The sequence below is a fragment of the Phaeobacter sp. HF9A genome, from assembly GCF_011806385.1.
Lineage (GTDB): Bacteria > Pseudomonadota > Alphaproteobacteria > Rhodobacterales > Rhodobacteraceae > Epibacterium.
The window spans coordinates 1-54,451 of the sequence record NZ_JAATOX010000004.1 but is presented as its reverse complement, the minus strand read 5'-3'; the positions used below and the strand labels follow the sequence as shown (position 1 = coordinate 54,451).

The 54,451-nt window shown below is 62.2% G+C and carries 63 protein-coding genes (1 of these 63 cut by a window edge); 43 read left to right on the top strand and 20 right to left on the bottom strand.

What is annotated here, in order from left to right:
• The 5 genes in view from HCZ87_RS01250 to HCZ87_RS01230 are tightly spaced (at most 39 nt apart) and all read left to right on the top strand, a layout consistent with a single transcriptional unit that may run on beyond the window.
• On the top strand, positions 1-201 hold the 3' end of the coding sequence (locus tag HCZ87_RS01250; RefSeq protein WP_167641950.1) for a hypothetical protein. Its footprint begins 654 nt before the window's first position; the window shows 201 of its 855 coding nt (coding positions 655-855); the start codon falls outside the window, past its left edge; its stop codon occupies positions 199-201.
• A gap of 1 nt (position 202) precedes the next feature.
• A complete protein-coding gene (locus HCZ87_RS01245; RefSeq protein ID WP_167641949.1) occupies positions 203-736 on the top strand; it encodes a hypothetical protein in 534 nt (177 codons plus the stop codon).
• Between the two features lie 39 nt (positions 737-775).
• Positions 776-1,219 (top strand): hypothetical protein, encoded by a 444-nt coding sequence (locus HCZ87_RS01240; protein ID WP_167641948.1) that lies wholly within the window; start codon positions 776-778, stop codon positions 1,217-1,219.
• Positions 1,212-1,772, top strand: coding sequence for a hypothetical protein (locus tag HCZ87_RS01235; RefSeq protein ID WP_167641947.1), 561 nt, complete (start codon positions 1,212-1,214; stop codon positions 1,770-1,772). The genes HCZ87_RS01240 and HCZ87_RS01235 overlap by 8 nt, the downstream gene beginning before the upstream one ends.
• Positions 1,769-2,398, top strand: coding sequence for a hypothetical protein (locus HCZ87_RS01230; RefSeq protein WP_167641946.1), 630 nt, complete (start codon positions 1,769-1,771; stop codon positions 2,396-2,398). The genes HCZ87_RS01235 and HCZ87_RS01230 overlap by 4 nt, the downstream gene beginning before the upstream one ends.
• Here HCZ87_RS01230 and HCZ87_RS01225 read toward each other — a convergent pair.
• The 4 genes from HCZ87_RS01225 to sctV are packed head-to-tail and all read right to left on the bottom strand — an operon-like array spanning position 2,395 to position 6,295.
• Entirely contained in the window at positions 2,395-2,991 is a 597-nt protein-coding gene (locus tag HCZ87_RS01225) for a hypothetical protein (protein WP_167641945.1), read from the bottom strand. The genes HCZ87_RS01230 and HCZ87_RS01225 overlap by 4 nt on opposite strands.
• A 35-nt stretch (positions 2,992-3,026) precedes the next feature.
• Positions 3,027-3,398, bottom strand: coding sequence for a hypothetical protein (locus tag HCZ87_RS01220; RefSeq protein ID WP_167641944.1), 372 nt, complete (start codon positions 3,396-3,398; stop codon positions 3,027-3,029).
• 4 nt (positions 3,399-3,402) lie between these two features.
• A complete protein-coding gene (locus tag HCZ87_RS01215) occupies positions 3,403-4,185 on the bottom strand; it encodes a MotA/TolQ/ExbB proton channel family protein (RefSeq protein WP_167641943.1) in 783 nt (260 codons plus the stop codon).
• A 1-nt stretch (position 4,186) separates the two neighbouring features.
• Positions 4,187-6,295, bottom strand: coding sequence for a type III secretion system export apparatus subunit SctV (sctV, locus tag HCZ87_RS01210; protein ID WP_368484065.1), 2,109 nt, complete (start codon positions 6,293-6,295; stop codon positions 4,187-4,189).
• Positions 6,296-6,463: 168 nt separating this feature from the next.
• Here sctV and HCZ87_RS01205 point away from each other — a divergent pair, with 168 nt between their 5' ends.
• The 11 genes from HCZ87_RS01205 to sctS are packed head-to-tail and all read left to right on the top strand — an operon-like array spanning position 6,464 to position 13,893.
• Positions 6,464-6,853 carry a hypothetical protein gene (locus HCZ87_RS01205; protein ID WP_167641942.1) on the top strand — a complete coding sequence of 130 codons (390 nt, stop codon included), beginning with the start codon at positions 6,464-6,466 and terminating at the stop codon, positions 6,851-6,853.
• Positions 6,850-7,440 (top strand): EscI/YscI/HrpB family type III secretion system inner rod protein, encoded by a 591-nt coding sequence (locus HCZ87_RS01200; RefSeq protein WP_167641941.1) that lies wholly within the window; start codon positions 6,850-6,852, stop codon positions 7,438-7,440. The genes HCZ87_RS01205 and HCZ87_RS01200 overlap by 4 nt, the downstream gene beginning before the upstream one ends.
• 8 nt (positions 7,441-7,448) lie before the next feature.
• Positions 7,449-8,231 (top strand): type III secretion system inner membrane ring lipoprotein SctJ, encoded by a 783-nt coding sequence (sctJ, locus tag HCZ87_RS01195; RefSeq protein ID WP_167641940.1) that lies wholly within the window; start codon positions 7,449-7,451, stop codon positions 8,229-8,231.
• Positions 8,231-8,887, top strand: coding sequence for a hypothetical protein (locus HCZ87_RS01190; protein ID WP_167641939.1), 657 nt, complete (start codon positions 8,231-8,233; stop codon positions 8,885-8,887). The genes sctJ and HCZ87_RS01190 overlap by 1 nt, the downstream gene beginning before the upstream one ends.
• A complete protein-coding gene (gene sctL / locus HCZ87_RS01185) occupies positions 8,884-9,498 on the top strand; it encodes a type III secretion system stator protein SctL (protein WP_167641938.1) in 615 nt (204 codons plus the stop codon). The genes HCZ87_RS01190 and sctL overlap by 4 nt, the downstream gene beginning before the upstream one ends.
• Positions 9,499-9,506: 8 nt before the next feature.
• The gene (gene sctN / locus HCZ87_RS01180) at positions 9,507-10,883 is read left to right on the top strand and encodes a type III secretion system ATPase SctN (RefSeq protein WP_254868478.1); all 1,377 of its coding nucleotides are present in this window, start codon (positions 9,507-9,509) and stop codon (positions 10,881-10,883) included.
• Positions 10,880-11,365 carry a YscO family type III secretion system apparatus protein gene (locus HCZ87_RS01175; RefSeq protein ID WP_167641937.1) on the top strand — a complete coding sequence of 162 codons (486 nt, stop codon included), beginning with the start codon at positions 10,880-10,882 and terminating at the stop codon, positions 11,363-11,365. Before sctN ends, HCZ87_RS01175 begins: the two co-directional genes overlap by 4 nt.
• Complete coding sequence (locus tag HCZ87_RS01170; RefSeq protein ID WP_167641936.1) at positions 11,365-11,991, top strand: hypothetical protein; 627 nt, start codon at positions 11,365-11,367, stop codon at positions 11,989-11,991. The genes HCZ87_RS01175 and HCZ87_RS01170 overlap by 1 nt, the downstream gene beginning before the upstream one ends.
• Positions 11,988-12,974: a FliM/FliN family flagellar motor switch protein gene (locus HCZ87_RS01165; RefSeq protein ID WP_167641935.1), complete on the top strand. Its 987-nt coding sequence runs from the start codon at positions 11,988-11,990 to the stop codon at positions 12,972-12,974. The genes HCZ87_RS01170 and HCZ87_RS01165 overlap by 4 nt, the downstream gene beginning before the upstream one ends.
• On the top strand, positions 12,967-13,611 hold the full coding sequence (gene sctR, locus HCZ87_RS01160; RefSeq protein WP_167641934.1) for a type III secretion system export apparatus subunit SctR: 645 nt from the start codon (positions 12,967-12,969) through the stop codon (positions 13,609-13,611). The genes HCZ87_RS01165 and sctR overlap by 8 nt, the downstream gene beginning before the upstream one ends.
• Before the next feature lie 12 nt (positions 13,612-13,623).
• Entirely contained in the window at positions 13,624-13,893 is a 270-nt protein-coding gene (gene sctS, locus HCZ87_RS01155) for a type III secretion system export apparatus subunit SctS (protein ID WP_167641933.1), read from the top strand.
• An 11-nt stretch (positions 13,894-13,904) separates the two neighbouring features.
• Here sctS and HCZ87_RS01150 read toward each other — a convergent pair whose 3' ends face one another.
• The 4 genes from HCZ87_RS01150 to HCZ87_RS01135 all read right to left on the bottom strand — a co-directional run bounded on the left by HCZ87_RS01150 (position 13,905) and on the right by HCZ87_RS01135 (position 15,733).
• On the bottom strand, positions 13,905-14,300 hold the full coding sequence (locus HCZ87_RS01150) for a hypothetical protein (RefSeq protein WP_167641932.1): 396 nt from the start codon (positions 14,298-14,300) through the stop codon (positions 13,905-13,907).
• 97 nt (positions 14,301-14,397) lie between these two features.
• The gene (locus HCZ87_RS01145; protein ID WP_167641931.1) at positions 14,398-14,715 is read right to left on the bottom strand and encodes an EscF/YscF/HrpA family type III secretion system needle major subunit; all 318 of its coding nucleotides are present in this window, start codon (positions 14,713-14,715) and stop codon (positions 14,398-14,400) included.
• Entirely contained in the window at positions 14,712-14,903 is a 192-nt protein-coding gene (locus HCZ87_RS01140) for a hypothetical protein (RefSeq protein WP_167641930.1), read from the bottom strand. Before HCZ87_RS01140 ends, HCZ87_RS01145 begins: the two co-directional genes overlap by 4 nt.
• 131 nt (positions 14,904-15,034) lie before the next feature.
• Complete coding sequence (locus HCZ87_RS01135; RefSeq protein WP_167641929.1) at positions 15,035-15,733, bottom strand: Crp/Fnr family transcriptional regulator; 699 nt, start codon at positions 15,731-15,733, stop codon at positions 15,035-15,037.
• 678 nt (positions 15,734-16,411) lie between these two features.
• Here HCZ87_RS01135 and HCZ87_RS01130 point away from each other — a divergent pair.
• The 9 genes from HCZ87_RS01130 to sctU all read left to right on the top strand — a co-directional run bounded on the left by HCZ87_RS01130 (position 16,412) and on the right by sctU (position 25,319).
• Positions 16,412-17,350: a helix-turn-helix transcriptional regulator gene (locus HCZ87_RS01130; RefSeq protein WP_167641928.1), complete on the top strand. Its 939-nt coding sequence runs from the start codon at positions 16,412-16,414 to the stop codon at positions 17,348-17,350.
• Between the two features lie 99 nt (positions 17,351-17,449).
• Positions 17,450-18,196: a hypothetical protein gene (locus tag HCZ87_RS01125; RefSeq protein ID WP_167641927.1), complete on the top strand. Its 747-nt coding sequence runs from the start codon at positions 17,450-17,452 to the stop codon at positions 18,194-18,196.
• Entirely contained in the window at positions 18,186-18,596 is a 411-nt protein-coding gene (locus HCZ87_RS01120) for a hypothetical protein (protein ID WP_167641926.1), read from the top strand. The genes HCZ87_RS01125 and HCZ87_RS01120 overlap by 11 nt, the downstream gene beginning before the upstream one ends.
• A 27-nt stretch (positions 18,597-18,623) precedes the next feature.
• The gene (locus HCZ87_RS01115; protein ID WP_167641925.1) at positions 18,624-20,489 is read left to right on the top strand and encodes a hypothetical protein; all 1,866 of its coding nucleotides are present in this window, start codon (positions 18,624-18,626) and stop codon (positions 20,487-20,489) included.
• A 2-nt stretch (positions 20,490-20,491) separates the two neighbouring features.
• The gene (locus tag HCZ87_RS01110; RefSeq protein ID WP_167641924.1) at positions 20,492-22,024 is read left to right on the top strand and encodes a hypothetical protein; all 1,533 of its coding nucleotides are present in this window, start codon (positions 20,492-20,494) and stop codon (positions 22,022-22,024) included.
• Between the two features lie 10 nt (positions 22,025-22,034).
• A complete protein-coding gene (locus HCZ87_RS01105) occupies positions 22,035-22,499 on the top strand; it encodes a type III secretion system chaperone (protein ID WP_167641923.1) in 465 nt (154 codons plus the stop codon).
• 92 nt (positions 22,500-22,591) lie between these two features.
• Positions 22,592-23,692 (top strand): hypothetical protein, encoded by a 1,101-nt coding sequence (locus HCZ87_RS01100; RefSeq protein ID WP_167641922.1) that lies wholly within the window; start codon positions 22,592-22,594, stop codon positions 23,690-23,692.
• 44 nt (positions 23,693-23,736) lie between these two features.
• Entirely contained in the window at positions 23,737-24,177 is a 441-nt protein-coding gene (locus HCZ87_RS01095) for a type III secretion system chaperone (RefSeq protein ID WP_167641921.1), read from the top strand.
• 29 nt (positions 24,178-24,206) lie between these two features.
• Entirely contained in the window at positions 24,207-25,319 is a 1,113-nt protein-coding gene (gene sctU, locus HCZ87_RS01090) for a type III secretion system export apparatus subunit SctU (RefSeq protein WP_167641920.1), read from the top strand.
• A gap of 148 nt (positions 25,320-25,467) precedes the next feature.
• On the opposite strand, the gene HCZ87_RS01085 is transcribed toward sctU, so the two are convergent.
• Both HCZ87_RS01085 and HCZ87_RS01080 read right to left on the bottom strand, forming a co-directional pair.
• Complete coding sequence (locus tag HCZ87_RS01085) at positions 25,468-27,390, bottom strand: serine/threonine-protein kinase (protein ID WP_167641919.1); 1,923 nt, start codon at positions 27,388-27,390, stop codon at positions 25,468-25,470.
• A gap of 12 nt (positions 27,391-27,402) precedes the next feature.
• A complete protein-coding gene (locus HCZ87_RS01080; RefSeq protein WP_167641918.1) occupies positions 27,403-27,864 on the bottom strand; it encodes a type III secretion system chaperone in 462 nt (153 codons plus the stop codon).
• 412 nt (positions 27,865-28,276) lie between these two features.
• Here HCZ87_RS01080 and HCZ87_RS01075 point away from each other — a divergent pair, with 412 nt between their 5' ends.
• The 14 genes from HCZ87_RS01075 (at position 28,277) to HCZ87_RS01010 (ending at position 41,963) form a co-directional block, all read left to right on the top strand.
• Positions 28,277-28,654 (top strand): hypothetical protein, encoded by a 378-nt coding sequence (locus HCZ87_RS01075; protein ID WP_167641917.1) that lies wholly within the window; start codon positions 28,277-28,279, stop codon positions 28,652-28,654.
• 209 nt (positions 28,655-28,863) lie between these two features.
• Positions 28,864-29,610 carry an acetoacetate decarboxylase gene (locus HCZ87_RS01070; RefSeq protein WP_167641916.1) on the top strand — a complete coding sequence of 249 codons (747 nt, stop codon included), beginning with the start codon at positions 28,864-28,866 and terminating at the stop codon, positions 29,608-29,610.
• 6 nt (positions 29,611-29,616) lie between these two features.
• On the top strand, positions 29,617-30,246 hold the full coding sequence (locus HCZ87_RS01065) for a cytochrome b/b6 domain-containing protein (RefSeq protein WP_167641915.1): 630 nt from the start codon (positions 29,617-29,619) through the stop codon (positions 30,244-30,246).
• Positions 30,243-31,025, top strand: coding sequence for a 3-hydroxybutyrate dehydrogenase (locus HCZ87_RS01060; protein WP_167641914.1), 783 nt, complete (start codon positions 30,243-30,245; stop codon positions 31,023-31,025). Before HCZ87_RS01065 ends, HCZ87_RS01060 begins: the two co-directional genes overlap by 4 nt.
• Positions 31,026-31,164: 139 nt before the next feature.
• Positions 31,165-31,689 (top strand): DUF1269 domain-containing protein, encoded by a 525-nt coding sequence (locus HCZ87_RS01055; RefSeq protein ID WP_167641913.1) that lies wholly within the window; start codon positions 31,165-31,167, stop codon positions 31,687-31,689.
• Positions 31,690-32,243: 554 nt separating this feature from the next.
• On the top strand, positions 32,244-33,035 hold the full coding sequence (locus tag HCZ87_RS01050; RefSeq protein WP_167641912.1) for a cyclase family protein: 792 nt from the start codon (positions 32,244-32,246) through the stop codon (positions 33,033-33,035).
• Positions 33,036-33,039: 4 nt separating this feature from the next.
• Complete coding sequence (locus HCZ87_RS01045; RefSeq protein ID WP_167641911.1) at positions 33,040-34,599, top strand: NAD(P)/FAD-dependent oxidoreductase; 1,560 nt, start codon at positions 33,040-33,042, stop codon at positions 34,597-34,599.
• A 118-nt stretch (positions 34,600-34,717) separates the two neighbouring features.
• Complete coding sequence (locus HCZ87_RS01040) at positions 34,718-36,250, top strand: NAD(P)/FAD-dependent oxidoreductase (RefSeq protein WP_167641910.1); 1,533 nt, start codon at positions 34,718-34,720, stop codon at positions 36,248-36,250.
• A gap of 80 nt (positions 36,251-36,330) precedes the next feature.
• The gene (locus tag HCZ87_RS01035) at positions 36,331-37,863 is read left to right on the top strand and encodes an ABC transporter substrate-binding protein (protein WP_167641909.1); all 1,533 of its coding nucleotides are present in this window, start codon (positions 36,331-36,333) and stop codon (positions 37,861-37,863) included.
• 49 nt (positions 37,864-37,912) lie between these two features.
• Entirely contained in the window at positions 37,913-38,920 is a 1,008-nt protein-coding gene (locus tag HCZ87_RS01030; RefSeq protein WP_167641908.1) for an ABC transporter permease, read from the top strand.
• Entirely contained in the window at positions 38,913-39,770 is an 858-nt protein-coding gene (locus HCZ87_RS01025) for an ABC transporter permease (RefSeq protein ID WP_167641907.1), read from the top strand. Before HCZ87_RS01030 ends, HCZ87_RS01025 begins: the two co-directional genes overlap by 8 nt.
• Complete coding sequence (locus tag HCZ87_RS01020) at positions 39,767-40,621, top strand: ABC transporter ATP-binding protein (protein ID WP_167641906.1); 855 nt, start codon at positions 39,767-39,769, stop codon at positions 40,619-40,621. Before HCZ87_RS01025 ends, HCZ87_RS01020 begins: the two co-directional genes overlap by 4 nt.
• The gene (locus HCZ87_RS01015; RefSeq protein ID WP_167641905.1) at positions 40,618-41,433 is read left to right on the top strand and encodes an ABC transporter ATP-binding protein; all 816 of its coding nucleotides are present in this window, start codon (positions 40,618-40,620) and stop codon (positions 41,431-41,433) included. Before HCZ87_RS01020 ends, HCZ87_RS01015 begins: the two co-directional genes overlap by 4 nt.
• Before the next feature lie 59 nt (positions 41,434-41,492).
• Positions 41,493-41,963: a MarR family winged helix-turn-helix transcriptional regulator gene (locus HCZ87_RS01010; protein ID WP_368484064.1), complete on the top strand. Its 471-nt coding sequence runs from the start codon at positions 41,493-41,495 to the stop codon at positions 41,961-41,963.
• A 51-nt stretch (positions 41,964-42,014) separates the two neighbouring features.
• On the opposite strand, the gene HCZ87_RS01005 is transcribed toward HCZ87_RS01010, so the two are convergent.
• A complete protein-coding gene (locus HCZ87_RS01005; RefSeq protein WP_167641903.1) occupies positions 42,015-43,043 on the bottom strand; it encodes an AraC family transcriptional regulator in 1,029 nt (342 codons plus the stop codon).
• A gap of 139 nt (positions 43,044-43,182) precedes the next feature.
• On the opposite strand from HCZ87_RS01005, the gene HCZ87_RS01000 reads away from it, so the two are divergent.
• Genes HCZ87_RS01000 through HCZ87_RS00990 form a run of 3 tightly spaced genes read left to right on the top strand, consistent with a single transcriptional unit; the run spans position 43,183 to position 45,737 of the window.
• The gene (locus tag HCZ87_RS01000) at positions 43,183-43,959 is read left to right on the top strand and encodes an SDR family oxidoreductase (protein ID WP_167641902.1); all 777 of its coding nucleotides are present in this window, start codon (positions 43,183-43,185) and stop codon (positions 43,957-43,959) included.
• A gap of 54 nt (positions 43,960-44,013) precedes the next feature.
• Positions 44,014-45,246: a styrene monooxygenase/indole monooxygenase family protein gene (locus HCZ87_RS00995; RefSeq protein ID WP_167641901.1), complete on the top strand. Its 1,233-nt coding sequence runs from the start codon at positions 44,014-44,016 to the stop codon at positions 45,244-45,246.
• Positions 45,246-45,737: a flavin reductase family protein gene (locus tag HCZ87_RS00990; RefSeq protein ID WP_167641900.1), complete on the top strand. Its 492-nt coding sequence runs from the start codon at positions 45,246-45,248 to the stop codon at positions 45,735-45,737. Before HCZ87_RS00995 ends, HCZ87_RS00990 begins: the two co-directional genes overlap by 1 nt.
• A gap of 271 nt (positions 45,738-46,008) precedes the next feature.
• On the opposite strand, the gene HCZ87_RS00985 is transcribed toward HCZ87_RS00990, so the two are convergent.
• The 6 genes from HCZ87_RS00985 to HCZ87_RS00960 form a co-directional block, all read right to left on the bottom strand.
• Positions 46,009-47,298 (bottom strand): TRAP transporter large permease, encoded by a 1,290-nt coding sequence (locus tag HCZ87_RS00985; protein WP_167641899.1) that lies wholly within the window; start codon positions 47,296-47,298, stop codon positions 46,009-46,011.
• A complete protein-coding gene (locus HCZ87_RS00980) occupies positions 47,295-47,798 on the bottom strand; it encodes a TRAP transporter small permease (RefSeq protein ID WP_167641898.1) in 504 nt (167 codons plus the stop codon). The genes HCZ87_RS00985 and HCZ87_RS00980 overlap by 4 nt, the downstream gene beginning before the upstream one ends.
• A 2-nt stretch (positions 47,799-47,800) precedes the next feature.
• Entirely contained in the window at positions 47,801-48,808 is a 1,008-nt protein-coding gene (locus HCZ87_RS00975) for a TRAP transporter substrate-binding protein (RefSeq protein ID WP_167641897.1), read from the bottom strand.
• 58 nt (positions 48,809-48,866) lie between these two features.
• Positions 48,867-49,451 carry a cysteine hydrolase family protein gene (locus HCZ87_RS00970; RefSeq protein WP_167641896.1) on the bottom strand — a complete coding sequence of 195 codons (585 nt, stop codon included), beginning with the start codon at positions 49,449-49,451 and terminating at the stop codon, positions 48,867-48,869.
• 213 nt (positions 49,452-49,664) lie between these two features.
• A complete protein-coding gene (locus tag HCZ87_RS00965) occupies positions 49,665-50,354 on the bottom strand; it encodes a substrate-binding domain-containing protein (protein ID WP_167641895.1) in 690 nt (229 codons plus the stop codon).
• Positions 50,351-51,076, bottom strand: coding sequence for an alpha/beta fold hydrolase (locus HCZ87_RS00960; RefSeq protein WP_167641894.1), 726 nt, complete (start codon positions 51,074-51,076; stop codon positions 50,351-50,353). The genes HCZ87_RS00965 and HCZ87_RS00960 overlap by 4 nt, the downstream gene beginning before the upstream one ends.
• Positions 51,077-51,358: 282 nt before the next feature.
• Here HCZ87_RS00960 and HCZ87_RS00955 point away from each other — a divergent pair, with 282 nt between their 5' ends.
• Entirely contained in the window at positions 51,359-52,339 is a 981-nt protein-coding gene (locus HCZ87_RS00955; RefSeq protein WP_167641893.1) for a tripartite tricarboxylate transporter substrate binding protein, read from the top strand.
• Positions 52,340-52,437: 98 nt separating this feature from the next.
• Here the strand turns inward: HCZ87_RS00955 and HCZ87_RS00950 are convergent, their stop codons facing one another.
• The 3 genes from HCZ87_RS00950 to HCZ87_RS00940 form a co-directional block, all read right to left on the bottom strand.
• The gene (locus HCZ87_RS00950; protein ID WP_167641892.1) at positions 52,438-53,238 is read right to left on the bottom strand and encodes an SDR family NAD(P)-dependent oxidoreductase; all 801 of its coding nucleotides are present in this window, start codon (positions 53,236-53,238) and stop codon (positions 52,438-52,440) included.
• Between the two features lies 1 nt (position 53,239).
• Positions 53,240-54,115, bottom strand: coding sequence for an amidohydrolase (locus HCZ87_RS00945; RefSeq protein WP_167641891.1), 876 nt, complete (start codon positions 54,113-54,115; stop codon positions 53,240-53,242).
• On the bottom strand, positions 54,108-54,451 hold a 344-nt coding region (locus HCZ87_RS00940), incomplete at its 5' end, for a carboxymuconolactone decarboxylase family protein (protein WP_368484063.1). The genes HCZ87_RS00940 and HCZ87_RS00945, both read right to left, overlap by 8 nt.

Below are 54,451 nucleotides of genomic sequence, written 5' to 3'. Positions count from 1 at the left end.
GCCACCGGCGGCATGATCACAAAGAACGTCGAAGCGGACGGGCAGGAACTGGCCGCAAAATCCCAGACCGAGCAATCCAATGCCGATCTTGCAAAGACCGTGATGGACGATTTCAAGGAACTCGTGCGCTCGATCATCCAGTTCCTCAAGGACATGCAGCAATCCGAAGTCGACCGGATGGCCATGACCACGCGGGTCTGAGATGCAGGATCGTTCCAGCCTCTCCGCCGGCCCCCAGGTTTCGGACGCGGTGGCGCGCATCTGGCGGGTGCTTGGCTTGCCGGCGCCGCTTGAGGTGATCGGGGATCTCTACACGTTCGAGCTTGAGGACACGCCTGTCGAAATCGAACGCACACCGGACGGAATGGGGCTGCGGCTGCGGGCGGTGATTGGCCAGCTCGGCGAGGATCCGCATCTGTGCGAACAGCAATTGTCACGCCTGCTGGAGCTGTCGCTCGGGCTGGCCGCCTTCAATCGCGCCGTGCTCGTCTTTCCGGCGGGCCGGGATGGCGCGCGGCTTCAGGCGCTGTCGCGGCCAGATCATGCGCCCGAACCGGTCTCGGCGGAGATCGCAATCCGCGATGCGGGCGAGGCCGTCGATGCGCTGCGTGATCTCATGCAATGGCGCAGCTATGCCGGTGACGTCATCACATCATCCGGCGCCAGGGTCGAACCGGCTTTGGCGCCGCAAAGCGACGCGTCCGACCCTGGCGAGATGGTCATCTTCCAGCCCTGATTGATCTGCGCCGAACTCACTTGCTACGGAATACCCGATATGTCGAACGAAACTGCTGCCACCGGGCTTGCCGCCCGTTTTGGCCTGTCCAGCACCGATCTTTTGCCCATTGCCCGCAAGGCGGCGCAGAAACTGGGATCGGGGCAGGCGGAAGAGGCGATGCGGCTTTTTGCGCAGCTTGTTCTGGCCTGCCCAGACAACCGCGATTTCCAGATCGGCCTGGCCGAAGCGGCGCTGCTGGCCGATCAACCTGCCCTGGCGCTTCAGGCCGCGAGTGCCGCCATCGCGTTTGATGCCAAAGGTGCCGATGGCTATCTGCTATCCGGTCGCGCCTGTCTGGCCCTGGAGGACAGGGCCGCCGCAAGAGAGGATTTTGCCGAGGCGCTGAGCTGTGCGCGGGCGCTGCCCGACGACAAGGCGCAGGCCCGTATCGCGACCCTGGCGGAGGGCTGTCTTGCGGCCTTGGCGGAGGATCATGACTGATCTCGACCTGACAAGGGGGCTGAACCCGGCGGAGAAGGACGCGATGCGTCAGGCGCTGGCCGAGCTGGCCGGGCAGACCGGTTTTGCCTTTGACCAGGTGTTTGATGCCCTGGCCGAGGGGCAGAGCCTGCTTGAGGCGCTGCATCTGCCGAAAGAGGTCACCGACCTGCTCTATGCGATGGCCTTTGCGCGTTTTAACGCCGGCGATGTCGGCACCGCGCAGAGCCTGTTTCTGGCCCTGACCTTGATTGCGCCTGAGATACGCGATCATTGGCTGGGGTTGGGGATTTGTTTGCGCCGCCTTCAGGAGTATGAGACCGCGCAATCCGCCTTTCTCAAGGCCGAGGCGATCGCCCCGGACGATCCTGCCGTGTTGTTTCACCTGACAGAGCTGACCTGTCAGCTGCGGAACTGGTCGGTGGCGCAGGGCTATCTGAACCGCTTTGTCGCGCTGCCGGAAACCGCCGCGCGGCTCCGGCTGATCCCGGAGATGCGAAAACTCGCGCTTGCGATAGAGGCCCAACAGCAAAGCCAGGCCAAAGGTCGCAGATGAGCGCGGCGGGCGGCATCTCTGATCTGTTGCAGGCGGTCCTACAGATCGAGATCGACCGTCTGGACGCCGAGGCGGACATCGAGGCAGACGAGATCGCCGACGGGCTGTCCGATCTGGTTGCGCAGCGACTGGAGGCCATGGAGCCCGCGCCGCCCGACCCGGCCCTGAGCCTCGCCGAGCTTGTCCCGCCGGTGGACTGGTCGAGCCTTGGCGTGTCGAGCGCGACCGATTTCATCGAAACCCTCGTGGTGCTGAATGCGGCCATGATCCCCGGCTGGCCCTTTGCCGACAGTATGGTGCGCGGCGGCGAGGTGGCTTTGCCTGTGAAGCCTGTGCAGGCGGAGGCAAGCGAAGAAGAGCGAGCGCAATATGTGGCCAGCCTGATGGCCCCCTATCGGCAGGCCCTGACGCGGCTTCGCAAACTGTTGCGGGACCTTGAGCAGCTTGATCCGGCGGAGGCCGAGGATGTGTTCCGCGCCTTGATGCAGGCGCTTGGCACGGTGGCGCAGGCGGTCAGGGAGGCGCTGGATCTGACCGAAGCGGGGCGGCGGGTCGCCGAGGAGCTCGCCTTGGCGACGCCATCGCCAAAGGGGCCCGGCTCGCGGCGGCGGCGCTATCGGCTTTAGCCTGCGCTGCGCCGTTTCAGTCTGCGATGCAGGACCATCAGGGCGCCAAGACCGATCAGGAACCCGACCCCGTTGCCAAGCCGCGCCAAAAGGATCTGCACCCGCGGCAACAGGCGCTGATCTGTTGATGCCGGTGGCAGTCGCAGCGCCTGGGCGGTGGTCGGTCCCGCGCCCTGTTGCAGCAAATCCGCAAGACGGAGCGTGAAATCCGCCCGTGAAACGGCGCCCGTTCCCAGTGCGAGAAACCCTGCCCGCCATCCCTTTTGGGTGCCCAGCCCCTCTGGAACGGTGATTTCGATCCAGGTGGCGCCGGTCTGGCGCAGGCGCGCGGGCACTTGATCATAGTGGCGCTGCGACAAGACGAACAGGAGCGCAGCTTGCCGTGCGTCCGTCGCAGAGGACACAAGGTGCAGCCCGCTGTCATCCAGATCATAGATCGCGGCCGTGCCCGGATGGAGCCGCAGCCAAAGCGCATCGACCAAGGCGTCGGGGCCTTGTGGCGGCTGGCTGTGACCGGTGCTTTGTTGGGGGCGGGGCAGGACGGCGACTAGGGTCAGCGCCACGATGGCCACAACCAGAACATTGGCAGCCATGTCCGGCAACCAGCGCCAGGGTGGCCTGGGCGAGGTCAGGGCGCGCATGACAGGCGCTGATCGGCCAGGGTGATCGGCTGACAGGCCCGGCTGCGCCGGATCAGGGTGATCTCCTGCGCGCCAAGCTGTGCCAGGCGGGACTCGGTCAAAAAGGCGGCGTCGAGGCCATCGGGTGTGACGATGAGGGTGACCGGCATTGAGGCGGGCAGCGGCAATGTGGCGGTGGTCAGGGTTTCAAGCGGCAGATGGCTGTGCGGCGATAGCCACAGCCCGTCCCGCATGGCGATCCACTGGGCGGCGGGATCGCGCTCTGATCTGGTGGTTTCGGTCTGCATGAGGGACATCACCACCAGCAGTATCGCCGCCATGGCAAGCATGACATCCGCCCCGACAAGGCCGGTGATCAATGTGTCACTCCTGCGGGGCATCGGGCAGCAAACTTGCGGTTAGGGTCAACACCATGGCGCCGCCAAGCCCGATCAATGTGGTCTCAAAGGCGTTGCCCAGACCGCGCAGCATCGGTGCAAGGGCCGCGTCCTGCGGCCCGCCCTGGGCAAAGATTTCGGGCAGGGCCTCCAGCGCGCCCATGAGGCCGAAAATCGTCCCGAAGAACCCAAGGAGCGGCAACAGCCCGGCCAGACCAGCGGCAAAGCGGGCAGTAGATGGGGGCAGTGGGCCGGTGGCGGCCGCGAGGGTCAGCGCCAGCGAGGACAGAAACGCCAGCCAAAGGCAGAGATGCACCGGGGTCTGCAACAGATAGGGCAGCAGGGCCGCCGCACTCAGGCTGAGCGCGGTTGCAAGCATCAGAACAAGCGCGCCCCCAAGCACAAGCCCATCGACCGGGCGCGGTGCCTGCGCCGTCATGCGCGGCAACCAGACGGCCAGACAGAGCAGCACCAGCGGCCAGGCTTGCAGCCGGTCCAGCCCCGCGCCATCGCTGCCGATCTGCCCCAGGAGCCCGCCCAATGTGGCCACGAAGGCCAGGGCCGGGACCAGATGAGCCGTCAGCCAGTGCAGGCCGGGCTGCCAGAAAAGCCGGGCCAGTTCCGCGATCAACGCCAGACCTGCCAGCAGGTCGCAGGCGGTGCGCAGCGGGGCTGGCACCATCCCGCGCCCCAGCCCGTAAAACAACAGCGCCAGCGCGGAAAACCCAAAGCTCAGATATATGTCGGCGCGGGCGGGGTGATCTGTCATCTCAGGACATCTCTATCCGTTCCAAAGGCTGGATATTGACCTGCGGGCTGAGCTCCTGAAAGGACAGCACGGCGAGATCGGGAAACTCCCGTTCGACGATCTTGCGCATGAAGCGCCGGATATCCATCGGCGTCAGCACCACCGGCTTCAGCGTATGGCGATTGAGATCGCCGACGGTCTTGCGCAGCGCGGCCACCAGTTTCTTGTGGGTGTCCGGCGAAAGGGTCAGATAGGAGGCGCCCGAGGTCTGGCGCACGGCGCCGCGGACCTCATCCTCGATTTTCTTGGACAACAGATAGGCCGAGATCACGCTCTGCCCGCCGGCAAATTTATGGGTGATGTAGCGGCTCAGGGCGGAGCGCACATGTTCGGTCAACAGGATCGGGTCTTTTTCGCGCTGACCCCATTCGACCAGGGCCTCCAGGATGGTGCGCATGTCCCGGATCGAGATCTCTTCCATCACCAGGCGCTGCAACACATCGGCGATGGTGATCACCGGTAATGTCCGATTGGCCTCGCGGACCAGCTCGGCAAAGTTCTTCTCCATCTCGCTCATCAGATACATGGTTTCCTGCACCCCGATGAATTCGCCGGCGTGGGATTTCAGCACATGCGCCAGGTGATAGGTCAGGATCGCCGGCAGGGTCAGGGTCTGGATGTCAGCCTTGCGCAGCAGCGGTTCGTGTTTGGCCGCCACCCAGAGGCTCGGCATATTCGGCAGGAAATCGTCGCCCTTCTCGAAGGGGATGTTGAACATTTCAAGGTTCGCGGGCGTTTCCCGCACGATCATGAAACCGGGGCGCGACCGTCCGACGGCAACCGGGATTTCATTGACCAGAATCCGGTATTCGTCCTCGTCCAGCGTGTCGTTCAAACGCAGATTGACCCCCGGGAAGGGCACGCCGAGGTCGAAGTAGAGCGCCCGCCGCACCTTTGCGACCTCGGTGTCCAGGCGACGCGGTTCAATGTAGTTGCGCACCGAGGAGGAGATATCGACGATCAGCGGCACGGTGAGCGCAAAGGTTACCGGCTCGACCTTCTCAAAGGGTTCGGCCCGCGTCTCCTTTGGCAGGGTTGGCAATTTGTCGGGCTGATTGGCCGGCGCCAATGCGGGCATGAATTGGCTGGTCTCCATATCGGCCAGCTTTTTGCGGCCCTTGGTGATCAGCACGCTGCCAAAACCGGTTATCGCGGCGAGACACAGAAACACCACCGTCGGAAAGCCGGGAATGGCGGCAAAACCGAGCAGGATGCCGGACGCGATCATAAGCGCCTTGGGCTCGTTCATCAGCTGGCGGCCGATGTCGGTGCCGAGGTTTTCATTGTCATCGGAGGCAACGCGGGTAACGATGAAGCCAGCGGTGATCGAGATGAACAAGGCCGGGATCTGACTGACCAGACCATCGCCGATGGTCAGGATCGCATAGACCCCGACCGCCTCGCTTGCGCTCATGCCGTGCTGGGTCGTGCCAACGGCCACCCCGCCGATGATATTGACGAAAATGATGATCAGACCGGCGATGGCGTCGCCCTTGACGAATTTCATCGCCCCGTCCATCGCGCCGTAAAGCTGGCTCTCCTTCTCCAGCTTGTTGCGCCGGGCCTTGGCGTCCTGCATGTCGATCATGCCGGCCCGCATGTCGCTGTCGATCGACATCTGCTTGCCCGGCATGGCATCAAGCGAGAAGCGCGCCGAAACCTCTGCCACGCGCTCGGAGCCTTTGGTGATGACCAGAAAGTTCACGATGGTCAGGATCAAGAAGATCACCGCGCCGACGACCAGGTTGCCCGACACCACGAAATTCCCGAAGGTTTCCACGATCTTGCCTGCGTCCGCCTGCAACAGGATGAGCCGCGTGGTGGTGATCGACAGCGCCAGGCGGAACAATGTCGTCAGCAACAGGATCGAGGGGAAGGCGGAAAAGGCGACCACCTCGGACAGGTAGATCGCGACCATCAGCAGGATCGCCGAGATGCTCAGGTTGATGCCGATCAGCACATCCACCAGTTGTGTCGGCAGCGGCAGGATCATCATGAACACGATGCAGATCAGCAGGAACGCAAGGATCACGTCGTTGCGTTGCGAGATTTTGGTCAGCAGTTTCTGCACCGGGTCTGTCCTTGAAGCACAACAAATGGGGGCATGAAAACGGCCCCTCTGGCCGGGTGTATCCGGCTCCGGGATCGACCAAGTGTGTCAAACTTCATTCCCGATTTTCGGCGGCTGTGTCAGGTCGTGTAAAGAAATCCTTAATCAGCGGGGCGAGCGAGCTTGGGCATGAACCTTGAAACCGACGTGGTGCGGCTGTTCGCGGAGATCGGATTCCTCGGCATCAGCCGCGGCGAGCTTGCGGCCGCCGCCGATATTTTCGAGACTCTGGCCATTTTGCGTCCCACCGAGGAGGTCGGCGCTGTCGGCTTGGCGCTGGCGGCGCTTGGCATGGGGCGGATCGTGCAGGCGCAGCAGATTCTGGCCAAGGCGCCGCAGACCGAGACCGTGGTTGCGTTTTCCGTCATGGCGCATGGCATGGCTGGCGACAGGCGTCAGGCCGAAGCCTTGCTGGACGATCTGACCGCGATGCGCGCCGCGCCGGAGCTCATCGCCATGGCCAGCGCCGCGCTGGATGACGCCCACGGACAACAACCAATAAAAGGACAGGTCGGATGACAGCGGCGAGCGAATTGGGGCGGACGCTCCTGACGGGGTTACAGCCTGGGTCAAACACAGCCGAGGCCGTTGGCAATGCGGCCAAGGGCGACAGCATGGGGCGGTTTGAAACGGCGATGCGCGATGCGCTCACCGGGCGCGACACCGCGGCGCTTTCGGGGGCTGAGCCGGTGCGGCTGGCGCAGGTTGGCCCGCTGACGGAATTGCCAGCTTCGACCGGGCAAATCCGTCCCGTCGGGGCGCAGGAGTTCAATCCGCTGTCCGCCGCGCAGGCACCGCAGCAGGTGTCGCAAGGGCGCGCTGCCGATGATCGCGCCGCAAGCGGGCTTGGTTTGGCCGGACCAGAGGTCGGCAGCGTGGAGGCAACGCCGGGCCAGACGATCCTTTCCGGTCTGGAACGCATGCGCAGTGTCTTTGATGACAAGATCGGCGGCATCGGCAACAGGATGGAGCACACCGAGATGAGCGTTCAGGCCATGGTCAGCCTACAGGCGGAAGTGGTCGAGTATTCGGTTCTCGTGGATGTCTCGTCAAAACTCGCCGGGAAATCCACGCAGGCGATGGACAGCCTGATGAAAGGCCAATGACGTCAGCCATGAAACGGTTTTTCCTGCGCCACGTGGCGATGGCTCTGACGGCGCTGTGTCTGCTGGCGGCCTGCCAGACCGAGATCTATTCCAACGTCTCCGAACGGGAGGCGAACGAAATGCTTGCGGCGCTTCTGGCGCAGAATATTTCTGCCTCCAAGACGGCGATCGGCGATGGTGTTTTCTCCATCTCGGTTGAAGAAAGCGATTTGCAGCGAGCGCTCACGGTACTGGACAACAAGGGCCTGCCGCGCAACACCCGCGAGACCATCGGCCAGGTGTTTTCCGGTGGCGGCATCGTGTCCTCGCCCTTTGAGGAGCGGGTGCGCTATATCTACGCGCTTGGCGAGGACGTGGCCAGGACATTGCAGGAAATCGACGGGGTGCTTGTGGCCCGCGTGCATGTGGTCATGCCCGAGGAAGCGGCGCTGGGTCAGCAGGCGAAACCGGCCTCCGCGGCGGTGTTCATCAAGCAGCAGGCGGGGTACGACCTTGATTTCCTGGTGCCGCAGATCCGCCGGCTTGTTGCCAATTCGATCGAGGGCGTGGACTACGAGGCGATCACCGTGGTGCTGGTGGAAGCCGCGTCCGAAACTGTTCCCAATGCGCCAGAGGCGATGCCGACCGTGCGCAGCATGGGGCTCGATGTGGCGCGCAGTTCCGAAGCGGCGCTGCGCACCGGGGTGATCCTGGGCGCGCTGGCGCTTCTCGCGGCCTTGGCCGGCATTGTGGTCCTTGCGGTGATGAACCATCGCTTGCGCGAGGCGGCAGCGCCCGCAGAGGAGGCGTGATGGCGCTCGCGCTGGACAGCGAGGCGGGACAAGCGACCCTGCGGGTGGCGCGTCTGCTGGCGGATCCGCTGTCGGTCCTGCCCGCGGGCGCGGCGACGCTTCCGGCGCTGTTTCATGCGCCGGAGTTTCGCGCCCTCGCGCCCAAGGCCCTTGCCGCGACCCCCGCCGGGGCGGTTCTGAGCGAGATTGCGCGGGCGACCCGGGCGCTGCCTGAACGTCTCACGCCGGAGATGAGCACCGCGCTGAAGCTGGCCCTGGCGCCCGAGGCGCAGCTGTCCAAGGCGCAACGGTTTCTTGCCGCCGCGATCCATGCCCCGCGCCTGCGCGCCGCACTGCTGAAAGCGGAGCGGGAGGCCATGGCGGCCCTGTTCGGCGCCGATGCCTTTGAATTCGCGCTGCGCGAAGGGGCCGCTTTTTGCCATCTCCTGGCACAATTCGACGAGGGCGCGACCTTGAGCGGCGCGGATTTCGCCAGCCATCCGGCAGCAAAGACCGCGCATCGGCTCATGGCGGCCTGCCTGATGGCGAGCCAGCCAGCCGCCGGTCACGTCTATGCGCTGCGCAGCACCGGCGCCCTGCCGCAGGACGCGCCGGAACCAGACGCGCAGACGGTGAAACAGGCCCTGCGCGCCATGGCGCGGGGGGGCACCGCATGAGCGAGGTCTACCGGCTGAATACCCTTGGGGTGTCGCTGTCCGCACCGGATGGCGTGCTGCGCGCCGAAACGCTGACCGCCATTGCAGGCGCTGACGCCCTGCTGAAGGCCGCCGAAGCGGAGGCCGAGGCGATCCGCCACGCCGCGCAAGAGGTTTATGACGCCGAGAAGGCGCGCGGGTTTGCCGAGGGCACCGCCGAAGCGGAGCGTCAAGCCGCCGGTCGCATGCTGGCAGAGCAGCACCGGATCGACCAGCAGCTGGCCGCGATGGAGCGTGATCTGGGGCGGCTGGTGCATGATTGTGTCACCCGGATCATCGAGCGCTATTCCGACGAGCAGCTGACACGTGAGCTGGCCCGCTCCGCCCTTGCGACCATGCGCAGTCAACGACGCGGGCAATTGTTCGTCGCGCCCGACATGCAGGAGGAGCTGCGCGCGACCCTGTCCGGGTTGCTGACGGAATTTCCCGAAATCGAGCTGGTCGATGTGATTGCCGACGCCACGCTTTCAGCGCCGAACCTGCGACTGGAAACCGACCTCGGCGTGGTGAGTTTCGTGTTGCAGGACACGCTGGAGCAGCTGCGCAGCCTTCTTGAACTGCAAGAGGGGTAGGGGCAGCGATGATGGCATCTGAGGACAACAGGACAGACAGCCTCCCTCTCCCCCGGGCGGATCTTGCGCGGCTTGCCGCCGCGCCGGACCGCCTGCGCGCGCGGGCGCTGCGCTGCCAGCCGTTTCGGCTGACGGGGCGGGTGAAAAAGGTGGTCGGCACGATCATTCACGCAGTCGCGCCCGATGTTCAGGTCGGCGAGCTGGTCAACCTCTATACCCGCGAAAGCGACCACCATCTGGCGGCTGAGGTGGTCGGCTTTGCCGGGCCCGAGGCGCTGTTGTCCCCGATCGGCGATATCCAGGGCGTGTCGCCTGCGACCGAGGTCTATCCGACCGGGCAGGTGCAATCCGTGGCCGTGGGCGACGGCCTTGTCGGCCGGGTTCTTGATGGCTTTGGCGATTTTATTGATGGGCTTGATCTGCCGTTCGAAGCCGAGGCCCATGTGCCCGTCTATCGCGCGCCGCCCGATCCCATGAAGCGCCGTATCATCGACACCCCCCTGTCGCTGGGGGTGCGCGCCCTTGATGGGCTGCTCACCTGTGGCGAGGGCCAGCGCATGGGGATCTTTGCGGCGGCGGGGGGCGGTAAATCCACGCTGCTGTCGATGCTGGTCAAAGGTGCGGATGTCGATGTCACGGTTCTGGCCCTGATCGGGGAACGCGGCAGAGAGGTTCGCGAATTCATCGAACATGACCTGGGGCCGGAGGGGCTGAAGCGCGCGGTGATCGTGGTGGCGACCTCTGACAAATCCTCGATGGAGCGCGCCAAGGCCGCCTCTGTCGCGACCGCGATCGCCGAGTTTTTCCGCGACCAGGGCAAGCGGGTGCTTTTCCTGATGGACAGCGTCACGCGGTTTGCCCGGGCGCAGCGCGAGATCGGCCTGGCCGCGGGGGAGCCCCCGACCCGGCGTGGCTTTCCGCCGTCCGTTTTTGCCATGTTGCCCCGCCTGTTGGAGCGGGCCGGAATGAGTGATCGCGGCTCTATCACGGCGCTTTATACGGTGCTGGTGGAAGGTGACGACATGAATGAGCCGATCGCGGACGAGACCCGATCCATTCTGGATGGGCACATCATCCTGTCGCGCAAGCTTGGTGCTCAGAACCACTATCCCGCGATTGACGTCCTGGCCTCGAAAAGCCGGGTGATGACCAAAGTTGTCGCGCCCGATCACCGTGACATGGCCGGAACCGTCAACGAGTGGCTGGCGCTTTATCAGGATGTCGAGCTGCTGGTGAAAATCGGTGAATACCAGAAGGGGAGCGATCCGCGCACCGACAAGGCGATCGAGAAACACGATGCCATCCGCGATTTCCTGCGCCAGCGGACGGATGACCTCATGCCCTATGAAGAGACGCTCGCGCGTCTGCGGGAGCTGACCCGATGATTGCCCAGTTCCGCGTTCTGAAAGAGGTGAAGGAACTGCGCCAGAACAAGGCGCTTCGTGCCCTGGAAGCGGCGCGCAGCACCCTGCGTGACGCCGAAGAGCGGGCCGAGGCGCTGTCGCGCGAGGTGGAGGAAAGCGCCGCGACGCTGCCGGCGCGCGAACGGGCGCTGTTCGAGCCGATCCTGGGGCAGGAAATCGGCACGGCGGAGGTCGATGAGGTCAAGGAACGGGTCCATGCGCTGATTGAAGCGCATCAATGGCTGTCGGACCGGCGTGACCGGGCGCGCGACCATGTGCGGCGCTGTCAGGAGCAGCTGAAACAGGCGCGTCAGGAGCTGCGCAAATGCGAGGCGGAGCACGAGAAGATCGACACTCTTCTGAGCGACATGCGCCAGATTGCCGAGGGCGCGGCCATGGCGCGCGAAGAGACGGAAATCGAGGATTTGTTCAGCCGCCCCCGCCTTATCGGAGGATTACACTGATGGATATCAACGGATCGGGCCAGCAGGATCAGCACGCGCGCACGCTGGATCAGGCACCGCAGCATGGAAAACAGGGCAACACCCCCTGGCGTCAGCAGCAGGAGCAACAGGCGGCCCTGGCCGAAGCCCTGGGACGGCAGGTGCAGGCCGCGCGCGCTCAGGCCGCGAAAGGGACGGAGGCCGACAGCGAGGTCGAGGATCTTGTGGTTTTGGCGCCGATGACCGGCTCGCCCTTGTTGACCCCGCCCGCTGCGGCGGCTCAGAACACATCCGCTGCCAGCGCTCCGGCGCAGGCGGTCGAGGTGGCGATGCACCAGCTTGAGGCAAAGCAGACCGGTCCGGCCCTGGCGGTTCAAGCCCTGCGTTTTGACATCCCGCTCGACATCGCCGGTGTCCGAGAGGCCACGCTTTCGATGACCGCCACCGCGATCACGGTGACGCTGCACTGCCCGGCAGAGGCAGACCGTGCGGCGATCATGGCGATCGCGCGGGACATGGCGGCGCAGATCCAGATGCGCCACCCCGGCAAGGCTGTTCGCGTGCTGTCAGAACAGGAGGAGGCCGAGGCGAAACCGGAGTTTGATCCGCTGCGCGGTCCGGTCCATGGGGCCAAGCCGATCAGATGAAAGATGGTCGCCTTGATATTCTGAGTCTGACCGATCAGGTGACGCTCTGGAACGCGGCCTGCCGGTTCCTGAACACACCGCTGCCGCTTGCCGGTGGTGCGACGGCCCGCTTGACGCTGGTCGATCCGCGCCCCGACACCGCCTTTTGGTCCGAAGACATCGGCAGCGGAATTCGCGCCCGGCTTGAGGCGTTTGATTTTGCCGGTCTGACCGGCGAAGCCTTTGACATGGACGCCCTCGCGGTGCTGGACAGCGCGCTCGCCGAGGAGATCGCCCGCGCTGCCCTGCGCATGTTGGTGCCCTTGTGGGGGGCATGCAGCATGCAGCCCTGTTCTGCTCCCCAGTCGGCCGAGATCTGGCTGCGCGCGGATATCACCCACCCATCGGGCGGAACCAGCGCGGTGCTGCTGGCCGGATCACAAGCGGGATTCGTGCGTGCGCTGATCGCCCGGGAGCTGACGGATTTCCAGTTGCCGATCCAAAGCGAGCACCTTGCCGCCGTGATCCCGGTTCGGATCAGCCTGGAAAGTGGCGGTCTCACGATGGCCTGTTCTGTCCTGCAAAGCCTGCGCCCCGGCGATTGCCTGATGGCGGGGCCGGATCCCGATCAATGCCGTTTGCGCGCGGGCAAGCTCCGTGTCGAAGCCCAGAAGATAAACGAAGAGTGGAAGGTGTCCACCATGAGCGATGATCCCGAGATGACCGCGACCGATGCAGCCGACGAGACGCTCCCCGCGACCGAGATCGGCGATATTCCGGTGGCCTTGGCCTTTACGATTGCGAAGGGCGAATTGCCGCTGGCCGAGATCGCCGCGCTTGCGCCCGGCGGGGTCTTTCCGCTGAGCCTTCCCGAGATTGGGCCCGGGCTGGAGGTGGAGCTGACCGTCAACGGCAAGCAAATCGGCGATGGGCACCTCATCACCATCGACGGCCAGCCCGCCGTGCGGATCGCCAGCCTGTTCGGAGCGCGCGGGAATGATTGATCCGCTCAATCTTATCCTGGCGCTTGGCGTTGCGGGTCTGGTGCCGTTTCTGGCCGTTGTCGCCTCGTCATTCATCAAGATTTCGGTTGTGCTCATGCTTGTGCGCAACGCGCTCGGGGTGCAGCAAATCCCGCCGAACATGGCGCTGAATGCCCTGGCGATCATCATATCCGGCTACATTATGGCCCCCGTTTTTGTGGAAACTTTCGACATTCTGGCCAGCGGCGACTACCGGTTCGACAGCGTCGCCGAGGTGCAGCGCACGTTTTCTGCGGCCAAAGATCCGCTGTTGAACTGGATCAACCTGCATTCCGACGAACGCGAGCGGACCTTTTTCGTGCTTGCGGCCAAGGAAATCTGGCCCGAGAGCCTTCAAGACAGCGCCACGGCCGAAAACCTTGCGGTGGTGCTGCCCGCCTTTGTGGTGAGCCAGCTACGCGAAGCCTTTGAAATTGGCTTCTTGCTCTATCTGCCGTTCATCGCGATCGACCTGATCGTGTCCAACATCCTGTTGGCGATGGGGATGATGATGGTGTCACCTTTGACCATCTCCTTGCCGTTCAAGCTATTTCTCTTTGTGATGGTGGACGGTTGGTCGCGGTTGATCCTCGGTCTCATTCAGACCTATGCCATATAGAGGGGCCGCATCATGACGCCTGCCGAGGCTACCAACCAGATCACCGAAGCGATGATGCTTGTCATGATATTGTCGATGCCACCGATCGTGGTGGCGTCGCTGGTTGGCATCGTGGTCAGCCTTCTTCAGGCGCTGACGCAGATCCAGGAGCAGACCCTGTCTTTTGCGATCAAACTGATCGCCGTGGCGATAACCATCGCCGCCATGGCCGGGATTCTGGGCTCTGAGATGGTGACCTTTACCCAGGGGTTGTTCGATAATTTCCCCAAGATGGTGCGCTAGGTCATCCGTACCTAGGCCGGCCCGCTTTGCCGCATGTAGAAATCAAGCGCCGCGCGGCCGTCTTCGCCCAGCTCCCCATGCAGCGCATAGAGGCTGCGGGCCTTGATGTAAGATCGCATCCGAAGCCGGCGGCGCGTCTTGGCGCCAAGGTTGACCTTGGCCGGCTCGACCTCCTCGCAGAGGGCCACCGCCTCCAGCGCAGCGGTATGGTTGCCAAGGGTGTTTTCCACGACGGCAGAGGCAAAGGCGATCTCGGGGCTGCGCAGCCCGGCCGCGAGCGCGCCGTCGATCAGCACCTTGGCTTCCTCCGGGCGCTGATGCTGCAATCGCACGAAAATCGCGATCAGCAGGAAATCGGCCTCTTGTGCTCCGAGGTCTGACGCCGCCGGCAGGAGCGCATCACGCATGGTATGGTCTCGCAAGTGGTCCCCGGAAACAAAAGGAACGGCCCCGCAGGCCGTTCCAATACGGGATGTCGCTGTGACACGACATCACCAAATCGCATCACGCGACGTTGCGAACAATCGTCTTGAGCGTATCGGCGATGGTCTTGAGCATGTTCGTGCGCAGGTTGGTCACGGCGGACCAGGTGTTCATTGCCATCTGCATCGCGTACATCTTTTCGGTGTCGGAAAGGTTCGCGTTCTGCTCGATCTCGGCGATATCGCTCTCGATTGCCTGGGTCTGGGCTTGCAGATACTCTTGGCGCCAGATCAGATCAAACCCGTCGCGCTCAACGTAGTTATAGCCGGTGGAGGATGACCCCGTGCCCCAGTTCGCTGAATCGATTCCCCAAGAATCTGTGGTTGTCCCGACGGTCATTTCTGTGTCTCCTTGAAACCTTGCGAGGCAAGAATGTGTTTGCAGGCCCCAATGGCCGTGAGAATGCGTTGCGCCGTTTCGTGGTCTTGCGGTGCAAGACCGGCATCGCTGGCTTTTGCGGTTTGCGCTTTCAGCGTTTCAAGGCGGGACAGGCAGTCGCGCATCACGTCGGATGCGGTCTCTGACATCAGCCTTTCTTCCAATTGCGAAAACCCGAACACCAGCGGACCTCTTCTTTCTGGGGCAACATGAATTCCGTTTCTACCTTGCCCGCTCAGCGCCCGGGTGGCTGTGTCAAATGACACCGGACTGGGCGCGCTTAGTCGGCGTTTGCGGCGATATTCTCAAGCCGCGTCTTGTCGCAGAGCAGGATGTGACGATCCTCAAGCGCGATGATGCCCTGTTTCTCCCAGCTTCGCAGCGTCTTGTTCACGTTCTCCCGGGTGCCGCGCGCCATCGAGCCAAGATCCTGCTGGGTGATGATCGGCCCAAGACATTCAAGCATTTCGCCCTTGTAGCGAATGCGGTTGCCGAGGGTGGCGGCCAGTTGCAACAGCACATGTGCCAGGCGCAGGGACAGGTTGGGCAGATAGAGCGCACGTGTCAGATGCACGTGATCGCGGTATCGTTTGGCGATGACAGTGGCGATGGCGGAGTGCACGCCATGGGACAGCTCGCCCAGATGCTTGAGCCCGTTGAGATCCAAGTGCAGCACCTCGGCCGGCCCGATCGTAAAGGAGGTATCGCAGTTCGGGCTGCCGTCAAAGGCCCCCGCCTCGCCAAAGCTCTGCCCGGCGGGAACAACAGAGAGAAGCGTCACCATGCCGTTTTCGTTGATGTAGGTCAGCCGCACATAGCCCGATATCAGAATGTGAAAATGCGTGGTGGGATCTTCCTGAAAGTAGATCACCGAACCTGCCGGATACTGAACCAACTCGCAGAAACGCTCAAGTTGCGCAGCCGCCGCCGGGCCTACGTTCAAGGCCTGGTCGAGCGCTGTCTGTATGCCGGGTTTCATGCAGTCGACTCTCTGAAAATGCATTTCGGGGGCATGATAAGATGTCCGCGCACTGGAGGTGCTGCGGAGGTCTTCAGTGCACTATGGATTTCCTAGGTTATTCATGCGTTTGAGGAACTTTCCATCGCAAAGGTTTATCATTTTGAAGAAGAAGTTATCATCTTAAGGATCGTGCATCATCGCCGCGGCCATGTCGGGAATATGCGCTGCCGCGTCGCTGTTGTGTCAGCCTGCCTGGTCCGGGGAATTCAGACCCGCCAGCGCTCACCCAGCTGGCAAAAACGGCAGACTCTGTGCAGAGCGATCAGCGGGGCTCCGTTCTATCACAATCAATTGTAACGTTGCGCTCTGGTTGCATTTTGCAATGGTTTTCCCGACCGGGCGGCGTTAAGTTACCGCAAGTTTCGAGCTACCGATGGTCCATGACTGTCTGACAAAGCCTGGAAACGGCGGTTCTTCGCAAGGCTGGGTGGGTCAGCGGGGGCTGGGTATTCCCGGCGCGCGCCTGGCCCGATGATTTCAAGTTATTGTTCTGAAATCAAATACGAATATAATCCAGAAGCCGAAGGTCCAAGTCGTTCAGCGTGTCAGGTGTTACACTGGGGTCGTTCAGTCTGTGACAGAACGGAACCGGATCGTCTCGCCAGAAATCATGAGACACAATCGCGGAGTGTATTGATGCATGAATTATGCTGGGAAACGGGAAGTCCGGGTGAACTGCGCCTGCCCGACCAATCGGGTCAGATGAAGTTCTATTACCGCGAGGGTGGCATGTCTTTTGTCACGTCTTCGATCAAGACGGACCGCGATACCCAGATCAATTTCAGCAGTGATACAAATGTCTGCCAGCTGTCGGCGCAGTATTTTATCGCGGGGGATGCGCAGATCTGCCTGGGGACCGGCGCCACCTACAATTGGCGCGCCGGTACGGCGATGCTGATCCGTGCGGATTCGCCGGGGTTCCACCTGAAAATCGGCGCCGGGCAGGTGCTGCGCCATGTCTGCATCTCGATGCATTGCGATTACTTCAGGGAGCGCGTCAAAACCGATCTGTCTGCCGGGATCGGCGAGCTGTTCCAACGGGAGAAACCCGTCGATGTGGGCATTCCGCTGCGCACCACAGAGCCGCTCAAAGTCGTCGCCAACGAACTCTACAACTGCCAGATGGAAGGTGAGCTGGAGGCGCTGCGGTCCGATCTTATCGCCAAGCGGTTTCTGGTCGAGGCGCTTGCGATCTATGGCAAGGACAGCGCCGAAGCCGAAACGGACATCTCCCCGGTGACAGATCGCCACAGGGACATCCTTGCAAAGATCAAAAGACGCATCGAGGCGGTGCCGACACTTGGTCTCGGCGAGCTGCTGTCGCAGTATGCCGCAGCGGGCACGCCCTCTTTTCTGCGCCATCTTTTTCAGGTGGAATACGGGATTTCCATGTCGGCCTTTCAGCGCAATCTTCGCCTGAGCGAGGCGCGGCGCATGCTTGAAACCCAGGATGTGCACGTCAAACAGGTTGCCTTTGCCAGCGGGTATTCGCAGATCGGCAACTTTACCCGCGCCTATCGCAATCAATTCGGCGAGGCCCCAAGCAGCACCCGCAAGCGGGTTCAGGGCTACTAGGCGCAGCGATCCCCTCCCGACGGCTCTGGCCGTGTTGTTTGTTACACGGCCCGCCCGCGTTCTTCCCTACACTTGGCGCAGATCAATGAGGGGAAGGCGATGACCACGTCACTCACATCCATTGCGGCGGCGGCCACGTCGGCGTCGCCGCTGTCCACGTCGGCCACCGATGCCGCGGCGCCGTCCAGCGCGGCGCAGCAGGTTCCGGCCTTTGATTTCGGCGTCAATGTCTCCGGCACTGCGGCCGCGCTTGGCCTGTCGCAGCCGCGAAACGTGCAGGACCTGGAGCTGATCTTTGCTCAGGTCGCCGGCGAGCTGGACGCCACCCGCAGCCAGACCGGCGATCTGAGCGCAGCGGCGGATCTGTCGAAAAAAGCCAGCGATATCGGACTGATGGGGCAGGGGGCGGCAGATTTGAACGCAATGTCCCCCTCCATCGAAGAAGACGACCTGCTTGCCAAGCTGGTCAGCTTTGTCGTGTATCTGGTCAATGCGGTCTTTGGCATGATCTCTGACACCGCGCAGAATTCCGGTGCGGTCACCTCCACCAACAGCAAGACAGAGCAGGGGATCGAGAATGCCATCGGGCAATCCGTAAAGACCGAGCAGAATTTCTTTGACCGGCAGATGAGCCGGGACATTGTCAGTCCTGACCAGATCGCGGCCGGCATGCCGGAAAACGAGGGCGATCCGGTCGAGGTCGCGCAGCGCAGCTCGGCTTTTGCTCTGGCGCTCGGGGTCGTGGCCTCCAGCCTGGAGCAGGTGCTTGCAACCGCCGTGCCGCAGAATGCCGGCGCGATGGGGCCATCGTCACAAGAAGACGGGCGGGTGCGCCTTGCCGTCTGATCGCCGCAATTCCTATCGCCAACAAGACTGGGCCACGCTGCTGCGCCAGATTGGCGCCCAGCTCGATCTCCTGGCCAGTGCGCCCTTTGTGAAGGGCGACGCCGAGGCGGAAGCCAGGCTTCGCATGATATTGCAGGCCCAGGACATGGAGGCGCTGGATAAGGCGACGGATCAGCTTGCCGATTACCTGACCCGAAAGCGCGATTTCGAGGCCGCGCTTGATGCTCACCGAAAGGGGCTGCCGCCCCCGCCCCCCTCGCGGCCGATCGCTCAGGGGCGCTCTGGCGGTGGCGAGGCGCGGCGTGCTGCCGCCTCCGGCCCGTCCGGCGATGATTTCGAACTGGGTACCCGCTCCGCCAGCGCGGAAAGTTTCATCCCCCCGGGGCGACTTCGACTTTGAGGCGGGCAAGACAAGAGAAGGCAGATCATGGTTGATGTGACTGAACTGGGCTACAGCAGTTTTTGGGAGTCTCTCGAATTCGGCGAGGGGACGTCCGGGGCGAGCACGGGCAGCGGGGGGCGTCCCTATACCATGCCGGGCGGCTCTGCCGGGGCGGTGCCGCAGCAGTATTCAGACGGGGCCAAGGCGGTCTACCCCCGGTATGATGGCATAACCAGCACGCTGCCGGTCGAGATGCGGCCCGCAAGCTGGCAGTCCGACACATCGGCAGACGGGTATGCCCCCGACGATTTTGGATCATGGCATTCGGCCTATCAGGCGGAATACATCGCCACCCAATCGACCAATAGCGTCACCATCGCCCTGGGCGGGGAAACGGTCGCCTATTACGTGCTGACCGATGACAACAGACCCATCAACCTGATGAGCATGGCCCTGGCGGAATTCAGCGCCTTGTCCGCCTATGACCAGAGCAGATTTGCAAGCGACCTTGCTGCTCTGGGGCGGTTGGCGGAGCTCGGGCTGACGTCGGATCTGACAGCGGTCCAGGCGCGCATCAACGAGGTGATCGACACTATTTCCAGCAGCTCCGTCAGCATGCCCACCGAGGACAAAGACGTCTTTCTGGGACAGATCAGACTGATCGTGGAGGCGATGGGCGGCACCTACAACGGCAGCGGCGACGTCACGCTTGGCACCGGTGTCATCGCCGAGGATACGGTGCTCAGTGCCCTTTCCAGTATCGCGGACCGCTTCGTGCGCGCCAATACCTTCTTTGAGACCGAAGACCCGACCCGCACACTTATGTATATGCGCGTCATAGCCAACGTTGACGGCTTCGGCGACAGCTTTTCCTCCGAGGGCTCCTCGGATCTGGTCATCAATTCAAGCAGTTCCGATTTCGGCGCCACCATTCTGCGCGGCTATGAGGAGTATATGCGCGCCGAACGTGCGATCCTGACGTCGGAAACGCGCCGCAACGCGATCTCCAATTCGGGCTTCGTGGATACGACCGTCGATGTCCCCAGCCTGATTATGCGGTTCCAGCTGCTCTATGAGGTTGGCTCCGAGGCAATCGCCGACGCCAGCACCGAGGAAATCCGTCAGCTGCACAAGCTGTTGCAGGACTATGCGGTTATGCAGCAGCTGGTGAATACGCAACTCAGCCTCTATGATCCGGGCAAGGTCGATGAACGGCGACGGTTCATGGATGTGGGCAGCTACACCAAGACCGATGGTACCACCCACATTGATACGCGCCAAGTCATTGACGACATCGACCTGCACGCCGGGGTTGGTCACGGCTCCACGTTCCAGCTCTATGAGGCAGCAGATGACGGCAGTTTTGGCGAATACGTCGTCCTCTATGGCGAAGACCCTGGCGGCTACAGCGGGACGGACAAAACGCGGATTGCAGCAGAGACGAATGTGCCGAAATACAGCATCGCGCTGCTTTTTGATGGGACGAGCCCCATCAAGACCTATGTTGACGGGCTGCCCAAGGACAATGCGGCCTACACCCCCAAATGGGACGGCGTGGAATTTGACCAGGAGCAAATGTCGGTGCTGTCGATGTTCATCGAACCGGGCATGCTGTCGAGTGCGGACAATTCGCATCCGCTTGAAAAGCTCTATGGTGTTGATCGGCCTGCCATCGACATTCTGGACTGGACGAAAAACACGGGTGACGGGTCCCTGGCCCTGATGACCAAGAGCGAGTGGGAGAGTTTCTCCACCTCGCTGTCCGAGGCCGTGACGATCCTCAACCAGAACAGCCAGATCAAGCAGAACGATATCGACACCTCGACGAAACAGAAGAACCGGCATTTCGAGCTGGGCAACAACGCGCTTGAGAAGATGAATGATATTCTCATGTCCATCGGGCAGATTTAACAATGGCGATCGATACATTCTGGACCACACAGAACAGCGGCGCCTATGACCCTGTTCTTGACGAAACCCTGGGCGATACATTCGATGCGCCGCACAGCTATCTTGCGGATGCGCTCAGCAATGGCACGCTGGCCGCGCAACTCGCGTCCGATGCGGCGCAGCTCTACCCGGTCTTTGACGGCGAGACCAACGTGCTTGCCGGTCAGCCCGATGATTTCGCGTCCCCCACGGCCGAGAGTTTTCTAAATTGGCACACCGGCCATCAACTCGCCTGGTTGAAGCAATACGGTACGGAACGCACGGTGGACGGGTTGACCGTGGTGTCCGGCAGCTTTGCCGGTGGCAGCCCGGCGGCGCAGGCTCTCACGGTGGTGTTGTCACAGGATGGCGCGTCGGTGATCACGCTCAATACGCTGACACCAGAGCGGATCGCGACGCTGTCGTTGGACGACCAAAAGGCATTGGCGGGAATGGCCGAGTTTCGCGCGATCGTCGCGGATACGTTCAACCTTGCCCCCGCCACGGCAGACGGGACATCGGATCAGCTGCGCACGGAGATCAAGACCGTCATCCAGTCGGCGGCGTCGCAGATCGCGGCAACCAGCACCTACACCCCCGGTGCGCGTGCCACGTTTCTGGCCGATCCGTCCAGCCGTGGCGATCTGTATCACTATCTGTTCACCGAACAGCTCGAACTGCTTTCTGACCGCCTGGATGGCATGGCGATTTTCGACATCGACAAGATCAACCTGGCCGTCGCCGACATCCTGGAGCGGTTCACCCGGCTTGAACGCTACAAGACCATGACGCCCGAGGTGGCTGGCACGGTCAATTCCTTTGCCAATTCCACCGATGGCGGTGCCGCAGTCGCGGCGGCGGCGGAGCTGTTCCTCACCATCGAGACGCGGATCTATGACACGCAGGTTCAGTCCCGAGACCTGTCGTCGTCGGGGGAGTATAACGGCCGAGACGTGGATGCGCCCGGGCTGATTTTTCTGTTCCAGACCTTCGCGACCTATGCGAGCGAGGCAAAAGCCGACGCCAAGACGGAAGAGCTGAACCAGAACAACAAGCTGCTGGAAGACTACGCGCGGCTGCAAGAGTTGCTCAATGACACGCTCAACGCCTTTTCGGAGGCTGGCGCTGCGGCAGAGGTCGGGCTGGGTGGTGTCTCGACCCTGGCCGAGCTCGAAGATCTGGCCGCCGGCAATGCGCTGATCCTCGCGATGTTCGACACCGGCGCCGTCAACGCGGACACGAATACGATGCATCCCTCCGAGGCGGAACAGGGGCTGAACCGCCCGACGCTGCCGCTGATTTCCTCTGATGGCAGCACGCTTGTCCCCCACAGTAAAGAGGACTGGAATGCCTTTGCCACCAATATCGGCGAAATGACCACTCTCATCGGACAGGATAGCGAAGTGCGGATGGCCGAAGTGACCGAGCTGGGCGAGACAAAAAACCGTCAATACCAACTGGGCAGCAATGTTCTCAACAAGATGACCAATATAATCAGGTCAATCATCCATAGCTGAAGGAGCTGACATGACTCTGCGCAACATGCATGATGTCGTATCCACAATCGCCGAGGCGGCCGGTCTTGGCGATCTCGCTCCGAATGCCGAGGGCGTATTCGAGCTGATCGTCGCCGACAGCCTGTCGGTCTATTTTCGCTTTGATGGCGAAGACGTGCTGGAACTCGCGGTCGAGGTGCCCGCGCTGGCCAAGGCCAAGGACCCCGCGGTGCTGAGCGAAATGCTGGCGGTGAATACCAGCTCGCCGGATGGGCGTCTCGGGATGGAGCCGGGCACCGGGCGGGTGTTTTTTGGCCAGCGCCTTTTGATCCCCGAAGTGACCCGAAGCCAGCTGTTGCGCCGGATCGACGCCTTTATCCGCGCCGCAGCCCCATGGCAGAGCACCAGCGCACAGGCGCTTCTGGAGCGTGCACGCGCCGCATCGGCAGAGGGTGAAATCGGCGCTGTGATGCCTGATACGGTCCTGCGCGCCTAGGGCCGTGTCAGCATGTCGAACGACACCGCGCCGCAGTTTTGCCAGGTGTATTCCGGTAGAGAGAAGCATCAGTTTAGGAAAAGGATCGGAGAATGACGGTCAATAGGATTGGCGGTGCAACACCTCAGCCGGGGCTTGGTCTTCCCACAGGGGCACAGGCCGAGACGGCCTCCAACACGGTCGACTTTTCGTCGATGAATGACATTCTGGCCTTCACCGGCATCGGCGGGAAACAGGCAGACCGCCCGAAAATCGCCAAGGGGACCGGGGAAGGGGCGCCGCGTCTTGATGGCAAGGCGAAGGAGCGCAAGCAGACGGTCGGTGATTTTATCGCCAAAATCGCCAAGGGCATCGCCAAGTCGATCAGCACCGCCTTTGCCAAGCTGGGCCAGTCCGACCAGCCCAAGTTCCACGCCGCCCGCGGGCGCGAAGCCTTGCCGCAGGGCGCGGAGATCAGCTTTCCCGACAAGAAACCGATGAGCGAGGGGCTGACCGCCTGTGAAAACCTGCGCGGGCATCTTGAAAACTTCAAGGATGTCGGGACCTTCCTGCGTGGCAATGGCAAGGCGCAGAACGCGGGCTCCGACTTCCTGCGCAGCCATGCGCGCTATGACGTGGCCGCAACCGACGCGCTGATCGCGGCGGACAAGCCACTCGCGGCGCTCAGCAAATCCATCGCCGGGGCCGATGATTTCGTGTTTCTCAAGCGCGAGAATTTGACCAGCGAGCAGAAGACCCTGGTCTATGAGGCCGCCGAGCAGATGCTGGAGGCCTTGTTGCCCGAACCCGGCAGTGACACGCGTGGTTTCTCGGATGTGTTTTCCGCCGAGGCCAAGGAGGTCACCACCCTGGGGTTCGAGCTGATCGCGGATGAAGACCGCTCCGGGCTTTCTGCCGACGATCAGAAGGCGGTTGCGCATAAATACGTCAATTCGGAATGCGTGCTGCGTGGCCTGGCACCCGAATTCATCAATATCCGCGCCGGGCTGGACAAGGAAGAGGACGGGGCTGCGCTCAACTTCGCGGTCAGCATCATGCAAAGCATCTTTTCCGGTGCGAAAGAGCCGGGCGGTATCACCCAGGACGACGTGCAGCGGCCACTCTACACCGCGCTTTACGAGGCCTTCACGCCCCGCGTCGAGGCCTTCCTTGGGGAGATGGGCATGCCGGAAGGGTTGCGCTATGACACTTGATCCGATCCATATTCCCGACTTTCCTGTCCGCAAAGGACCTCGTCATGACTTTCAATGACACGCTAACCATGCTGATACGCGCCTTTGATCTCACGCAGGCAGAGGCGCTGGACTCGGGCGAGATGGTTTACAGCTTCGGTGGTGATCAGCCGTTTGGCGCGATGGCCTTTCCCAATGATACCTTGCGCTTGCACGTGCCCTTGGCGGTGGAGGCGTCGGAGGAGCTGGCGCTCAGCCGCTTGCTGGAGGCAAATTGCCTCGGGGTAGAGACCGGTTCCGCGCGGATCGCCCAAAACCCGGATGGCGCGGGGCTTGCGATGATTGACTTCATTGTGCTTGACGGGCTCGACGTGGACCAGCTGCAACTGCGGATTATAGATCTGTTGCTCTATGCCGATTTCTGGGACACGCAGGGGGCGGAAATCCTCTGGCAGGGCGCGCCCGTGATGCCGGATTTTTCGGATATGACCACGATCCGGGTCTGATCTGCACAGGCTGATGCCCCGGAGGCGCGATGAGCGGCGAGAAGACCGAACAACCGACACCGAAAAAAGAGCGCGACGCCCGGCAGAAAGGTCAGGTGGCGCGTTCGCAAGAGGTTGTGACCACAGTGTCGCTCTTTGGGGTTATCGCGACGATCTGGCTGATGGCGGGGGTGATCTGGGAAAAGCTGGTTGCGTTGATGGATACGCTGGCGGCTTTGGCGGCGCAGAATGACGACATGGCGTTGCAAAACGGATTGTCGGCCACGTTCGACATCGGCGCCTCCATTCTCCTGCCGGTTCTGGGCGTGACGCTCGCCTTTGGCATCGCGGCGAATTATGTTCAGGTCGGATCGCTGTTTTCCATGGAAGCCATCCAGCCAAAGCTGGAAAAAATCAGCATTGCCAAGGGCGTGAGCCGAATCTTCTCGATGAAGCAGCTCGTTGAGATGCTGAAATCCATCTTCAAGATCCTGTTCCTTTCCCTCCTGCTTTATATCGTTTTGAAAGAGGCGATCGGGCCGTTTCTTGGCTCTATCACCTGCGGCATGCTTTGTGTCTGGGCGGTGACCAAAGTCGTGACCCTGAAGCTGCTTGTCGTCTCTGGCGTGGCCTTCATCGTCGTTGCCGGTCTGGATTTCGTCTATCAAAAACACAGCCACACCAAGAGCCTGATGATGTCAAAGGACGAGGTGAAGCGCGAATACAAGGAAAGCGAAGGCGACCCCGTCGTCAAAGGCCAGCGCAAGCAGCTTGCGCGGGAACTGGTGATGTCCGACGTGAAAAAGCAGGTGCCTGGGGCCTCGGCCGTTGTGGTGAACCCGACCCATATTGCGGTGGCCATCCGCTACAAGGAGGGCGAAACGCCCTTGCCGATGGTGGTTGCCAAAGGGCGGGAAAAACGCGCGCAGGACATCCGTATCGAAGCGGAACGCGCTGGTGTGCCGATCTTTCGCAACGTGCCCTTGGCGCGCAGCCTCTATGCGGATACGCCCGTCGACGGTTTTGTCTCGGACGAGGCATTCGCGGTGGTGGCGGAAATCCTGGCCTGGGTGCAGAACCATGAAATGGAGCTCTACAAAGGGCCGCTTCGGCATGGGGATCTCGACATGGAACGCGACGACCACAAGGCGAAGAGATACTGAGATTGAAACAGTCCGGTCGGGAGGGCCGGTCGGATCCTGCTGATCGGTCTTTTGGAGGAATCATCCGTAGCCAGCCTGACCCGGTTTGGATAGACAAAAGCCCCGGTTCACACCGGGGCTTTGTTCTTTGATCGGGCGCGGGGTCCGCTCAGAAATTCAGGTCCTGACCCCAGCGCATGATCGCCGCGTCATCCCCCGCCAAGATCGCCACCAGCATCTGACGCGCTTCAGGCCCCCCGATATTCATCTGATTGAAGACCTCATGATCCAGCAGGGCGCCGAAATCGCTGGCGCGTTTGTCGGGATCGGGATGCGTCATCAGGTTGATGAAATCGTCCACAAGAGGATCCCCGAGCGTGCTGCGCACCGCGCCATCATGAGACCCGATCGGCGCAACACCGCTTTCGTGAAGGCGCGCTTGTTCGTCCATACCTTTAGAGGAAAACTTGAACTCTGTTTCCGAAAGCGTGAAATCACCGGTCAGCATGTTCACCGCCGTCACCCCAAGCGCGAACATGTCATAGCTGCGACCATCGAACTGCGTTTGAGAGAGATAGTCGTCAGTGGCCGCTCGCAGAGTGCGCTGAGCTACTCTTGCCGCTACGTTGTCGAAGTTTTTTTGCTCCGCCGTTGAGCGTTCACCGGGTGCAAAGAACCTTTCAGCGAATTGCAGGCCCGCTTCCTTGGCGATCGGCTTCAACGGGGACTTCCCGTTGGCCTGGATTTCGCCATACAGGACCTTGGGGTCCTTCCAGGTGAAGTTATCGACTTGTTTGCTGTCTTTCAGAGTTGGGGTCTCGGTTTGGACTGTGGTGCCAAAATCCGCAAGCTGGCTGACGCCCTCGTCGGTGATGAACAGGTTTGGTGCCTTGAAGTCGATATGGGTCATGCCTGCTGTGTCGTGCAGGTGCTGCATGCCCTTGATCGCGTCGGCCATGACGGTCAGCGCCACGGTCTGCGCGGTCTTGGCGGAAATCTTGCCGTCCGCCAGTGCCGCCGCGATGGCTTTTTGCGCCTTCGATCCGTCGCCGGCGCCAGCAAGCGGGGTTGCGATCACAAAGTTGTCCTCGCGGGTCCGTGCAGCCCCGGAAAAGCCCAGAATGTTATCGTTCGGTTCTGCGGCGGCGTGACGATGGGCCGTGATTTCTGTTGCGAAGCTGTCGTGCGATGACGCGTTGCTCTCGATTTCGAATTTCACCGCCAGGCTGCCAGAGCCATCCTGCGCGTCGTAGCGTATCACCTCGCCAAAGCCGCCTTCGGCAATTTTGGGTCCGCGCGCGTAGTCCTTGCCGTCGATGGTCAGGACGGCCTTGTCATCGGAAATGCTGGCGCCCAGCATCTTGTTGGCGGTCAAATGAAAGGTTTGCTCGGCCAGCTCGCGCAGCTCGGCCTTGATCATTTTCGGCAGGCGCCCCTCGCCGGTGGCCTCGGCCATGTCCTGGAACTTGCTGGTGAGCGCTGCGATCAGATCCTCGCCGTCGCCCAGTTCAAAGTTCGGGTGCGCCGCGCGCATCTCTGGTGACGACATCGCGCTGGCCAGCGTGTCGGACAACGTTTCCGCGATCCCCTGTGCGCTGTAGTCCCCCGTCATCGCCCCGCTCAGGCGCTGGATCATCGCGTCGCCGGCTTCCCGCACCGCGACGCGCGCCTCAAACGGCATTTCGCTCAGCCCCAGCTTGCTGTTTTCCTGCGCGCGGCTATTGGCCAGATCGCCGGACAAGCTGTTGGCAAAAGAAGCAATCGCCTTGAGCGCTGTGCTGCCTGGTTTCATGAACTGGCCATGTGAGGTCATGTTGTGGATCAGGCTTTTGACTTCCAGGTCGGCAAAATCGCGGACATCGTTGCTGGCAACCTGATTGACCGCACGTTTTGCCATGTCGATCCGGTCCTGCGCCCGGCCGGTCAGCTTGGACAGCAGGCCGGATTTGTTCTGCGAGGCATAAAGCGTGATCGAGCCATCTTTGTTCTGCTTGCCCTTGAGGCGCATCCCATCGTCCAGCCCCTGAGCAAAGTCATTGAGCTGGGCGGCAGTGGTGGATGTATTGACGTTAAGCGAGGGTTTCAGTGACATGGTGCTGCTCCCTTATGCCCGCAGAATATGCTCGGCGGAGAAATCCACCGCATCCGCAGGCGCTTGCTGGAAAAACCGGTCCCATTGGCTGCGTGCGCGACGCAGATTGGCAAGCGCCAGGGACAGGCTGTCGCTGTCCAGCACCGCAACGGGCAGGTCGGTGATCAGAAATATATGAGACTCTGCAAGCGCGGTTCGGACGTTTCCTGTTTCGCGCCACATCAGGTTGTAGGTCAAAAGACCCTGCATCGCCTTTTCCAACGCATCTTGGCCGACATTGGCCAGCGTGGTGGAGAGCATCAGGCGCTGACCGGTTTCAAACAGTTCCAGGTCGATCTGCTCGTCGCCCTGAAAACCGAGGCTCCAGCTGCTGGCGCTGGTCTGAAGGACCGCATCAATATCGGGGTTTATCTCGGCCAGCGCGACAAGCGCATTGGACATGAAGACGTCAAAGTCTTGCTCGGGGGTGCTCATGAACGAACCTTTCTGTGGTATGACGCCTGCCATCATGCCTGCTCTTGCCGCGGTCGGGTGTACCGTTTGTCTCAGCCGCGGCGGGCGCGCTCGGGGACGAGGGTCGTGTCGCCGAGCTGACGGCAGCATCCATCCGTCAGGCGGGCCTGGAAATCTGTCAAAACTGTAAGCTTGGCGACAGACCCATTGCACATCCAGCTGTCAAAACGCCGCCATACCGATGCATGCGTGAAAGGACGAAGATGCTGAAACTCTGTCAAAGATACTTGGTCGGCGTGGTTGGCACATGTCTTTTCGGGCCGCATCCGGTCCGCCGTGCCTTGCTGATCCCAGTCACCGCAACGCAGCCCGTCGCCCATCGTCGCGCGGCACGCGCCGCTCTTACACCTCGCAGATTCTGAAAGGCCCCTCCATGAAACATCCGCTCTTTACCTTGGTCACCGTTCTGTGCCTTTCGTCACCAGCCTTGGTTTCGGCAGAACCTCTTGATTGCCCCAACCCGTCAGCGGTCTTTACCGAAGCCGGGGGCGGTACATTTGACCTTGCGGCGCTGGCGCAAAAGGTCGGCACGGCCGAGCTTGATGGCGACAACCTCAGCACGATCGCGCAGGAGCTGGCCAAGGCACATCCCGATGCAACAAAAGCGGACATCGCCGACATCATGATCACGGCGTTCTGCAATTACCTCAACACCGACGCGCCGGCCAACCACCGAAGCGAAGCCTTTGTCACAAACTTCGAAAATCAGGTTTCAATCGCTGTGTATGGCGCGGACAAGCCTGCTGATTGATACCACCCCGCATGGCGTCGTGAGGCGCCCGACAGCCCATAAAGCCATTGCCGCAACACTGAACCCGTCACCCCAGGTGGCGGGTTTTTGCTGTGGGCAGAATGACTTGCAAAGTTGTCGTTCTTGTAAGCTTGCCGAAAGGTCCATGCAGAAGAGAGCGTTTAGATATCCTTCAACGCCGCAAGAAACCGCTCTGAAGGAACAGTAAAATGACACACGCCGACGTCATATCGAATGCTTTTGCGATGCCGCTCACCAGCCCTTCCTATCCGAAGGGCCCCTATAAATTCGTCGATCGCGAGTTTCTGACCATCACCTATCGCACCGATCCAGAGGCGCTGCGCCGCGTGGTGCCCGAGCCGTTGCAGATCGGCGAGCCGCTGGTGAAATACGAATTCATCCGCATGCCCGACAGCACCGGCTTTGGCGATTATACCGAAAGCGGTCAGGTGATCCCGGTGACACTGGACGGGGTCGCGGGCGGCTATGTGCACTCGATGTTTCTGAATGACGATGCGCCGATCGCGGGCGGGCGCGAAATCTGGGGATTTCCCAAGAAGCTCGCCGATCCGGCGCTGCGGGTCGAAAAAGACACGCTGGTCGGCACGCTGGACGTGGGCTCCGTCCGGGTGGCAACGGGCACGATGGGCTACAAGCACCGCGCGCTGGATCATGACACCGTGCTCAAGGGATTTGATGCTCCGAACTTCATGCTGAAAATCATTCCGCATGTGGATTGCACGCCCCGTATTTGCGAACTGGTCCGCTACTACACCCGGGACGTAACGCTGAAAGGCGCCTGGGAGGGACCGGCCGGGCTGGAACTGCACCAGCACGCGTTGGCCCCTGTCGCCGAGCTGCCGGTGCTGGAGGTCGTCTCTGCCGTTCACCTGCTGACCGACCTGACCCTCGGGCTGGGCGAGGTGGTGCACGATTACCTTCAGCCGAAAGGGTAAGGGGCCATGTCCGCGACACGCCAAACCATCGTCACCACCCGGCATAGCCTGCCGACGCGACTGGTCCACGCCGGGATGGCGCTTGCGGTTGTGACGGCCCTGTTTGCCAGCCTTGGCATGGAACATCCCAAACCGGGTTTTGCGGGCAATTTCCTCTTTGAGATCCACGAATTCGGGGGGCTTGCCGCCTTCAGCCTGATCGTGCTCTTCTGGCTCGTGCTGACCGTCCGCAAACGGGGCACCCCGGCGGGGCTATTGTTCCCCTGGGCCTCGGCCCGGCGGCGTGCCGCGGTCTGGACCGACCTCAAGGCGCATCTTGCGGCGCTGTGCAAACTGCGCCTGCCGGCGCACGACGATGACAGCCCCTTGGCCAGTGCAGTGCACGGGCTGGGCATCCTGCTGATCACCGCGATGTCGGGCACCGGAACGATCTTCTACTTTTTCGGAGGCGGCAACCCGGACGCCCCCGGTCTCATCAGCCTCGACATGGGGCTTCACCAAGCGCTGGCAAATCTCGCCTGGGTCTACCTGATCGGCCACGTGAGCCTTGCCGTGCTCCAACATCTGTTCACCGATTTCAACCTGCGCAGCATGTGGTCTCTCCGCAGCGCGCAACAGAAGGAAACTTTGAAATGACCCTCAAGGATAAAGTCTGCATCATCACCGGCTCCGCCAGCGGCATCGGTCTCGGCATTGCCAAACGCTACATCGCTGATGGCGCCAAGGTTGTCATCGCCGATCTGAAACTGGACGCTGCCCAGAAAACCGCCGAGGAGCTGACCGCGACAGGCCCGGGCGAGGCGATGGCGGTCGAGATGAACGTCACCGACGAGGCGCAGGTCAACGCAGGTGTCGCAGCGGTCATCGAGAAATGGGGCAAGATCGACGTGCTGGTCTCCAACGCCGGGATCCAGATCGTGCACCCGATCGAGGACTTTCCGTTCAACGAATGGAAGAAACTGCTGTCCATCCACCTCGACGGGGCCTTCCTGACCTCAAAGGCGGTAATGCCGCATATGCAAAAGGCCGGATCGGGCGCGATCATCTTCATGGGCTCTGTGCATTCCAAGGAAGCCAGCCCGCTGAAATCTGCCTATGTGACCGCCAAACACGGGCTTTTGGGTCTCGCCCGCGTGATCTCCAAGGAAGGCGCCAAGCACGGCATCCGCGCCAATGTGATCTGCCCCGGCTTCGTCAAGACCCCGCTGGTGGAGAAACAGATCCCCGAACAGGCGCGCGATCTTGGCATCTCGGAAGAAGAGGTCGTCAACAAGGTTATGCTGGGTGAGACCGTGGACCAGGAATTCACCACCATCGAGGACGTCGCCGAAGTGGCCCATGTCTTTGCCGCCTTCCCGACCAATGCGCTCACCGGTCAGTCGCTGGTGGTCAGCCATGGCTGGTACATGAACTAGGCGCAAGATCCATCGAAGAGAGAAAACAACGCAATACCAATGTTTTGCTGACCGCCCGGGCCGCTCGATACGCCTGTGGTCCGGCGGCGGCGACACAGACGCAACTGAATTCAAGGCAGACACTGAAAAGGAGACCAACATGTCTGAACTGATCGTCATCGGGTATGACGCACCCGAAAAAGCCGAAGAAGCCCGCACCGATCTGATGAAAATGTCAGCGGAATATCTGGTCGATGTTGCCGACGCGGTGGTCGCTGTTGCCGACGCCGACGGGAACGTCAAGCTCAACCAGATGGTCAACATGTGGACCGCGGGGGCCGCGGGCGGGGCCTTCTGGGGCCTGTTGATCGGGATGGTGTTCTTCAACCCGCTGCTGGGGGTCGCCGTCGGCGCCGGGGCCGGGGCACTGTCCGGCGCGTTGAGCGACTACGGCATCAACGACGATTTCATGAAAGACGTGGGCAGCGTCCTGCAACCGGGTCAGGCCGCGCTCTTCATGATGGTACGCGCCAATGCGTCGGACAAGGTCATCGAGCGGCTGGGCGAACATGGCGGCCGGGTGCTGCGCACCAATCTCGACACCGACGCCGAAAATCACCTGCGCCGGGCGTTTGACGAGGCCCACAAGGCCGAACTTGACGCGTCAACGCCAGACCAGGCCTAAGTGCGGATCACAATCAAAGGCGAACCCGGAAGCCCGGATCCGCCCCACCCCAATCTGCACCGATGGGGGTATGAGGAGCAACCGTGAAACGAGAGGGCGCCGCAGGCCGTCACGGCTCTTATACCCTGCGTCATCTGGGGGCGATACCCTCTGAAATTGCTGAGTCCAGCCCCTTGATGACGCCCATCATCGGCCAGATCCGCCGTCTGATCGCCCGCTGGCCTTGCTCGGCCGCGGGCATATTTTTGTTCAATGCTAAAATAAAATTTTGCGTTTTGTGGACTGGAATTGCGTTTAAGGGATAGCGCGGAACTGCCGCTGGTCCCGGGGTTTTCTGCTGGTGAAAAGGGCCGAAAAAGCCTGAAAATCGGGGGTAATGTGCTGATAACGCACATAATCATCCGAGTGAGAGCCGCTCTTTTATTCTGGCTTCACGGATCGATGAATCGGTCTCAGCGGGGCCTGCTAAAAGTAAAAAGATTTAGGCTTGAAATAAATTTTTGATTGGCGTTTGCTGAGATCAAGAAAAACAAGACCTGCACAGGGAGTTGCCAATGACCTCCGCCGATACACTTGCCAAGCTCGCGTCGTCCTTGCTGGACGGTTCCATCCGCGTCGTCGATTGCGCGGCGCCTCTCGGCCCGGACACGCCGCTGCTGAAGCTGCCGCCCGAACTGGCCGTCGATACGCCCAAGATCGAAATTCACCCGATCAGCAAGTACAATGACACAGGCCCCTGGTGGGCGTGGAACTGGCTAAAGCTGGGCGAACATTCGGGCACCCACTATGACGCGCCGCATCATTGGGTCACCGGCAAGGATTTCCCCGACGGCTCCGTCGACACGATCGACCCGCAGGCTTTTGTTGCTCCGGCGAATGTCATTGATTGCGCGGCCGAGGCGGCGGCTGACAACGACTTCCTGCTGACCGCCGATGCGGTGAAGGCATGGGAAGCCGAGCATGGTGAGATCAAGGCGGGTGAATGGGTGCTGATGCGCACCGATTGGGACCAGTTCAACACCGACGAGGACAAGTTCCTGAACGCCGATGGCGAAGGCATGCCCCACACGCCCGGCCCCGATCAGGGCTGTATTGAATACCTGATGGAAAAACAGGCTCTGGGTTGGGGGACACAGTGCATTGGCACCGATGCGGGCATGGCCGCGACCTTCCCGGTGCCGTTCCCTGCGCATAATCTGCTGCACAAGAACAACCGCTACGGGTTGGCCTCGCTGGTCAACCTCGACAAGCTGCCGCCGAAAGGCGCGATCTTTATCGCCAACCCGCTGAAGATCGTCGAAGGCACAGGCTCGCCGGTTCGGGCGCTGGCTCTGGTTCCGGCATAGTCCCATGGCCGCGCTGGACTACGCCATTGTCGGATCGGGGATCAATGCGCTGACGGCGGGGGCGTTGCTGGCCAAGGCAGGCAAGCGCGTCACCCTGTTCGAGCGCGAAGATCAGGCCGGGGGGTGCATCCGCACCGAGACTTTGGCCCCCGGCTACATCTACGACCCGCTGGCCACGACATTCGTTCTGTGGGTCACGGGTGGCGCGCATGCTGCGCTGGCCGAGGATCTGGCGCGGCATGGCGTCGAATTTTGTGCAACGGACACGCCCACCGGCGTGCTCTTGCCCGATGGTCGGGCGCAGCTGTTCACGATGAACCGTGCCGCCAACGTCGCGGCGTTCAACGCGGCCTTTGCCGGGGATGGCGCGCAGCTGGGGCGCGACCTTGACGGGTTTGCGGCGGATGCCGGGTTGATGTTTGGCCTGATGGGCGGCGAGCCCTGGAGCGGGAAGACGGCACGTTTGCTTGGCAAGGAAGCCTGGCGGCGCGGCGCGCGCGGTCTGGCCGCGCGGATGGGGCAGGCGTTGCAGCCGATGCGCGGCTGGTTGGAGTCATCATTTAAAAGCGAGCTGAACCGCGCGCTTTGGGCGCCTTGGGGTCTGCATGCCGGTCTGCCACCCGAAGCCGCGTTTTCGGGCCAGATGGGGCAGGTCATCGGCTTTGCGCTGGAGGCGGCTGGCGCGCCGATCATCAAAGGCGGGGCAAGTGGCATCGTGCGTGCGCTGACGGCGATCATCACCGAAAACGGCGGTGCGCTGCGCACCGGCGCCGAGGTTGGCCGCATCAACGTGAAGAACGGGCGCGCCACGGGTGTGACCCTTTTGAGCGGCGAAGAGATTGCGGCGGGTGGCGTTCTGGCCTCTGTCACGCCGCATGCGCTTTTCGATGGGCTGATCGATGCGCCCGAGCGGAAGGACGATTTGCGCAAGTATCGCTACGGGCGTGGGAATTTCCAACTGCACTACGCGCTGAACGAATTGCCAGCCTGGACAACCGAAGGGTTGGACGATGTGCAGCTCTTGCACCTGACGCCGGGTCTGGACGGTGTGTCCAATGCGTCGAACGAGGCGGAGCGCGGCATGCTGCCCGAGGTTCCGACGATCTGCCTGGGCCAGCCCTGTGCCGCCGACCCGAGCCGCGCGCCCGAAGGCTGCGCGACCCTGTGGTTGCAGATGCCCGACGCGCCGCGCGTGGTCAAAGGCGATGCCGCAGGGCACATCGACACGCCCGCGGATGGCTCCTGGACCCCAGAGCTGCGCGAGGCTTTCGCCGACCGGATCGAAGACATTCTGGTCCGCCACATCCCGAACCTGCGACAGGCGACAGTTGCGCGGCGCGCGATATCGCCCGCCGATCTGGAGGCCATGAACGCAAACCTTGTTGGCGGTGACCCCTACGGCGGGGCCTGCACGCTGGACCCGTTCTTTGCCTTTTGGCCCCTTGCCGACAGCACCCGCCACGACACCGGAATCAAGGGCCTTTGGCAGATCGGGGCTTCGACACATCCCGGCCCGGGGTTGTCGGGTGGCTCCGGCTTTCTCGTCGCGCAGGAACTGAGCTGAACCGCCACAGAGGCGTGCACACGAACCACAGGTATATCTCAATGGCCCAACGATCCTTTGCAAGGCAAGCGCACACCGGAAGGGCCGGCGGGGTCGGCACCACTGCCGGTGCGCCCGCATGAGCCGCCCCATTGTCATCGGGGCCGGGATCAATGGCCTTGTGGCTGCCGCCGATCTGGCGATCCGTGGCAAGAGCCCGCTTGTGCTGGAGCGGCTTGATCGGCCGGGCGGCGCCGTGCGCACCGAAGAGCTGACCTTGCCGGGGTTTCGGCACGATGTCGCCGCGATGAACCTTTCGCTGTTTGCGGGATCGGCCTTCATGGCCGCTCATGGTGAAAAGCTGGCCAGGCACGGGTTTGAACTGGTCCCTATTTCCACGCCGTTTGCACAGGTCACGACCCCCGGCACCGCTCTGGAGGTCAGCACGGACCCTGCCGCTCTCATGGCGCAGCTTTCGCCCGCTGACCGTGCCGCATGGCAAGCCTTGGCGCTGGGTTTCGGCACGCGGGCGGAGCTGTTGGGCGGATTGCTCTCTGGTCCCATGAGCCTGCCTGCACTGACACGATGGCTATGGCGGGCATGGCGCAAGCTGGGCACGGAGGGTCTGCTGGAGCTGATCCAGTTGCTGCTTTCCACGCCCCGCAGCTTTTTGGATGCGACCTTTGAAGACCCGACCTTGAAGACGGCACTCGCCAGTTGGGGAATGCATCTGGATTTCTCACCAGATGCGGCGGGCGGCGCGATCTTTCCCTACCTTGAAGGCATGGCGGGCTCGACCATGGGGATGGTGATCGGCAAGGGGGGCGCCGGTCGGCTGACCGATGCGCTTGTTGCGCTGATCCAAGAGCACGGCGGTACTGTCCTTTGCGGACAGGAGGTTACGGCGATCACTCATAGCGCAGGTCGGGTGACCGGGGTGGTTGCCGGGGAAACCCACAAGGCGGACCACGTTTTGGCAACGCTCGCGCCGCGCCACCTCGCGAGGCTGCTGGGCAAGACCGACGACGCGCGCTTTGACGTCGGGTTGCAGACTTTCACCCATGCGCCGGGCACGATGATGATCCATCTGGCGCTGTCGACGCCGATCCCGTGGGCCGAACAGACGCTTGGCGATTTTGCCTATGTACACATTGGCCGGTCGATGGATGACATGGCGCTGGTTCATGCGCAGGCCCGCGCGGGCCTGCTGCCCGAGCGGCCGGTTCTGGTCATTGGCCAGCCCAGCCTGTTTGACACCGGTCGCGCACCGGAGGGCCAGCACATTGCCTGGATACAGGTGCGCATGGTGCCGGGCATGATTTCCGGCGATGCCGCCGGGCAGATCAACGCCACCGATTGGGCCGATGCCGCAGAGCCTTACGCTGATCGCGCCCTTGCGATGATCGCAGACCATGCGCCGGGGCTGCAAGACTGCATCCTTGCCCGCCATGTCGTCAGCCCGCTGGAGCTGGAGGCGGAGAACCCGAACCTGGTCGGCGGTGACCAGATTTGCGGATCACACGCGCTGACGCAGAATTTCCTGTTTCGACCCGTGCGCGGCTATCCCGACGGGCGCACGCCAGTGCGCGGGCTGCGCCTGATCGGGGCGGCCACATGGCCCGGAGCAGGCACGGGGGCCGCCTCCGGCTGGCGGGCGGCACGCGAAATCTGAAACGCAAGCGGCCAAAAGAGCCGCGCGGCAATAGTGCTACGGCGAAAAACGCCGGGCAACAACAGAGAGGTCACTGAACCATGACGCTGAACAGACGAGATTTCATCGGAGCCAGCGGCGCATTCGCCGCGCTGGCAACACTTCCGGGAACACAGGTGCTTGCGCAATCCGCCACCGACCTGACCATTGCCTACAACATTCCCGTTCAAGCCTGGGACCCGACGATCGGACAGGTTGCAGTCAACCCGGTTTTGCAGGCGATCTATCTTGCGGTCTATGACCGCTACATCGCGCAAAACCCCGATCTGAGCTTTGGCCCCGGCTTGCTGACCGACTGGGGGTTTTCGGAGGATCGAAGCACCGTGACCATGACGGTGCGCGAAGGGGTCAAATGGCAGAACGGCGATCCGATGACCCCCGCCGATATCGTCTGGTCGCTGGAACGCGCTGCCAACCCCGAGACGGGCAACCCGATTTCCTTCGTCTGGGAAAAGATCGGCAACTACCGCGTGGATGGCCAGACCATCACCGCCGATGTGCTGTCGTTCGAGCCGGCACTGTTCAAATGGATGGCCTTCCTGACCGGCTTTGTCTTGCCCAAGGATTACTACGAGTCCGTCGGCGCCGACGGGTTCGAGGCGGCGCCGATCGGCACCGGCCCCTATATGGTTGACGCGTTCGAGCGCGGCGCGTTTGTCCGGCTGAAAGCCAACCCGCACTACTGGGGCGAGGCCCCCGGGTTTGAGACCGTGACGATCAAGTTTGTGACCGACGTGACCAGCCGCGTTGCGGAGATTGAAAGCGGCAATGCCGATGTGACCCTGAACATCCCCTACGAGGAATACGACCGGCTGATCGCCAAGCCGGGGCTGACGGGCGTGGCCATTCCGATCACCGATATCGGGATGATTTTCCTGAACGATATCGAGGTCATGACTGATCGCAACGTGCGGCTTGCCGCGCATCATGCCATCGACAAGCAGTTGATCATCGACCGCCTGCTGCGCGGCTATGGCGTGCCGATCTCCACCCTTGAGGCACCGGGCTATGCGGCCTACGATCCCTCGATCACCGTCGCCTACGACCCGGAGCTGTCGGTCAAGCTGCTGGCGGACTCAGGCTATGACACCGACAATCCGGTGCGCTTCAAGATCCAGACCACGCGCGGTTTCAAGCCCAAGGATTACGAAATGGTGCAGGCCATCGTCGGCATGTGGCGCAAGGTGGGCATCGAGGCCGAGATCGAAGTCTACGACATCGCCAAACACTTTGACCTGCGCGCGGCAGATGAGCTGGCGCCGGCGGCGTTCTACAATTGGGGCAATGCGATCGGGGATCCGTCAACATCCACAGGCTACGCGATGTTCGGCCCCTCGCCGCATTCGGTCTGGGACAGCCAGGACGTGATCGACGCCATCGGCCCGCTATTTGGCGAGACCGACGAGGACGCCCGGATCGAAGGCTACAAGGCCGCCTCGCGCCTGATTGCGCAAGAGGGATATGTCATCCCGCTGCTGCAATACGTCATGCCCATCGTGTACCGCGATACGCTGGACCTCACGCCCTATACCTCGGGTGATCTGCTGCCGCAGCAGATCCGTCCCAAGGCGTAATGCCAGGCGCGGCGGTCTTTGCGCCGCCGCAGCAACAGAAGGGACGGTCATGCTGCTTCGATCCATCATCTCACGGCTGATTGCCGTTGCGATCACCCTCTTTGGGGTGGCTGTGGTGGTGTTCACGCTGATCCGCGTGGCACCCGGTAACCCGATTGCCATGATGCTGCCCCCGGGCGCAACGGCGGCCGATATCGCCCGGCTCGAGGCGCTCTACGGGTTCGACAAGAGCCTGCCGGAGCAGTTTGTCATCTGGCTCAAGGCGGTGGCGCAGGGGGACTTCGGCACCTCGATCATCATGCGCCAGCCCGTGGCGGAGCTGGTGCTGGAGCGTTTGCCCGCCACGTTGGAGCTGGCACTGATGGCGCTGCTGCTGGCCGTGGCCCTGGGCGGGCTCGGCGCGGTTGTCGGCGCGCGGTTTCGCGGGCGCAGCCCGGAGCTGGGCGTCGATCTGGGGGTGGGAGTCGGCCTCTCGGTGCCGGATTTCCTCTGGGGGCTGCTGCTGATCCTGCTGTTCGGCGTTCTCTGGCCGGTCCTGCAAATTTCTGGCCGGGTCGATCCCCGGCTTGCGGTGGATCTTTCGACGAATTTCTACATAATCGAGGGGCTTCTGCGCGGCCAATGGCGCCTGGTGCAGGACGTGCTGGCGCATATGCTCATGCCCGCGCTGGCCCTTTCGCTTCCGCTCGCGGCGATGATTGCGCAGGTGCTCAAGCAATCGCTGAAGGCCGAGCTGCATCTGGACTACACCCAGCTGGCCCGGGTGCGCGGCCTGTCCGAAACTCGCGTGATCGTCTCGGAAGCCCTGCGCAATGCCGCCCTGCCGACCCTCACGCTGATCGGGGTGCAGTTCACATTTCTGATCGGCGGCACAGTGATCGTCGAGCGGCTGTTTGCCTACGAGGGCCTTGGCAACATGGCCATCGAGGCGGTGATCAACCGCGATCTGCCGCTGATCCAGGGCATCGTGTTGTTGTTTGCGCTGTTGTTCATCGTCATCAATCTGGCCGTCGATCTGACCTATGGCCTGCTGAATCCGAGGTTGCGACATGGTTGATATCTCTGCCCCTCGCGCCGTTGTCCGGGCGCCGAACCTGCGGCTTTGGGTGCCGCTGTGCTGGCTGACGCTGGTGGGAATTGCGGCTGTTTTTGCGCCATGGATCGCGCCGCATGATCCGCTGGCGCAGGATCTGATGCTGGGGCGCTTGCCGCCGGCATGGATCGCCGGATCGGAGCCAGGCTATTGGCTGGGGACGGATGATCTGGGCCGCGATGTGCTGTCGCGCTTGATCTATGGCGCAAGGATCGCGTTGATCGTGGCAGCGACGGCGGCCCTTTTGGCGGGTCTCGTGGGGTCGGGTCTTGGGCTTTTGGCAGGGTTCTTTGGCGGTTGGTGGGACAAGTGCATCAGCCGCCTGGTCGAGATCTGGATGGCCTTTCCCCCTGTGCTGTTCGCCGTGCTGCTGGTGGCGGTGCTGGGGACCGGGCTCGGGTCGGTTATCGCCGCGATTGCGCTGATCGACTGGACCCGCTTTGTGCGGGTCGTGCGGGCCGAAACACTGGTGCAGGCCCGGATGGATTACATCGACAGCGCAGTGATCGGGGGAGCCAGCAAGCTGAGCGTGTTGCGCCATGAAGTCCTGCCCAATGTCCTGCCCGCCATCATTGCCCTGCTCAGCCTTGAAATGGGTATCGCTGTTATCGTCGAGGCGATCCTGAGCTTTGTGAACCTGTCGCTGTCCTCGGATGCGCCGACATGGGGCGGGATGATCGCAGAGGGGCGGGCGTCGATCTATTTTGCCTGGTGGGTGCTGACCTTCCCGCTGCTAACGCTGTTCCTGACCGTTCTCAGCTTCAGTCAATTGGGCGAAGGGCTGAAGCGCCATTTCGATCCGGTGCAGACATGAGCGCGCCGGTGCTGGAAATCTCGAACCTGTCGGTGCGCTTGCCGAATGATCTCAAGGTACTGAACACCGTTGATCTGCGCGTCGAGCCCGGAGAGGTGCGCGCACTGGTTGGTGAAAGCGGGGCGGGCAAGTCGATGCTTGGCAAGGCGGTTCTGGGCATTCTGCCCGCGGGCCTGCGTCAGACCGGGAGGATCACGGTGCTGGGGCAGGCGCTGGACCAGCTCCCCGCATCCGTCAGGCGGCGAGAAGTGGCGCGCCATGTTTCATTGATCCCGCAGGATCCGCTGACCGCGCTGAACCCGGTGCGCCCGATCGCGGCCCAGATGACAGATGCGATGGTGCGCATTCACGGCTGGCCCAGACGCAAGGCGCTGGCCCGTGCCGCTGATCTTCTGGAACAGGTCCATATCCGCGATGTGGCGCGGGTTCTGAAAAGCTATCCTCATGAGCTGTCGGGCGGGATGCGCCAGCGTGTGCTGATCGCAGCGGCCTTTGCCACCGAGCCAAAGCTGATCGTCGCGGATGAGCCGACGACGGCGCTCGATGCCACCGTGCAGCGCGAAATTCTCAGGATCATTCGGGGATTGCAGCAGGAAACGGGCACCACTGTTTTGTTCGTGACCCACGACATGGGTGTCGTGGCCCAGATCAGCCAGCGGGTCACGGTGTTGTTCGGCGGGCGCGTTGTCGAGCACATCGACACAGAGGCGCTTTTTGCCGGAGCCGGGCAGGGCCATGCCTATTCCCGCGCGCTGATCCGGGCCACGCCGGACTGGACGCGCAGCGATGCGCCGTTTGCGCCGGTGCCGCCCGAGGTGATCGCGGACCTCATGCAGGAGCAAACCCGATGACGGCCTTGATCTCTGTCCGCGATCTTACCGTGTCCTATCCCGATCACGGCGCGCGGCGCCTGTTTGGACCGGTGCCGCGCAAGACCATTCTGCACGGCGTGACGCTGGAGCTGCCAAAGGGGCGAATCACCGGTATTGTCGGCGAAAGCGGATCGGGCAAATCGACGCTGGGGCGCGCGCTGGTTCGGTTGGTGCGGCCCGATGCCGGGCAGATTATCTGGGCGGGTGGCGACAGACCCGTCGATCTGGCCCCGCTGGACGAGGCGCAGCTGAAGCCGCTGCGACAGGACCTGCAAATGATCTTTCAGGATCCGATGTCATCGCTGAACCCACGGCAGAAAATCTGGCAGCTGATCGCCTGGCCTCTGCGCCGCTACGGTCTGGACGCCAGCCGTGCCGCAGCCTGCGCGGCGCTGGAGCGGGTGCACCTTGGGGCCGCATTCGCCGACCGCTTTGCGCACCAGTTGTCCGGCGGTCAGCGGCAGCGCGTCGGGATTGCCCGCGCCATTGCCCTGAACCCTCAGTTCATTCTGGCGGACGAGATTGTCTCGGGGTTGGATGTGTCCTCGCAGGCCACGGTGCTGACCCTGTTGCAGGACCTGGCGCGGGACATGAACCTGACGGTGGCCTTTATCAGCCACGACCTGAGTGTCATCCGCCACCTTTGTGATGACCTGATTGTCCTGAACCACGGTCGGATCGTCGAAAGCGGACCTGTGGCACAGATATTCGATGCGCCCTCGGCCGCCGAAACCCGCAAACTAATCGCCGCGGTTCCCCTGCCGAAACCCGATGCCGAATGGTTGACCTGAGACTACCAAGCGCCGGACATTTGGGATACGAAGCAACCGACGAAAAGAGGGGGCGAAACGTGGCCAAACATGCATCGAAGTCGCCGGTCGCAGAAAGTGGCTTGGACACCCAGCATCTGCGGCTTTGGTTGCAGATGCTCAAGGCGGTGCGCTCGATCGAGGGCCTGCTGCGTGAACGGCTGCGTGAAGAGTTCGGAACAACGCTGCCCAGGTTCGATGTGCTGGCCACACTCTATGGCATGCCCGAAGGGTTGAAGATGAGCCAGCTGTCGCGGCATCTGGTTGTCTCCAACGGCAACGTCACCGGTGTTGTCGAAAAACTGGTGGGCGAGGGGCTGCTGGAGCGCACCAACGTTGAAACAGACCGCCGGGCGTTCCTGGTCCGTATCACTCCCAAGGGGCGCACCTTGATGGACGAGATGACCCAGAAGCACCGCGAGTGGGTGCACGAATACATGGGATGCGTCTCGGAAGCGGACGCCTTCCGTGCCATTTCCATCATGATCGACATTCGCCACCACAATTCCTGATCGGCCCGCGGCAGGTGCTCTGACGGCTTGCATACCGAAGGCGCGCAGCTCTTATTGGTCGAGCGCCTGACGCAGGGTTTCAACCGGCGTGCATCCGAACTTGCGCCGATATTGCTCGGCAAAGCGACCGAGGTGAAAAAAGCCCCACTCCGTTGCGACGTCGGTGACACGCGTCTCCGAAGTCGGATTGCTAAGATCAATCCACGCCCGTTCGAGACGCATGTCGCGCAAAACCTCAAGTGGTGTGCGGTCACGATGCAGCCTGAATGCGGTTTGAAGCGAGCGCAGGCTCGTGCCCACCGCCTCGCATATTTCGGAAACGGTCACTGAGTCGGTCAGATGAGCTTCCATATAGCTTTCGGCCTGCCGCACCAGTCGCGGCGCTGGTCCACGGCCCCGCCCCGCGCGAGTCTCATCCCCATGGAGCGAATTCGGCATATATTCGAGCAGACCTAGGATCAGGGTCTCTTCCAGCTGTCGGGCCAGCATGGTCTCGGTGCCGATCACCACATTGCCCAACTCCGCCTCGCGAATGATATAGAGCAACAGCTCCAGCACGCTGCGCCCCTTGCCGGTACTCAGATCTCCGGTGCCTTTGAAGTGAACGATCCTCTCCTCTGGCAGGCCAAAATGCCGCCGGGCCAGCCGGTTCAGCGTCCTGCTGTCGATCTGCACCAGCAGTTGCGCACAATCGGCTTCCCAGATCATGCTGGTTTCCACATCGGGGTTCAGCACACCGCCACGGCCACTGCCGATGGTATAGGTATCAGCGCCATTGGTGACGGTGGCGAAACCGTTGAGTGGAAACTGGAAAAGGTAGAAGGTGTCCAGCGCCCCCGGCACGATCAGGCTCTTGGCACCGTATTCCATGAAATTGATCGAAAGCGTTGCCCCTGGCAAACGGTTGTGACGGGCAAGAACAGAGCCCTGTCCGATCAGGTCGAGCCGATGATCGCAATAGACCCGCGCGACGCGTTCGCGTGCGTCATCGAGGTCGCGGGTTTCAAACAAAGCGCAGGATGACAGGGGTACGCCGGCACAGTCGACGCCCGGAATGGCCTTGTTTTTAAGGTGGCTCACAGCCCAGCTCATCAGATATTTTTAACTTAAAACACTTTCCTGCGCAATCCGGATTTTGATTGCGCTTGCTGGATAGCGACGGCTGAGGCGCCTCTCTCCTATTGAGTTGGTCAAAACAACTCAGCGGCGGGAGGTCAGAATGCGCGGACTTGACGGAAAAGTGGCAATCATACCCGGAGGCGCGACAAAGATTGGCGTCGCCGTTGTCAAAGCCTTCAGATCGCATGGCGTCCGCGTTCTGATCGCCGACATCAATGCCGACGCGGGACGCAAGCTTGAGGGCGAGGGCGTTGCCTTTGTCGAGGCGAACTTGCGCTCAGACGCCGATGTCGCCCGCATGGTGGAGGAAGCCAAGAAAAGGTTCGGTCGGGTCGATTTTCTGGTGAACGTGGCTGCGACCTATCTCGACAACGGGGCCGAAAGCACCCGCGCCGAATGGTTGGAGGCGCTCGACGTCAACCTGGTCGGCTCGGTCATGTTGATGCAGGCCGCCCGCGAAGAGCTGAAGAAAAACCGCGGCGCGATCGTCAATTTCGGGTCGATCTCGGCGCGGGTCGCGCAGACTGGGCGATGGCTTTACCCGGTGTCCAAGGCCGCGATCCTGCAATTGACCCGCAACCAGGCGATGGATCTGGCCCCCGACGGTATTCGCGTCAATGCGGTGTCGCCCGGCTGGACCTGGTCGAACATCATGGATGAGCTCACCGGCGGTGACCGCGAAAAGACAGACCGCGTCGGCGCCGATTTTCACCTGCTGCCCCGTGTTGGTGACCCCGAGGAAGTTGCGAACACCATCATCTTTCTGTGCTCGGACGAGGCAAGCTTTGTGACCGGCACCGATGTCTGTGTCGATGGCGGCTACACGGCGATGGGCCCGGAACGTGCCGAACCCGCAATCCCGCGTCTGATGGACTGACGGGGCCACCCCCGACACGCACGGCTTTTTCAAGATAAACAGGGAGAAAAAACAATGAGAAAGATCACCATCATCGGTGGCGGCCAGTCCGGCCTGCAACTGGGCATCGGACTGCTTGCCAAGGGATACCGCGTCAAAATGGTTCAGGACCGCACGCCCGAGCAGATCGCGGACGGCAAAGTGCTGTCCTCGCAATGCCAGTTCAATGCAACGCTTGAGCATGAGCGTGCCCTGGGCATCGAATTCTGGGGCGACACCTGCCCCCCCGTCGAGGGCATCTCCTTCTCGGTTCCGCATCCCGAGCAGGCCGGGGCGAAGGCCCTGGAGTGGGCGGCGCGTCTGGACAAGCCGGCCCAATCGGTGGACCAGCGCCTGAAAATGCCGCGCTGGATCGAGGAGTTCACCCGGCTTGGTGGCGAACTGGTGATTGCCACCGCCGATATCGCCTCCATGGAGGCCGACGCCCGCACATCGGATCTGGTTATCGTGGCATCGGGCAAGGGCGAGGTGGGCAAGCTGTTTGAGCGCGATGCCGAACGGTCGCCCTTTGACGCGCCGCAACGCGCGCTGGCGTTGACCTACGTCCATGGCATGACACCGCGCGAGGAATATTCTGCCGTCAGCTTCAACCTGATCCCCGGTGTCGGCGAATATTTCGTCTTTCCTGCGCTCACCAAATCGGGCCCCTGTGAAATCATGGTGTTTGAAGGGGTGCCCGGCGGGCCCATGGATTGCTGGAAAGAGGTCAAGACCCCGTCAGATCACCTCGCGACCTCAAAGGGCCTGCTTGAAAAATTCCTGCCTTGGGAAGCCGCGCGCTGCCAGAACATCGAGCTGACGGATGCGAACGGCATGCTTGCTGGCCGCTTCCCTCCGACAGTGCGCAAACCGATCGGCACGCTTCCGTCGGGGGCAAAGGTGCTGGGGCTCGGTGATGCTGTTTGTCTGAACGATCCGATCACCGGGCAGGGGGCCAACAACGCCGGCAAGGCGGCGGCGGTTTATCTGTCCGCGATCCTCGAGCACGGCGACCGGCCGTTCGACGAGGCTTTCATGCAGGCCACATTCGACCAGTTCTGGGACTACGCCCAATGGGTCGTGCGTTGGACCAACATGATGCTGCTGCCCCCGCCGCCGTTTGTGTTGAACATCATGGGCGCGGCGCAGGTTCTGCCCGGTCTGGCCAAGCGCATCACCAACGGCTTTGACGATCCGCGCGACTTCTTCCCGTGGTTTGCCGACGAAAGCGCCGCCAACGATTACCTCACCTCGCTGGAAGCTGCGTAATGGCCGTCGACATTGCGACATTTCGCCAGACGATGGCCCTGTTTCCCGGGGCCGTCACTCTGATCACCACCGGCAGCGGCGACTTGCGGCGCGGCATCACGGCCACCGCTGTCTGCTCGGTCACCGACAGCCCGCCGACGCTGCTGGTTTGCGTGAACCGCAAAACCGGCACCTGCGCCCAGATTTTGGCCACCGGACGATTCTCGGTGCAGTTGCTGACCGAGGAACAGGCCGATCTGGCGATGGCCTTTGCCGGGGCGGGCGGCCTGACTGGGCTGGCCAAGTTCGACGACGCGAGTTGGGGCGAAGGCCCGACCGGCCTGCCGCAACATCTGGACGCGCTTGCCTCGATTTCATGCAAGGTTGCAAGTTCGACGGAGAACGGCAGCCATCAGGTCTTTTTCGGACAGATCGAACATGTCACCGCAAAGGAGGGCGAGGCGTTGATTTACGCCAAATCCCGGTTTCACCGGCTTGCGGCCGTCGTCTGAGACGGACGGCCCGATCGCGGCCCCCGGTCTCGGTTCCGCCGCGCAGCTCTTGCCCGGCGGAAATGGGGCTGATGCATGAATTGATCGGTTTGGCGGTCCCCTAGTTTTGGGGACGGCCCTGCCGGGTGAGTCACCCTTCATGCGGTGCGGTGGCACCTGCGTTGCCCGTTGTCCTAACAGGAGGTTGTGGATTTTCTGGCCGGGTGGGCGATCATGCCCGCGACCCCAGGATCGCGGGCAACAAGGTGCCTTTGCGCTTACAATTGTGCTCTTACAGCAGCATCAATGTGAGGGCCGGAAACATCACAAGCAAGGCGAGCCTGATCAGATCCGCGCCCCAGAACGGCATTACGCCCTTGAAGATCGTGCCGAGCGGAATATCCGGCGCGATGGATTTGATCGCAAAGACGTTGATGCCGAGGGGCGGTGTGATCATACCTGTTTCCACCACAATCACCAGGACGATGCCGAACCAGACCGGATCATAACCCAGCCCGGTGATGATCGGAAAAATCACCGGAACAGTCAGCAAAACCATACCGATGCTGTCGAGGAAACACCCCAGGATCAGATAGGTCAGCAGGATGATCAGCAACACCAGGGTTGGCGAGGCGTCCAGAGACAGGATGTAATCGGCAATCGCGATGTTGGCGCGGGTCAGAACGAAGAAGTTGATCAGCAGGAAGGCGCCGAAAATGATCAGGGCGATCATGCCGGTTGTCCGGATGGTCGAATAGACCGCCTCGACCATCTCCGACAGGGTGATTGATCGCCGCAACAGGCCGATGGCCAGCGCAAAGATCACCCCAAAGCCCGCCGCCTCGGTCGGCGTGAAGATCCCGAGATAGAGTCCGCCGATGATCAGCGCAAAAAGGATGAACATGCTGGAAATCTGGGGCAGGGCGGCCAGCTTTTCTCGCAGGTTCGTTGGCTGACCATTGCCCGCAGAACCGGGCCAGAGCCGAACGATCACGGCAATCGTCGCGGCATAGATCACGATCTGCATCAGCCCGGGTATGACCGCCGCAACAAAGAGATCGGTGATCGAGGTTTCGGTGAGCACGCCATAGATCACCAGGATGATCGACGGCGGGATCAAGACGCCGATGGTGCCGCCCGCAGCAACGCAGCCAGTGGCGAGCGCGTCGCTGTAATTGTTGCGCTTCATCTCCGGCAGCGAGACCCGCCCCAGCGCCGTTGCGGTGGCAAGCGATGACCCTGAAACAGCGGCAAAGCAGCCACATGCCAGGATCGTGGCCATGGCCAGCGCGCCCCGCACACCGCCAAACAGCCGGGCGCAGCCCTGGTAGAGATCGGCCGACATGCCCGCCTTTGTCGCCAGGTTGCCCATCAGAATGAACAGCGGGATGATGCAGAGTTCGTAGTTGAATCCCACCTCCATGGCGACCTCGCCAACCATGAAAAAGGCGGTGCCCGATCCGTAGAGGATCATGATCCCGGAGAAGGCCGAGAGCGCCATGGCCGCGCCGATAGGCACGCTGAGCAGCATCATCGACAACAGCAGCCCGATAACCAGGGCCGTAACTTCCAGCTCGCTCATGGCAGGTAATCTCCGTCTTGCCGGCCATTGCCCACACCGCGGACGAGAACCAGAACGGCAACGATGCAGGCGACCAGCAAGGTCAGCAGCGCAAGCGCGGCCATCATGTAAAGGGGCAGATCCAGAATGGGTGTCAGATCGCCAGACTCATAGAGCGACAGGGTGCGCTCGAATACGCCCCAGGTCGCGCCCAGCACCAGCAGCAGCACTGCCAGATCGCTCAGCATCTCCAGCAGTTGCCTCGCGCGCCCGCGCGACTTCACCAACAGGAAATCAAGGCGAATATGCTCGCGGTGCCGGGTTGCCTCGGCCAGGGCGCCGAACATGACGATGGCCATGAAGCCCTCGATCAGTTCAACGGTCCCGGGCAGCGGCGCGGAAAAGACGTATCTGCCGGTCACATCGACGAAGACCAGGCAGGCCAGCCCCGCCATGACCACCGCCGCAAAGGCGACGGTGATCTGGCGGAACCGTTCAATGAGCTTGAACAGGGCTGTCATTGTCAATGTCCCGACGCCGGGAACTCGCTCAGGATCGCTTCGGCATCGACGCCCTTCGCGGTGGCGATGTCCTTCCAGGCCTGGAAAACATCGGCAGAGCGTGCCTTCAGCTCTTCCATCATGGCCGCATCCGCCGTGGCGACATCATGGCCCGGGTCATCGACCAGCGCCTGGCGGGTCACTGCGGCGGCTTCGTCCCAGTGGCGGCCGATGTTGGCCGCGAGGTCAGGACCGGAATTGGCGTCGATCACAGCTTTCAGATCGTCGGGCAAGGAGTCATAGAAGCGCTTGTTCATCGCAAAGAAGAAGGTGATCGTATAAAGCCCGTTCGGCACTTCGAGGTGATAAGGCAGGATCTCTTCCAGCCGGTAGGATTGAATGGCATCAAAAGGAAACAGAATCCCGTCGGCCACGCCCCGCGCCAGCGCCTCATGCGCCTTGCTCGCAGGCATCACCACGGCCGTGGCGCCCAGAGCCTCGGCCCATTCCACGCCCGATCCAAGCGTGCGGATCTTCTGGCCCTTGAGGTCGTCGAGCGTGCCGATCTTGACCTTGGTATGCAGGGCGCCCGGCGCATGGACATGCAGCGCCAGGAGCTTGGTATCGGTGAATTCCTGATCCGCGAAGTGCTCTTGCCAGATTTCGGTGATCTTGCGGCTGCCCTCCTCGCCGTTGGGCGACAGGAACGGCAGTTCAACAACCTGGCTCAGCTCGAAGCGCCCCGGCGTCCAGGCGAGCACACCCCAACCTGCCTGCACCACGCCCTGACGGATCAGGTCATATTGCCCTGCGGGCTTGCCGATGATCGCCTTGTCAATGGACACGTCGATCCGACCGTTCGACTCCTCTTCGATCGTCGCGGCCCATTCCTCAAGCGCCTTGACCACCGCATGGTGGGGGTTCGGGTTCCAGTTGCCGACCCGGATGGTATACTCGGCGGCATGGCTCAAACCGGCAGCCAGACCGCATATGGCAAATGCCGCCGCACCTGCGAACGTGTTCATTTTCATGGTTTCTCCTCCCTATGAACAATGAAATTATGTGATTTTGTGGCAGGTCCCCCCGCGCCTAGAGCGTCTTCAGGAAGTCCTCTGATCGGGTCACCGTGCCAAACAGCGGCAGGATCTTTTCGCATTCGATCCGATGCAGCTCCATGTCGGGCGAAGCGCAGCAATCCTCCAGCACCGTCACAAAAAGCCCGGAATCGTCGCCGTGGCGCGCGGTGCTGTCGACCACCATATGGGTGTAGACCCCGGCCAGAACGATGCGCTCGACCTTGTTGGCCGTCAGCCAGTTGAGCAGGTTGGTGTTGTGAAACGGGTTAACCGCCCGTTTGGTCACCACCAGATCGCCCTCCTGCGGTGCCAGCTCCTCGGGGAACTCGGTGCCGAACTCGCCGATCACCAGCGCGCCTGTCTCCTTCAGATGCGCCAGCCGGGATTGTTTGCTGATTGCATCGACATATCCCTTTTCAAACCCCACATTCACAAAGATGACAGGCAGGTTCTTGTCCCGAAACGCCTGCGCGACCCCGGCTGTTTTTTGCACCAGGTTCAGCTCTGCCGCCGTCTCGGCAAAGCCGTTTCGCCCGACCTTGCCCTGCGGATGGATCAGCTCGTTTTGCATATCCAGGATGATCAGTGCGGATTTCATATGTCCCCCCCTGCGCGAAGACCTGCGGCAGAATTGGCCGGCCAGACCGCGCTTTCAGATGTGCGATCAATCGCACATTGTTGCGTATTGTGTGTGTGGTGATGCCAGAATAGATGGTGTCAATTCATTGAGGCAGCACCGATAAGTTAGTCATGAGATAACGTTTGGTCGATTTCGGCGGTCGAAAAGGCCCGCAGCACCACCCCCAGCGGGTCAGTTTGCGGGTGTCAGCCCGTGCGCCAGCAGACTCTGCCGCGCGGAGGCAGAACGGATGTGGTCAACGAGGGTCTTGGCCGCCACGGCGTCGCTACCCGGGCGCCGCGCGACCGCAATCCAGGTGTCATTGCGGGCGATGTCGGCCAGATCGTCGATCACCGTGAGCCCCTCCACCTCCAGAAGCTCTGCCTTCTGCTGAAAGCCAAGCGCAACCTGCCCCTCGGCCACGGCACGCCCGACCGGGCGGTCGGTGATCGTATGCAGCTTTGCCGAAACAGCCTCTGCCAGCCCCAGGGCGGGCAAAAGCACGTCCCGGAAGAACTTGCCGCTTCCGGCCGCCGACAGGCCAATCGTGGCGGCGGCGCGCAGGGCCTTGCTCAATTCCGCCTCGGTGGACAGGTCCGGGCATGCGGCCCCTTCCGGCACGCAGAATGCCACGGTCGAGGCAAAGACCCGCGCGGGCGCGCCAACAAGGCGCCCGACCGACAGTTCCGCCTGCACCAGCGCTTCGGGCAGGAGGACAAGATCGAATTGTTCCCCAGCCTGCAATCGGCTGGTGATGCTCTCTGGCGTGGCCCCCGTGGCCGGGCCGTAGATGAATGTGACCCCTTCCATCTCCGGGGCCAATGCGTTCAGTGCCGACGCAAATGCCGCCGGCGCCAGAACACTCGTGGCTGGCTGGCTCAAAGCATGGCCTCAAGCATGGTCACCACGGCGTCGGGATCGTCGATCATCGGATCGTGCCCGCAGTTCTCCATGACAATGGTGTCCCAGCTGTCATCCGCCTCGCAGCGTTCCAGCGCCGCGTCGAAGCGGGGTTGCGGAAACAGCGGCGCCCGCACATAGAGCTTCCTGGCAACCCGGTCCCGCGCCCCGGTCAGCTCCAGCGCTTGCAGGGATACGCCAATCGGTTGCTGGGTGATCTTCGAGTCGACCCATGCCGCGTCTTCTTCGGACTGGATACGCAGCGCCTTGGAATTCGGCCCCGGACGCGACACCTCACCCTTGGCCTGAGCCTCTTCAAAGGCGGCGGTCTGTTGCTCGTTCAGGAAATCCATGCCGCGCTGACCATCGTCCGGCAGGAAGGCATCAAGGTAGACGAGACCCGAAACCCGGTCTTCAAGTTGCTCCATCGCGCCGGTCACAACCCAGCCCGCATAGGAATGCCCGACCAGCACTGCATCGGTCAGGTCTTCCCATTTGAAGACATTCACCACGTCGTCGATATGGGTTTGCAGGGTGATATCGCCGCTCATCAGATGCGAGCGTTCGCCAAGCCCGGTCAGAGTCGGGGTAAAGACGCGGTGACCTTTGGCGTGCAACTGATCCCTGACCTTGCGCCACATCCAGCCACCATGTCCGGCCCCGTGGACAAGTACAAAGGCGCGACCTTCCTTATCGGATTGCATATCGTTTCTCCCTATATCTTTCCCGGCGATCCGCGGACCACCTTTTGCAGCACATGAGGCAGTCTTGACGTGCATACATAATGCAACAATGACGCCTCAGAAGAGTCCTGAAAATTATGGAACAAAGGTCATTATCAGGCAATGAATCTTGCTAAATTCAGGCCGCACGATCTGTTTGCCCTGCCATAACCTGAAGTGCACTTCACTAATGACAGGCTTTCATCAGGCTAATGTATGCAATCAATAAACAAATAACTTCATACAAAAACAGGGAGAAGCTCAATGAGCCTTCAGTTCTTGCTGCGCGGTGTGTCCTTTGCCGCAAGTCTCATCCTCGTCACGGGCGCTGCAAGCGCCGAAGACGCCGCGACCTGGCCGAGCAAGGCCATCGAAATCGTCATCCCGAACGGCCCGGGCGGCCCGACCGACATCCTGGCGCGCAGCCTTGCGCGCGCGGCAGAGCCGGTCTTTGGCCAGGAGGTGGTAGTGATCAACAAGCCAGGCGGAGGCAGCGCCACCCAGATGACCATCGTCAAGGCGGCAAAGCCCGACGGCTACACGCTGGGCGTCAACACGTTGACCCAGTTCACCGCCATGAAGACCAACCTCGAAGGCCTCTTCACCATCGAGGATTTCGACTGGATCGCCATGCTGCAACAGGACAGCTATATGCTGTTCGTGTCGGCAGACAGCCCCTATCAGACCTTTGACGACTTTGTCGCCGACGTGAAGGCGTCTGGCGAGGTGCCAAATGTCGGTGGCTTTGGCTCCATCGGGTCGGTTTCGAACGTGGCGTCGGAACTGGCCACCAATGCGGCCGGGATCGACATCAACTGGGTCAGCTACAACAAGACGGCGGACACGATCACCAATGTGCTGGGCGGGCATGTGGATGTCGGATCCGCCAACGCAGGGTCCCTGCGTGAATTTGTCGAGGCGGGCCGGGTCCGTGTGCTCGGTGTGCTGGCGGACCAGCGCAACCCCTCCTTGCCCGACGCGCCCACCTATTCCGAGATGGGCTATGACGTTGATACCGATTGGCAGCAGATCCGCGGCCTCGTCGCCCCAGCGGGTGTCCCGGACGAAATCAAGCAGAAACTGGCCGCGGGCCTGCAAGAGGCCGTGAACTCGCCAGAGTTTAAGCAGTACGAGGCGATGGCAGGCGTCGCGCCGCGCTTCCTTGGGCCGGACGAGTATGAAGCCTTCGCCAGGAAACTGGATGCCCTCGCCGTGAAGGGGCTCAAGGCGGCCGGGATCAAGTAACCGCGCCCGATGTCTTTCCGGCCGGGGTGGGCGATGCCCATCCCGGCCCCTGTGCGCTCCTGTGCACGCTTTTTCCTGCGGCCCAGGGCCTGCGCATATCAGTCGCAGCGCGCGCTCATGCCGCCATCGACCACGATTTCTGTGCCGGTCACGAACCGTGCCTCGTCCGAGCAGAGGAAAAGCGCGGCATTCGCAGTGTCGCGGCCATCGCCCATCCAGCCCAGCGGAATCCGCCGGACGCGCGATTGCAGCAATGCGTCCACATCGCCCCCAGTGCGCTGGCCTGCCAGCCGGGTCTCGACCATCGGCGTGTGGAGCTGACCGGGGACCACGGTATTGACCCGGACCCCCTTGGGCGCGAATTCCACCGCTGTCACCTTGGAGAAATGGATGATCGCGGCCTTGGCCGAGGCATAGGCGATCTGCGGCGAGCCGGTGAAGCGGGTGCCCGAGGTCGACGAGGTGTTGACGATTGCCCCGGCACCCTTCTCTGCCATATGCGGCAGTACCGCGCGGCAGGTCAGGTAGACGCTCTTGAGATTGAACGCCATCTGCCGGTCCCAGCCTGCTTCGTCCAGATCGGTCGGGCCGCCCTTCGCGGACCCGCCAACGTTGTTGACGAGGATGTCGACGGTGCCAAACCTGTCGATACAGGCGGCAACCATCGCCTCGACCGCCGCGCTGTCGGTCACGTCGCAGAGGTAGGGTTCGATCTCACCCCCGACGGCACGCACCCGCTCAAGCGTTTCTTCCATCGTGTCGGCGCGCAGATCGACGGCAAAGATCTTGGCGCCTTCTTCCGCGAAGCGCACACAGGTGGCGCGGCCATTGCCCCAGCCCGGCCCGACACAGCCGGCCCCGGTCACGATTGCGATTTTGCCTTCCAAACGTCCGGTCATGTCAGCTCTCCTCGAAGCGATAAAGGTTTGTCGGGTTATCGACCATCAGCGCCTGAAGCGCGCGCGCATCGGGCGCGATCTGCGGAAGCAGGTCGAACAGGTCTCCGTCGTCCGGTGGGTCGGTTCGGAAATTCGGGTGCGGCCAGTCCGTGCCCCAGACCACGCGGTCGCCAAAGCGTGCGACGATGGTGCGCGCAAATTCTACCGCATCCGCATAGGGCGGCGCCTGGCGTGAGGCGCGTTCGCAGCCCGACACCTTGCACCACAGGTTTTCATGATCGAGCAGGCGCAGCAACGCCTGGAACGACGGCTGGTTGACCCCAAGCGAGGCATCCACGCGACCGAAGTGATCAACGACCACAGTCACGCGCAGATCGGCCAGCAGCGGCGACAGCTCCTCGATCAGGTCAGACCCCATATGCACCTGAAGATGCATGCCCCTGTCGGCAAGACGTGGTGCGAGGGCGCGAAGCTCGTCGGGGCTGGCGCCCGGCGCGAGATGCGCCATGTAGTTGAACCGCATGCCACGAAAGCCTTGCCCCGCCAGCATGTCCAATGTCGCGTCGCTGGCATCCGCAGGCGCCAGCGCAATGCCCAGATAGCGCCCCGGGCGGGCCTGCATGGCATCGACGACCACTGTGTTGTCATTCCCATGCACTGCGGATTGCACGATCACGCAGCGGTCGATCCCCATCTGGTCGTGCAGCGCGAACAGCGCTTCTTTTGGCGCGTCGGCGGGCTTGTAGCTGTTGACCTCGGAATAGGGAAACCGATCGCGGGGGCCGAAGACGTGGCAATGGCAATCCGTCGCGCCTTTTGGCAGTTGTGCGAGGGTCGTTCGCGGGTCTCGTTTCCAGGTCAGGGGACGTTCAGTCATCGGCAAGCTCCGGCGCCGGGTTGTCCCCCATCGGGGGCACTTTGAAGATGTTGATGGTCAGCGAAATCAGCGTGTAATAGCCAAGCATGCCCACCAGATCGACGAGCGCCTGCTCGCCCAGAACCTCGGTCGCGCGCGCATAGAGCGCGTCATCGACGTTGCGTGTTTCATGCGCGGCCCGCGAGACGTCATAGACCACGGCCTTCGCCGGATCATCGAAGTCGGGGCGACGGTTTTGCCGGATTTCCTCGATGATCTTGGGGGAAAGGCCGGCCTTCAGCGCGTGCCCCTTGTGGATCTGCCATTCGTATTCCGAGCCGAACACCCGACCCGTCA

Bases quoted from the DNA above. Each gene is read 5' to 3' on its own strand.
- HCZ87_RS01245 (WP_167641949.1), top strand. From the start codon at position 203: ATGCAGGATCGTTCCAGCCTCTCCGCCGGCCCCCAGGTTTCGGACGCG.
- HCZ87_RS01000 (WP_167641902.1), top strand. From the start codon at position 43,183: ATGCGCGGACTTGACGGAAAAGTGGCAATCATACCCGGAGGCGCGACA.
- HCZ87_RS01105 (WP_167641923.1), top strand. From the start codon at position 22,035: ATGACTCTGCGCAACATGCATGATGTCGTATCCACAATCGCCGAGGCG.
- HCZ87_RS01170 (WP_167641936.1), top strand. From the start codon at position 11,365: ATGGATATCAACGGATCGGGCCAGCAGGATCAGCACGCGCGCACGCTG.
- HCZ87_RS01200 (WP_167641941.1), top strand. From the start codon at position 6,850: ATGACAGCGGCGAGCGAATTGGGGCGGACGCTCCTGACGGGGTTACAG.
- HCZ87_RS01140 (WP_167641930.1), bottom strand. From the start codon at position 14,903: ATGTCAGAGACCGCATCCGACGTGATGCGCGACTGCCTGTCCCGCCTT.
- HCZ87_RS01085 (WP_167641919.1), bottom strand. From the start codon at position 27,390: ATGTCACTGAAACCCTCGCTTAACGTCAATACATCCACCACTGCCGCC.
- HCZ87_RS01060 (WP_167641914.1), top strand. From the start codon at position 30,243: ATGACCCTCAAGGATAAAGTCTGCATCATCACCGGCTCCGCCAGCGGC.
- HCZ87_RS01045 (WP_167641911.1), top strand. From the start codon at position 33,040: ATGGCCGCGCTGGACTACGCCATTGTCGGATCGGGGATCAATGCGCTG.
- HCZ87_RS01015 (WP_167641905.1), top strand. From the start codon at position 40,618: ATGACGGCCTTGATCTCTGTCCGCGATCTTACCGTGTCCTATCCCGAT.
- HCZ87_RS01030 (WP_167641908.1), top strand. From the start codon at position 37,913: ATGCTGCTTCGATCCATCATCTCACGGCTGATTGCCGTTGCGATCACC.
- HCZ87_RS01115 (WP_167641925.1), top strand. From the start codon at position 18,624: ATGGTTGATGTGACTGAACTGGGCTACAGCAGTTTTTGGGAGTCTCTC.
- HCZ87_RS00995 (WP_167641901.1), top strand. From the start codon at position 44,014: ATGAGAAAGATCACCATCATCGGTGGCGGCCAGTCCGGCCTGCAACTG.
- HCZ87_RS01230 (WP_167641946.1), top strand. From the start codon at position 1,769: ATGAGCGCGGCGGGCGGCATCTCTGATCTGTTGCAGGCGGTCCTACAG.
- HCZ87_RS01110 (WP_167641924.1), top strand. From the start codon at position 20,492: ATGGCGATCGATACATTCTGGACCACACAGAACAGCGGCGCCTATGAC.
- HCZ87_RS01070 (WP_167641916.1), top strand. From the start codon at position 28,864: ATGACACACGCCGACGTCATATCGAATGCTTTTGCGATGCCGCTCACC.
- HCZ87_RS01035 (WP_167641909.1), top strand. From the start codon at position 36,331: ATGACGCTGAACAGACGAGATTTCATCGGAGCCAGCGGCGCATTCGCC.
- HCZ87_RS01065 (WP_167641915.1), top strand. From the start codon at position 29,617: ATGTCCGCGACACGCCAAACCATCGTCACCACCCGGCATAGCCTGCCG.
- HCZ87_RS00975 (WP_167641897.1), bottom strand. From the start codon at position 48,808: ATGAAAATGAACACGTTCGCAGGTGCGGCGGCATTTGCCATATGCGGT.
- HCZ87_RS01215 (WP_167641943.1), bottom strand. From the start codon at position 4,185: ATGACAGATCACCCCGCCCGCGCCGACATATATCTGAGCTTTGGGTTT.
- HCZ87_RS01130 (WP_167641928.1), top strand. From the start codon at position 16,412: ATGCATGAATTATGCTGGGAAACGGGAAGTCCGGGTGAACTGCGCCTG.
- HCZ87_RS01040 (WP_167641910.1), top strand. From the start codon at position 34,718: ATGAGCCGCCCCATTGTCATCGGGGCCGGGATCAATGGCCTTGTGGCT.
- sctJ (WP_167641940.1), top strand. From the start codon at position 7,449: ATGAAACGGTTTTTCCTGCGCCACGTGGCGATGGCTCTGACGGCGCTG.
- HCZ87_RS00970 (WP_167641896.1), bottom strand. From the start codon at position 49,451: ATGAAATCCGCACTGATCATCCTGGATATGCAAAACGAGCTGATCCAT.
- HCZ87_RS01165 (WP_167641935.1), top strand. From the start codon at position 11,988: ATGAAAGATGGTCGCCTTGATATTCTGAGTCTGACCGATCAGGTGACG.
- HCZ87_RS00960 (WP_167641894.1), bottom strand. From the start codon at position 51,076: ATGCAATCCGATAAGGAAGGTCGCGCCTTTGTACTTGTCCACGGGGCC.
- HCZ87_RS00990 (WP_167641900.1), top strand. From the start codon at position 45,246: ATGGCCGTCGACATTGCGACATTTCGCCAGACGATGGCCCTGTTTCCC.
- HCZ87_RS01145 (WP_167641931.1), bottom strand. From the start codon at position 14,715: ATGACCGTCGGGACAACCACAGATTCTTGGGGAATCGATTCAGCGAAC.
- sctS (WP_167641933.1), top strand. From the start codon at position 13,624: ATGACGCCTGCCGAGGCTACCAACCAGATCACCGAAGCGATGATGCTT.
- HCZ87_RS01240 (WP_167641948.1), top strand. From the start codon at position 776: ATGTCGAACGAAACTGCTGCCACCGGGCTTGCCGCCCGTTTTGGCCTG.
- HCZ87_RS01075 (WP_167641917.1), top strand. From the start codon at position 28,277: ATGAAACATCCGCTCTTTACCTTGGTCACCGTTCTGTGCCTTTCGTCA.
- HCZ87_RS01235 (WP_167641947.1), top strand. From the start codon at position 1,212: ATGACTGATCTCGACCTGACAAGGGGGCTGAACCCGGCGGAGAAGGAC.
- HCZ87_RS01095 (WP_167641921.1), top strand. From the start codon at position 23,737: ATGACTTTCAATGACACGCTAACCATGCTGATACGCGCCTTTGATCTC.
- HCZ87_RS00985 (WP_167641899.1), bottom strand. From the start codon at position 47,298: ATGAGCGAGCTGGAAGTTACGGCCCTGGTTATCGGGCTGCTGTTGTCG.
- HCZ87_RS01225 (WP_167641945.1), bottom strand. From the start codon at position 2,991: ATGGCTGCCAATGTTCTGGTTGTGGCCATCGTGGCGCTGACCCTAGTC.
- HCZ87_RS00950 (WP_167641892.1), bottom strand. From the start codon at position 53,238: ATGACCGGACGTTTGGAAGGCAAAATCGCAATCGTGACCGGGGCCGGC.
- HCZ87_RS01020 (WP_167641906.1), top strand. From the start codon at position 39,767: ATGAGCGCGCCGGTGCTGGAAATCTCGAACCTGTCGGTGCGCTTGCCG.
- sctL (WP_167641938.1), top strand. From the start codon at position 8,884: ATGAGCGAGGTCTACCGGCTGAATACCCTTGGGGTGTCGCTGTCCGCA.
- HCZ87_RS01080 (WP_167641918.1), bottom strand. From the start codon at position 27,864: ATGAGCACCCCCGAGCAAGACTTTGACGTCTTCATGTCCAATGCGCTT.
- HCZ87_RS01190 (WP_167641939.1), top strand. From the start codon at position 8,231: ATGGCGCTCGCGCTGGACAGCGAGGCGGGACAAGCGACCCTGCGGGTG.
- sctN (WP_254868478.1), top strand. From the start codon at position 9,507: ATGATGGCATCTGAGGACAACAGGACAGACAGCCTCCCTCTCCCCCGG.
- sctU (WP_167641920.1), top strand. From the start codon at position 24,207: ATGAGCGGCGAGAAGACCGAACAACCGACACCGAAAAAAGAGCGCGAC.
- HCZ87_RS00955 (WP_167641893.1), top strand. From the start codon at position 51,359: ATGAGCCTTCAGTTCTTGCTGCGCGGTGTGTCCTTTGCCGCAAGTCTC.
- HCZ87_RS01135 (WP_167641929.1), bottom strand. From the start codon at position 15,733: ATGAAACCCGGCATACAGACAGCGCTCGACCAGGCCTTGAACGTAGGC.
- sctR (WP_167641934.1), top strand. From the start codon at position 12,967: ATGATTGATCCGCTCAATCTTATCCTGGCGCTTGGCGTTGCGGGTCTG.
- HCZ87_RS01055 (WP_167641913.1), top strand. From the start codon at position 31,165: ATGTCTGAACTGATCGTCATCGGGTATGACGCACCCGAAAAAGCCGAA.
- HCZ87_RS01150 (WP_167641932.1), bottom strand. From the start codon at position 14,300: ATGCGTGATGCGCTCCTGCCGGCGGCGTCAGACCTCGGAGCACAAGAG.
- HCZ87_RS00945 (WP_167641891.1), bottom strand. From the start codon at position 54,115: ATGACTGAACGTCCCCTGACCTGGAAACGAGACCCGCGAACGACCCTC.
- HCZ87_RS01025 (WP_167641907.1), top strand. From the start codon at position 38,913: ATGGTTGATATCTCTGCCCCTCGCGCCGTTGTCCGGGCGCCGAACCTG.
- HCZ87_RS01175 (WP_167641937.1), top strand. From the start codon at position 10,880: ATGATTGCCCAGTTCCGCGTTCTGAAAGAGGTGAAGGAACTGCGCCAG.
- HCZ87_RS01205 (WP_167641942.1), top strand. From the start codon at position 6,464: ATGAACCTTGAAACCGACGTGGTGCGGCTGTTCGCGGAGATCGGATTC.
- HCZ87_RS01125 (WP_167641927.1), top strand. From the start codon at position 17,450: ATGACCACGTCACTCACATCCATTGCGGCGGCGGCCACGTCGGCGTCG.
- HCZ87_RS01100 (WP_167641922.1), top strand. From the start codon at position 22,592: ATGACGGTCAATAGGATTGGCGGTGCAACACCTCAGCCGGGGCTTGGT.
- HCZ87_RS01050 (WP_167641912.1), top strand. From the start codon at position 32,244: ATGACCTCCGCCGATACACTTGCCAAGCTCGCGTCGTCCTTGCTGGAC.
- HCZ87_RS00980 (WP_167641898.1), bottom strand. From the start codon at position 47,798: ATGACAGCCCTGTTCAAGCTCATTGAACGGTTCCGCCAGATCACCGTC.